This window comes from Actinoplanes sp. NPDC048967 (assembly GCF_040649415.1).
Lineage (GTDB): Bacteria > Actinomycetota > Actinomycetes > Mycobacteriales > Micromonosporaceae > Actinoplanes.
In genome coordinates this window covers 453,808-510,560 of record NZ_JBEZFL010000003.1, presented here as the reverse complement: position 1 = coordinate 510,560, position 56,753 = coordinate 453,808, and the positions used below count along the sequence as shown (strand labels likewise).

Annotated in this window: 56 protein-coding genes and 1 riboswitch (2 of these 57 only partly in view); of the genes, 45 read left to right on the top strand and 11 right to left on the bottom strand. The window is 72.1% G+C overall.

All coding sequences use genetic code 11. The features are described 5' to 3' along the window. A protein-coding gene (locus AB0C12_RS14920) for a MurT ligase domain-containing protein (protein ID WP_360549016.1) crosses the window boundary here: on the bottom strand, window positions 1-810 show its 5' portion. 411 nt of this gene lie to the left of the window's left edge; 810 of the gene's 1,221 nt are visible here — the first part of the coding sequence; it begins with the start codon at window positions 808-810; its stop codon lies beyond the left edge, outside the window. Between the two features lie 463 nt (window positions 811-1,273). Then, window positions 1,274-1,455: riboswitch (cyclic di-AMP (ydaO/yuaA leader) on the top strand. 6 nt (window positions 1,456-1,461) lie between these two features. Between AB0C12_RS14920 and AB0C12_RS14915 the strand changes: the two genes are divergently transcribed. The 27 genes from AB0C12_RS14915 to AB0C12_RS14785 all read left to right on the top strand — a co-directional run bounded on the left by AB0C12_RS14915 (window position 1,462) and on the right by AB0C12_RS14785 (window position 34,094). Then, a complete protein-coding gene (locus AB0C12_RS14915) occupies window positions 1,462-2,271 on the top strand; it encodes a C40 family peptidase (protein ID WP_360548019.1) in 810 nt (269 codons plus the stop codon). A 460-nt stretch (window positions 2,272-2,731) separates the two neighbouring features. Next, complete coding sequence (gene mraZ, locus AB0C12_RS14910) at window positions 2,732-3,163, top strand: division/cell wall cluster transcriptional repressor MraZ (RefSeq protein WP_212993900.1); 432 nt, start codon at window positions 2,732-2,734, stop codon at window positions 3,161-3,163. A 251-nt stretch (window positions 3,164-3,414) separates the two neighbouring features. After that, window positions 3,415-4,473 carry a 16S rRNA (cytosine(1402)-N(4))-methyltransferase RsmH gene (gene rsmH, locus AB0C12_RS14905; protein ID WP_360549014.1) on the top strand — a complete coding sequence of 353 codons (1,059 nt, stop codon included), beginning with the start codon at window positions 3,415-3,417 and terminating at the stop codon, window positions 4,471-4,473. A gap of 8 nt (window positions 4,474-4,481) precedes the next feature. Beyond that, window positions 4,482-5,093 (top strand): hypothetical protein, encoded by a 612-nt coding sequence (locus tag AB0C12_RS14900; protein WP_360548017.1) that lies wholly within the window; start codon window positions 4,482-4,484, stop codon window positions 5,091-5,093. A 3-nt stretch (window positions 5,094-5,096) separates the two neighbouring features. Next, the gene (locus AB0C12_RS14895) at window positions 5,097-7,805 is read left to right on the top strand and encodes a penicillin-binding transpeptidase domain-containing protein (protein WP_360548015.1); all 2,709 of its coding nucleotides are present in this window, start codon (window positions 5,097-5,099) and stop codon (window positions 7,803-7,805) included. 54 nt (window positions 7,806-7,859) lie between these two features. Further along, complete coding sequence (locus AB0C12_RS14890) at window positions 7,860-9,374, top strand: UDP-N-acetylmuramoyl-L-alanyl-D-glutamate--2,6-diaminopimelate ligase (protein WP_360548013.1); 1,515 nt, start codon at window positions 7,860-7,862, stop codon at window positions 9,372-9,374. Continuing rightward, complete coding sequence (gene murF, locus AB0C12_RS14885; protein ID WP_360548011.1) at window positions 9,371-10,768, top strand: UDP-N-acetylmuramoyl-tripeptide--D-alanyl-D-alanine ligase; 1,398 nt, start codon at window positions 9,371-9,373, stop codon at window positions 10,766-10,768. The genes AB0C12_RS14890 and murF overlap by 4 nt, the downstream gene beginning before the upstream one ends. Next, window positions 10,765-11,871 (top strand): phospho-N-acetylmuramoyl-pentapeptide-transferase, encoded by a 1,107-nt coding sequence (mraY, locus tag AB0C12_RS14880; RefSeq protein ID WP_360548009.1) that lies wholly within the window; start codon window positions 10,765-10,767, stop codon window positions 11,869-11,871. Before murF ends, mraY begins: the two co-directional genes overlap by 4 nt. Before the next feature lie 64 nt (window positions 11,872-11,935). Beyond that, on the top strand, window positions 11,936-13,363 hold the full coding sequence (locus AB0C12_RS14875; protein WP_360548007.1) for a putative peptidoglycan glycosyltransferase FtsW: 1,428 nt from the start codon (window positions 11,936-11,938) through the stop codon (window positions 13,361-13,363). A 47-nt stretch (window positions 13,364-13,410) separates the two neighbouring features. Beyond that, on the top strand, window positions 13,411-14,520 hold the full coding sequence (gene murG / locus AB0C12_RS14870; protein WP_360548005.1) for an undecaprenyldiphospho-muramoylpentapeptide beta-N-acetylglucosaminyltransferase: 1,110 nt from the start codon (window positions 13,411-13,413) through the stop codon (window positions 14,518-14,520). 28 nt (window positions 14,521-14,548) lie between these two features. Further along, complete coding sequence (gene murC / locus AB0C12_RS14865; protein WP_360548003.1) at window positions 14,549-15,967, top strand: UDP-N-acetylmuramate--L-alanine ligase; 1,419 nt, start codon at window positions 14,549-14,551, stop codon at window positions 15,965-15,967. A gap of 17 nt (window positions 15,968-15,984) precedes the next feature. Beyond that, on the top strand, window positions 15,985-16,749 hold the full coding sequence (locus AB0C12_RS14860) for an FtsQ-type POTRA domain-containing protein (protein ID WP_360548001.1): 765 nt from the start codon (window positions 15,985-15,987) through the stop codon (window positions 16,747-16,749). A gap of 281 nt (window positions 16,750-17,030) precedes the next feature. Next, window positions 17,031-18,164 (top strand): cell division protein FtsZ, encoded by a 1,134-nt coding sequence (gene ftsZ, locus AB0C12_RS14855; RefSeq protein ID WP_212993910.1) that lies wholly within the window; start codon window positions 17,031-17,033, stop codon window positions 18,162-18,164. 4 nt (window positions 18,165-18,168) lie between these two features. Beyond that, window positions 18,169-18,888 (top strand): YggS family pyridoxal phosphate-dependent enzyme, encoded by a 720-nt coding sequence (locus AB0C12_RS14850; protein ID WP_360547999.1) that lies wholly within the window; start codon window positions 18,169-18,171, stop codon window positions 18,886-18,888. A 221-nt stretch (window positions 18,889-19,109) separates the two neighbouring features. After that, complete coding sequence (gene sepF / locus AB0C12_RS14845) at window positions 19,110-19,799, top strand: cell division protein SepF (RefSeq protein ID WP_360547997.1); 690 nt, start codon at window positions 19,110-19,112, stop codon at window positions 19,797-19,799. Window positions 19,800-19,822: 23 nt separating this feature from the next. After that, window positions 19,823-20,128, top strand: a complete 306-nt coding sequence (locus tag AB0C12_RS14840; protein WP_203762600.1) for a YggT family protein — start codon at window positions 19,823-19,825, stop codon at window positions 20,126-20,128. 57 nt (window positions 20,129-20,185) lie between these two features. Continuing rightward, on the top strand, window positions 20,186-21,007 hold the full coding sequence (locus tag AB0C12_RS14835; RefSeq protein ID WP_212993913.1) for a DivIVA domain-containing protein: 822 nt from the start codon (window positions 20,186-20,188) through the stop codon (window positions 21,005-21,007). A 42-nt stretch (window positions 21,008-21,049) separates the two neighbouring features. Then, window positions 21,050-21,769: a hypothetical protein gene (locus AB0C12_RS14830; protein WP_360547995.1), complete on the top strand. Its 720-nt coding sequence runs from the start codon at window positions 21,050-21,052 to the stop codon at window positions 21,767-21,769. Between the two features lie 843 nt (window positions 21,770-22,612). Beyond that, window positions 22,613-22,879, top strand: coding sequence for a DUF167 domain-containing protein (locus tag AB0C12_RS14825; RefSeq protein ID WP_360549012.1), 267 nt, complete (start codon window positions 22,613-22,615; stop codon window positions 22,877-22,879). Then, entirely contained in the window at window positions 22,876-24,387 is a 1,512-nt protein-coding gene (locus AB0C12_RS14820) for a potassium/proton antiporter (protein ID WP_360547993.1), read from the top strand. The genes AB0C12_RS14825 and AB0C12_RS14820 overlap by 4 nt, the downstream gene beginning before the upstream one ends. A gap of 385 nt (window positions 24,388-24,772) precedes the next feature. Beyond that, window positions 24,773-25,195 (top strand): TraR/DksA family transcriptional regulator, encoded by a 423-nt coding sequence (locus AB0C12_RS14815; RefSeq protein WP_360547991.1) that lies wholly within the window; start codon window positions 24,773-24,775, stop codon window positions 25,193-25,195. Window positions 25,196-25,224: 29 nt separating this feature from the next. Beyond that, a complete protein-coding gene (gene lspA, locus AB0C12_RS14810) occupies window positions 25,225-25,779 on the top strand; it encodes a signal peptidase II (protein ID WP_360547989.1) in 555 nt (184 codons plus the stop codon). Then, window positions 25,776-26,702: an RluA family pseudouridine synthase gene (locus tag AB0C12_RS14805; RefSeq protein WP_360547987.1), complete on the top strand. Its 927-nt coding sequence runs from the start codon at window positions 25,776-25,778 to the stop codon at window positions 26,700-26,702. Before lspA ends, AB0C12_RS14805 begins: the two co-directional genes overlap by 4 nt. 45 nt (window positions 26,703-26,747) lie before the next feature. Beyond that, window positions 26,748-27,761 (top strand): hypothetical protein, encoded by a 1,014-nt coding sequence (locus AB0C12_RS14800; RefSeq protein ID WP_360547985.1) that lies wholly within the window; start codon window positions 26,748-26,750, stop codon window positions 27,759-27,761. Between the two features lie 213 nt (window positions 27,762-27,974). Next, window positions 27,975-29,522 (top strand): AAA family ATPase, encoded by a 1,548-nt coding sequence (locus AB0C12_RS14795; protein WP_360547983.1) that lies wholly within the window; start codon window positions 27,975-27,977, stop codon window positions 29,520-29,522. Window positions 29,523-29,605: 83 nt separating this feature from the next. Further along, window positions 29,606-33,142: a DNA polymerase III subunit alpha gene (dnaE, locus tag AB0C12_RS14790; protein WP_360547981.1), complete on the top strand. Its 3,537-nt coding sequence runs from the start codon at window positions 29,606-29,608 to the stop codon at window positions 33,140-33,142. Between the two features lie 58 nt (window positions 33,143-33,200). Continuing rightward, complete coding sequence (locus AB0C12_RS14785) at window positions 33,201-34,094, top strand: hypothetical protein (RefSeq protein ID WP_360547979.1); 894 nt, start codon at window positions 33,201-33,203, stop codon at window positions 34,092-34,094. Here AB0C12_RS14785 and AB0C12_RS14780 read toward each other — a convergent pair. Then, on the bottom strand, window positions 34,009-34,719 hold the full coding sequence (locus AB0C12_RS14780) for an LON peptidase substrate-binding domain-containing protein (protein ID WP_360547977.1): 711 nt from the start codon (window positions 34,717-34,719) through the stop codon (window positions 34,009-34,011). The two genes, AB0C12_RS14785 and AB0C12_RS14780, sit on opposite strands and share 86 nt — an antisense overlap. Window positions 34,720-34,867: 148 nt before the next feature. Here AB0C12_RS14780 and hisD point away from each other — a divergent pair, with 148 nt between their 5' ends. From hisD to AB0C12_RS14740, 8 genes are read left to right on the top strand one after another with little or no spacing between them, the layout of a single operon-like run. Further along, window positions 34,868-36,178, top strand: coding sequence for a histidinol dehydrogenase (gene hisD, locus AB0C12_RS14775; protein ID WP_360547975.1), 1,311 nt, complete (start codon window positions 34,868-34,870; stop codon window positions 36,176-36,178). Beyond that, the gene (locus tag AB0C12_RS14770; RefSeq protein WP_360547973.1) at window positions 36,175-37,236 is read left to right on the top strand and encodes a histidinol-phosphate transaminase; all 1,062 of its coding nucleotides are present in this window, start codon (window positions 36,175-36,177) and stop codon (window positions 37,234-37,236) included. Before hisD ends, AB0C12_RS14770 begins: the two co-directional genes overlap by 4 nt. Further along, window positions 37,236-37,847 carry an imidazoleglycerol-phosphate dehydratase HisB gene (gene hisB, locus AB0C12_RS14765; protein WP_360547971.1) on the top strand — a complete coding sequence of 204 codons (612 nt, stop codon included), beginning with the start codon at window positions 37,236-37,238 and terminating at the stop codon, window positions 37,845-37,847. The genes AB0C12_RS14770 and hisB overlap by 1 nt, the downstream gene beginning before the upstream one ends. Further along, entirely contained in the window at window positions 37,844-38,014 is a 171-nt protein-coding gene (locus AB0C12_RS14760) for a hypothetical protein (protein ID WP_360547969.1), read from the top strand. Before hisB ends, AB0C12_RS14760 begins: the two co-directional genes overlap by 4 nt. Beyond that, a complete protein-coding gene (gene hisH / locus AB0C12_RS14755; protein WP_360547967.1) occupies window positions 38,014-38,652 on the top strand; it encodes an imidazole glycerol phosphate synthase subunit HisH in 639 nt (212 codons plus the stop codon). Before AB0C12_RS14760 ends, hisH begins: the two co-directional genes overlap by 1 nt. Beyond that, complete coding sequence (locus tag AB0C12_RS14750; RefSeq protein WP_360547965.1) at window positions 38,649-38,969, top strand: hypothetical protein; 321 nt, start codon at window positions 38,649-38,651, stop codon at window positions 38,967-38,969. Before hisH ends, AB0C12_RS14750 begins: the two co-directional genes overlap by 4 nt. Window positions 38,970-39,001: 32 nt before the next feature. Then, window positions 39,002-39,727 carry a bifunctional 1-(5-phosphoribosyl)-5-((5-phosphoribosylamino)methylideneamino)imidazole-4-carboxamide isomerase/phosphoribosylanthranilate isomerase PriA gene (priA, locus tag AB0C12_RS14745; protein ID WP_360547963.1) on the top strand — a complete coding sequence of 242 codons (726 nt, stop codon included), beginning with the start codon at window positions 39,002-39,004 and terminating at the stop codon, window positions 39,725-39,727. Next, a complete protein-coding gene (locus tag AB0C12_RS14740; RefSeq protein WP_360547961.1) occupies window positions 39,724-40,101 on the top strand; it encodes a Rid family hydrolase in 378 nt (125 codons plus the stop codon). Before priA ends, AB0C12_RS14740 begins: the two co-directional genes overlap by 4 nt. A gap of 6 nt (window positions 40,102-40,107) precedes the next feature. Here AB0C12_RS14740 and AB0C12_RS14735 read toward each other — a convergent pair whose 3' ends face one another. Continuing rightward, window positions 40,108-40,551: a nitroreductase/quinone reductase family protein gene (locus AB0C12_RS14735; protein WP_360547959.1), complete on the bottom strand. Its 444-nt coding sequence runs from the start codon at window positions 40,549-40,551 to the stop codon at window positions 40,108-40,110. A 51-nt stretch (window positions 40,552-40,602) separates the two neighbouring features. Between AB0C12_RS14735 and AB0C12_RS14730 the strand changes: the two genes are divergently transcribed. Then, window positions 40,603-41,061 (top strand): MarR family transcriptional regulator, encoded by a 459-nt coding sequence (locus tag AB0C12_RS14730; protein ID WP_360547957.1) that lies wholly within the window; start codon window positions 40,603-40,605, stop codon window positions 41,059-41,061. On the opposite strand, the gene AB0C12_RS14725 is transcribed toward AB0C12_RS14730, so the two are convergent. Then, window positions 41,058-41,954: a LysR substrate-binding domain-containing protein gene (locus AB0C12_RS14725; protein WP_360547955.1), complete on the bottom strand. Its 897-nt coding sequence runs from the start codon at window positions 41,952-41,954 to the stop codon at window positions 41,058-41,060. The two genes, AB0C12_RS14730 and AB0C12_RS14725, sit on opposite strands and share 4 nt — an antisense overlap. A 72-nt stretch (window positions 41,955-42,026) precedes the next feature. On the opposite strand from AB0C12_RS14725, the gene AB0C12_RS14720 reads away from it, so the two are divergent. Continuing rightward, window positions 42,027-42,938 carry an EamA family transporter gene (locus tag AB0C12_RS14720; RefSeq protein ID WP_360547953.1) on the top strand — a complete coding sequence of 304 codons (912 nt, stop codon included), beginning with the start codon at window positions 42,027-42,029 and terminating at the stop codon, window positions 42,936-42,938. Further along, window positions 42,935-43,711, top strand: a complete 777-nt coding sequence (gene hisF / locus AB0C12_RS14715) for an imidazole glycerol phosphate synthase subunit HisF (RefSeq protein WP_360547951.1) — start codon at window positions 42,935-42,937, stop codon at window positions 43,709-43,711. The genes AB0C12_RS14720 and hisF overlap by 4 nt, the downstream gene beginning before the upstream one ends. Before the next feature lie 262 nt (window positions 43,712-43,973). Here hisF and AB0C12_RS14710 read toward each other — a convergent pair whose 3' ends face one another. Both AB0C12_RS14710 and AB0C12_RS14705 read right to left on the bottom strand, forming a co-directional pair. Beyond that, window positions 43,974-44,402 carry a hypothetical protein gene (locus tag AB0C12_RS14710; protein ID WP_360547949.1) on the bottom strand — a complete coding sequence of 143 codons (429 nt, stop codon included), beginning with the start codon at window positions 44,400-44,402 and terminating at the stop codon, window positions 43,974-43,976. 188 nt (window positions 44,403-44,590) lie between these two features. Next, a complete protein-coding gene (locus AB0C12_RS14705; protein WP_360547947.1) occupies window positions 44,591-45,286 on the bottom strand; it encodes a hypothetical protein in 696 nt (231 codons plus the stop codon). Window positions 45,287-45,345: 59 nt separating this feature from the next. Here AB0C12_RS14705 and AB0C12_RS14700 point away from each other — a divergent pair, with 59 nt between their 5' ends. The 3 genes from AB0C12_RS14700 (at window position 45,346) to AB0C12_RS14690 (ending at window position 47,964) form a co-directional block, all read left to right on the top strand. Then, on the top strand, window positions 45,346-46,803 hold the full coding sequence (locus AB0C12_RS14700; RefSeq protein WP_360547945.1) for a PLP-dependent aminotransferase family protein: 1,458 nt from the start codon (window positions 45,346-45,348) through the stop codon (window positions 46,801-46,803). A 493-nt stretch (window positions 46,804-47,296) separates the two neighbouring features. After that, a complete protein-coding gene (locus AB0C12_RS14695) occupies window positions 47,297-47,509 on the top strand; it encodes a hypothetical protein (protein ID WP_360547943.1) in 213 nt (70 codons plus the stop codon). Next, window positions 47,506-47,964, top strand: coding sequence for a pyridoxamine 5'-phosphate oxidase family protein (locus tag AB0C12_RS14690; protein ID WP_360547941.1), 459 nt, complete (start codon window positions 47,506-47,508; stop codon window positions 47,962-47,964). Before AB0C12_RS14695 ends, AB0C12_RS14690 begins: the two co-directional genes overlap by 4 nt. 62 nt (window positions 47,965-48,026) lie before the next feature. On the opposite strand, the gene AB0C12_RS14685 is transcribed toward AB0C12_RS14690, so the two are convergent. Then, a complete protein-coding gene (locus AB0C12_RS14685) occupies window positions 48,027-49,850 on the bottom strand; it encodes a long-chain fatty acid--CoA ligase (RefSeq protein ID WP_360547939.1) in 1,824 nt (607 codons plus the stop codon). A gap of 265 nt (window positions 49,851-50,115) precedes the next feature. Here AB0C12_RS14685 and AB0C12_RS14680 point away from each other — a divergent pair, with 265 nt between their 5' ends. Continuing rightward, a complete protein-coding gene (locus AB0C12_RS14680; protein ID WP_360547937.1) occupies window positions 50,116-51,324 on the top strand; it encodes a S8 family peptidase in 1,209 nt (402 codons plus the stop codon). 67 nt (window positions 51,325-51,391) lie between these two features. Here AB0C12_RS14680 and AB0C12_RS14675 read toward each other — a convergent pair whose 3' ends face one another. Next, window positions 51,392-51,871, bottom strand: coding sequence for a PepSY domain-containing protein (locus AB0C12_RS14675; RefSeq protein ID WP_360547935.1), 480 nt, complete (start codon window positions 51,869-51,871; stop codon window positions 51,392-51,394). 161 nt (window positions 51,872-52,032) lie between these two features. Between AB0C12_RS14675 and AB0C12_RS14670 the strand changes: the two genes are divergently transcribed. Then, entirely contained in the window at window positions 52,033-52,686 is a 654-nt protein-coding gene (locus AB0C12_RS14670) for a calcium-binding protein (RefSeq protein WP_360547933.1), read from the top strand. Window positions 52,687-52,696: 10 nt separating this feature from the next. Here the strand turns inward: AB0C12_RS14670 and AB0C12_RS14665 are convergent, their stop codons facing one another. Genes AB0C12_RS14665 through AB0C12_RS14655 form a run of 3 tightly spaced genes read right to left on the bottom strand, consistent with a single transcriptional unit; the run spans window position 52,697 to window position 55,404 of the window. Then, window positions 52,697-53,428 (bottom strand): class I SAM-dependent methyltransferase, encoded by a 732-nt coding sequence (locus AB0C12_RS14665; RefSeq protein ID WP_360547931.1) that lies wholly within the window; start codon window positions 53,426-53,428, stop codon window positions 52,697-52,699. Window positions 53,429-53,449: 21 nt separating this feature from the next. Next, window positions 53,450-54,724, bottom strand: coding sequence for a HAMP domain-containing sensor histidine kinase (locus AB0C12_RS14660; RefSeq protein ID WP_360547929.1), 1,275 nt, complete (start codon window positions 54,722-54,724; stop codon window positions 53,450-53,452). Then, window positions 54,721-55,404, bottom strand: coding sequence for a response regulator transcription factor (locus AB0C12_RS14655; protein WP_360547927.1), 684 nt, complete (start codon window positions 55,402-55,404; stop codon window positions 54,721-54,723). The genes AB0C12_RS14660 and AB0C12_RS14655 overlap by 4 nt, the downstream gene beginning before the upstream one ends. Window positions 55,405-55,505: 101 nt before the next feature. On the opposite strand from AB0C12_RS14655, the gene AB0C12_RS14650 reads away from it, so the two are divergent. Both AB0C12_RS14650 and AB0C12_RS14645 read left to right on the top strand, forming a co-directional pair. Beyond that, entirely contained in the window at window positions 55,506-55,979 is a 474-nt protein-coding gene (locus tag AB0C12_RS14650) for a hypothetical protein (RefSeq protein ID WP_360547925.1), read from the top strand. A gap of 23 nt (window positions 55,980-56,002) precedes the next feature. Beyond that, window positions 56,003-56,753, top strand: the 5' portion of a protein-coding gene (locus AB0C12_RS14645) for an aldo/keto reductase (protein ID WP_360547923.1). 245 nt of this gene lie beyond the right edge of the window; only the first 751 of its 996 coding nucleotides appear in the window; its start codon is at window positions 56,003-56,005; its stop codon lies beyond the right edge, outside the window.

Genomic DNA, 56,753 nt, shown 5'->3' with positions numbered 1-56,753 from the left:
GGCCTCTATCGGGCGGACGCCGAACTCGGCGGCCACGGCCAGCGCGGTGGCGGCGTTGCCCAGGTTGACGTGCCCGGGCAGCTGGAGCTTGACCAGGTGCCAGTCGCCGCGGGGGTCGATGACGCCGTCGTCCTCGACGGTCCACTGGGCCTGCGGGCGGCGCAGCGGGCACCCGGTGCAGCGCCAGTCGCCGTTCGCCCGTTCGATCGGGGAGCCGCACTCCGGGCAGACGAACGAGTCGTCGTGCCAGCGCTGGCCGGCGCTGAACCAGACGACGTGCGCGGTGTTGACCGCCGCCCAGACCACCATCGGGTCGTCGGCGTTGGCGACCACGTGCACGTCGGGGTGGGCGGCCAGGGCGGTCCGCCACATCTGGGCCATCATGGCGACTTCCTTGGCCCGGTCGAGCTGGTCGCGCGAGAGGTTGAGCAGCGCGACCACCCGCGGGGTGGTCTCGTCGATGACCCGGGCCAGGTAGTGCTCGTCGACCTCGAGCACCGCGAACGGGGTGGCACCGGCCTTGGCCAGGGCCGAGGTGTGCCCGGTGGGCATGTTGGCGCCGAAGGAGTTGGTGGCGACCGGGCCCAGCACGCCGAGGGCGGCCGCGGTGAACCGGGTCGTGGTCGTCTTGCCGTTGGTGCCCGAGACCAGCGCGATCGCGCGGCCGGCGGCGAGGTTCTTCAGCAGGTCGGGATCGATCTTGAGACCGATCCACCCGCCGATCACCGAGCCGTCGCCGCGGCCGGCCGCCCGTGAGAGCGCCGCAGCGGTTCGCGACACGGAGGTCGCGACCTTGGCCCGTAGGGGCATCTTCCCGTCCGTCACGGCGACGAGGGTACCGGAAACGGACACTACGTCGAGTGGCCCTGGGTGCGTCCTGTGGACATCCACCGCTGGGTGGCCCCCTCGGCCGAACGGATGATCTCCACTACGCCGCCTGTCGCCGAGTTTGCGCCGGTGGGGGCGTTTACGGTCACATTCTCCCGACCTGGATCCGGCCCATGATCGGCCCCGTCGGGCTTTTTGTGTGTTGTGTTTCACCCGTAACCTTCGACGTAAAGTGATCAGCCAATCACCTGGTGCACTGGCATTTGTCACGGCGTGGTTACAAACCGGACAGGGGTTCGCGTGCCAAATACTCTCCGTAGCCAAGGGGAGTCCTGCACGTCACCCGGAAATCGGGTAGCAAGGACGAGCCGGTGAGCGCCCGCTCGCCGCTCGCACCGCAACGGACCACGCCGAGCCCTGCCCCGGTCCGAGCGGCGCGACCACACGTACGCGAACGACAACACAGGCATACGGGGGCAGGGACGGGGGACCCAGATTCGGTCCCACGGGGTACGCGCCAGTCGCGGCGTACCACGGAGGACCTTGGGGTGAAGCCACCATCGGTGGCCGGGCAACCTTCCCGCCCGAACCCGACAGCTAACCTCGCAGGCGTGCCGGAGGGATCTCTCTACCGTGCACGAAAGCACCTCGCACCGGCGCCGTCGTACCGTTGGCACCGGTCCCATCGCTCTGTCCCTGGGTCTCAGCCTCGCGGCCAGCCAGCTGATCGGCACCCCGGCGGCCTCCGCCGCTCCGGCGCCCGTCACTGCGGCCGCGTCGGCAGCCGTCAAGCCCAAGCTCACGAACTCCTACAACAGGAGGTCGGTGAAGAAGGGTCAGACGGTCCGGGTGACCGCGAAGCTCATCAACCCGAAGACCGGCAAGGGCGTCAAGAGCGTCAAGGTCAAGCTGCAGATCCGGGGCGGCAAGTCGTGGAAGACCTGGGTCACCCGGTCGACCGACTCCAAGGGCGCGGTCTCGATCCTGACCAAGCCCGGCTCGTCGCTGTACTACCGCACCGTCTTCTCCGGCGGTAAGGGCTACACCTCGACGCGCAGCAGCCAGACCAAGATCACCGTGAAGACCCAGAACAAGGCGGCCAAGGTGCTGGCCGAGGCGGCCAAGCACAAGGGTGCGCCGTACAAGTTCGGTGCTTCCGGTCCGAACCGGTTCGACTGCTCCGGCTACACCATGTACGTCTACAAGAAGGCCGCCGGCAAGAAGCTGCCGCACAAGGCCAACTCGCAGCAGCGGTACGGCAAGGCCGTCGGCAAGGGCAGCAAGAAGGCCGGCGACCTGCTGGTCTTCCGCTCCGGCTCCTACGGCACCCACGTCGGCATCTACGCCGGCGGCGGCTACATGTGGGCCGCACCGCACACGGGTGACAAGGTCAAGAAGCAGAAGGTCTACGGCAAGAACTACGTCGTGCGCCGCCTCGTCTGAGTTCCGCTCAGCGGTACGGTCACCGACAGCACCAGTAAGAGCAGTACGACAGTTCAGTGGGGCGCGACCCGGTACGGGGTCGCGCCCCACTGTCATGTCCGCTCCACTTTCTCCTCCACTTTCCTCCCCGATGGGGTGCCGAAGGGCAACCGCGCCTTCCCCAACGCCCGAAATCGGGGGACTTTCGTGCCCGGGTGGGCGGCATGTCGGAAAGTGGACCATGGTGCGGCCCGCCCGGCCCTCCACTTCCACCCCACCGGCTCTGACGTGCGGATACATCCGCGAATCGGGTTCGCGGAAGCCGTCATTCTGGTTGCGAGTGGAGGGAAGTGGAGTAGAGTGGAGCGCAGTGGCAGGGCCTGAGGAGGAGCTGAATCCGAGGGAATTTGCCGGCCCAGACGACAGGTGATCCGCACAGAGCTGGCTCTGCGGCGGCGCCCGGGGCAGGGGGGTTGGGCCGATGTTCCTCGGCACGCACACCCCGCGCCTGGACGACAAGGGCCGACTGATCCTTCCGGCGAAGTTCCGCGACGAGTTGGCGGGAGGTGTCGTGATCACCAAGGGGCAGGAGCGTTGCCTGTACGTCTTCCCGATGCCGGAGTTCCAGCGGATCGCCGACCAGCTGCGCGAACAGCCGGTCACCCACAAGGCCGCCCGGGCCTACAGCCGGGTGTTCTTCGCCAGTGCGCACGACGAGATCCCCGACAAGCAGGGCCGGGTCACCATCCCGGCGCATCTTCGGGAGTATGCGGCGCTGAACCGCGAACTCGTGGTGATCGGCGCGAGCACACGGGTGGAGATCTGGGACAAGCAGTCCTGGGAGCAGTACCTCTCGGCGAGCGAGGACGACTTCGCCGACATCGAGGAGGGGGTGCTGCCCGGCGGATTGTGAGGCGTGGCACCTGTGGGCCAGAGAAACGGCCCGGACGTCGCTGCCGCCGTACTGCGAGATCTCCAGCCGCTCCCGCTCCTGGCGCCTCTTCCCCGGTGCCAGGCGTGTGTCCGGTCGGGCGCGCCCGATGGCAACGGGCACGAGCGGATGGGGATCTGGCGGTACGGACAGACGACCGGGCTGTGCCGGCACCGGGGATCGGTGCGGGTCGGACCGGGTGAGCGCGGAAAGAGCAGGCAATGGGGGTCAGGATGGGCGAGCTTCGCGGCACACACGTGCCGGTGCTGCTCGAGCGCTGCCTCGAGTTGCTCGCCCCCGCGCTCGCGCTGCCGGGTGCGGTGCACGTCGACTTCACCCTGGGCCTGGGCGGGCACGCCGAGGCCGTGCTGGAGCGGCACCCGGACGTGGTCCTCATCGGACTCGACCGGGACACCGAGGCGCTTGCGCACTCCCGGCAGCGGCTGGCGCGGTTCGCGGACCGGACCCACTTCGTGCACGCGGTCTACGACGAGCTGCCGGCGGTGCTGGCCGACCTCGGCTACCAGCACTTCCACAGTGGCCTGTTCGACCTCGGTGTCTCGTCGCTCCAGCTGGACGAGCCGGACCGTGGGTTCGCCTACGCCCGGGACGCGCCGCTGGACATGCGGATGGACCAGTCGCGCGGGATCACCGCGGAGGAGGTCGTCAACGGCTACGAGCCCGGCGAGCTCGTCCGCATCCTGCGGGTGTACGGCGAGGAGAAGTTCGCCACCCGGGTCGTCTCGGCGATCGTCAAGGAGCGGGCGAAGGGCCGGATCGTCTCGTCGTCCCGCCTCGCGGACCTGGTCCGGGACGCCATCCCGGCCGCCGCGCGGCGAACGGGTGGAAATCCCGCGAAAAGAACGTTTCAGGCGCTACGTATTGAGGTAAATGCGGAACTCGCCGCGGTCGAGGCGGCGGTTCCCGCGGCATTGGACAGCTTGGCCCCGAAGGGGCGCCTTGTGGTGATGTCGTATCAATCGTTGGAGGACCGGATCGTCAAGCGCGCCTTCGCCGCGAGGGCGCGCAGCACCGGGCCGATCGACCTGCCGGTCGAACTGCCCGGAACGGGCCCTTCGGTGCGGCTCCTGACCCGCGGGTCGGAGCTGCCCAGCGCGGCGGAAGTGGCGGAGAACCCGCGGGCGGCTTCGGTGAAGCTGCGCGCGGTGGAACGGATCGACCAGCACGGCCAGACGGCAGGGACCGCCCGCGAACGGTCCCGACTGTCTACAACGCACGGGGGACAAGGGCGGTTACGCCCGGGGGAACGCCAGGAGGGGGAGGGGCATTGAGCGAGCGCATGACCACTGCGCCGCGGTCGGGGGGCCGGACCACGGAGCAGGTTGGCAAGGGCCGGCGCACGCCGGCCGGCAAGACGACCGGTACGACCACGGGCGGAGGCGTCCGGGGGGCACGCCGCAACCCGACGGCCGGTACCAACCGGGACAGCGCTGTCCAGAACAGCGCCGTCCAGGGCGCCACCGCCCTCAAGCTCAACACCGAGCATCAGCGTGACCCGATCACGACCCCGCGCCTGCGGGTGGCGCCGCCCGCGCCGATCAACGCGCCGCGCGCGCCGTTCATCGCGCTCGTGGTGGCGGTCGTCGTGGCCGGGGTGCTCGGCATCCTGCTGATCAACACCAAGACGGCGGAGAACTCGTTCCGGATCGACACGCTGCAGAAGCAGCAGGCCAAGCTGGACTCCCAGCAGCAGGAGCTGGAGAACGAGATCGCCGCCAACAACAGCCCGGGCAGCCTGGACGCCGCCGCCCGCCGGCTGGGCCTGGTCAAGGCCGACAACCCGGCGTACATCCGGCTGCCCGACGGCAAGGTCTTCGGGGTGCCGAAGCCGGGCAGCGGTGAGGTGGCCGTGACCGCGCAGGAAACCGCCACCTCGGCGACCGGGCGGTAACGCATGCCGCCCCGCGCCGACGGGACACCGCGCCGGGGCCAGGAGCCCCGGCGCGGCGCTTCTGCTGACCTGCCGCCGGCCGACGGCTCCGGGCGTGAGGACGACCGGGCCCGCGGTTTCGGCGGCATCGGCGACGCGCGGGCCTACACACCGCGTGGCCGGACCGTGCGCGAGGGAGACCAGCGCACCCGGTCGCCGCGTACGGGTCGCAACACCGATCCGTTCCGGCCCGCGTTGCAGGTCCTGGACGGCGGCCGGCCGACCCGGGACCGGCGCCGCGAGGCCGAGGACGACCAGGAGCCGCCGTCGCACCCGGCCCGGGAAGAGCGCGGCCGGGAGAAGCCGGGCCGCGAGACGCGGGCCCGTGCCCAGCAGGACCGCGAGACGGAAGGCCGCGACACGGACGGCCGTGGAGCGCGGGACCGTGGGACTCGGGACCGTCGGACGCGTGACCGCGAGCTGCCGGACCAGCGCCAGGAAACGCCGCGGGGACGTGCCACTGAGGACCGTGCCGCCGACGCGCGGCCCGGCAAGCCTCGCGCCGCCGACGGTCGTGCCACCCAGAGCCGGAGCACCCAGACCCGTGCTGCCCAGAGCAGTGCTGCCCAGGGCCGCGGCACCCAGAGCCGTGCTGCCGAGAGCCGTGCTGCCCAGGGCCGCGGCACTCAGAGCCGTGCCGCCCAGAGCCGGGCCGCCCGGGACGGCTACGACGAGGACGAGTGGGACGAGGCGCCACGCCGGGGCGGCCGGGCCACTGCCGGTGCCACCCGGGCGCGCTCGACCGCCAACCCGCGGCGGGGCGCTGCTGGTGCCCGTACCGAAGCCAATGCCCGGACCGGCCGCGAGCGCAAGGTCGCCGTCCCACCCGGACCCCGGCGTGGGCCGGCCGGGCGTCCGGCCCGGTCCTCGGCGCCGGCCCGGCCCGGCACCCGCCGGCCCGCACCGCTGATCCCCGCCGAGCCGCCGCGGCTCGCCAACGGCACCCGCCGGCTGCGGCTGGGCACCGTGCTCGCGCTCACCCTGTTCGTGGCGATCGGCGTACGGCTGGTCGTGTTGCAGGTCGGCGGTTCCACCGCGGCCGCGGAGAGCCTGCTCGAGCAGCGCCAGAAGCGCCTCACCGAGGTCGTGCTCCCGGCGCCGCGCGGCAGCATCCTGGACAGCTCCGGTGCGGTGCTGGCGCACAGTGTCGAGGCGCGGTACATCTACGCCGACCCGGAGATGATCAAGGATCCGGTCGCCGCGGCCGCCAAGCTGTCCCCGAAGCTGGGCATTCCGCCGTCCAAGCTGATCTCGCTCATGGCGAAGAAGAAGCGGCCCGGCGGCGGCCCGTCCCGCTTCGAGTATCTGGCCCGCGGGGTCGACATCGCGGTGGCCGACGAGATCGCCGCGATGAAGATCCCCGGCATCAGCTCCGACCGTGACGAGCGCCGCGACATCCCGGGCGCCGACCTCGCGGCCAACCTGATCGGCTTCACCGGCGACGACCACACCGGGCTCGAGGGCCTCGAGGCCCGCTACGACGAGCTGCTGCGCGGCAGCGACGGCAAGCGGGTGTTCGAGATCGGCCGCGGTGACCTGGCCAAGGAGATCCCGGGCGGCTACCACCGCCAGGACGACGCCTCGCCCGGCTCGTCGATCCAGCTGACCATCAACCGCGACCTGCAGTTCGAGGTGCAGCGGGTGCTGAGCCAGCAGGGTGAGAAGAGCAACGCGACCGTGGCCGCCGCCGTGGTGCTGAACGCCAAGACCGGCGAGGTGCTGGCCCAGGCGAGCTACCCGGCCTACAACGCGGCCAAGCCCGGCGACTTCAAGCCCCGCGACCGGGAGGACGTGGCGACCAGCGTCATCGCCGACCCGGGCTCGACGCACAAGGCGTTCACCATCGGCGCGGCCCTGGAGGAGGGCGTCATCACCCGGGACTCGCTCATCACGGTGGGCCCGGGTCTCAAGCGCGGCGGCTACGACTTCGTGGACACCCACCGTCAGCCGTCCGGCACCCGGCTCACCATCCCGGGCGTGCTGGCGTACTCGTCGAACGTCGGCACGATCCGCATCGCCGACAAGCTCGGCAAGGCCAAGCTGTACGAGTACCAGCAGCGCTTCGGGCTCGGCCGGGCCACCAACGAGGGCATGCCGGGCGAGGCGACCGGCAAGCTGCTGGCCCCCGACGAGTGGAGCGGTTCGGCGTCCGGCTCGGTGCCGATCGGCATGAGCGTCGACGCCACGCTGATCCAGATGACGGCCGGGTACGGCGCCATCGCCAACGACGGCACCTACATCCAGCCGCACCTGATCAAGGCGACCATCTCCGGCAGGAACGGCTCGGTCGTGCCGGCCCCGGCACCGGAGACGCATCGGGTGCTCAGCGCCGGCACGGCCCGGCAGCTGCGCGAGATGATGGAGTCGGTGGTCGACGCCGAGGGCGGCACGGGTGGCCGGGCCAAGGTCGACGGCTACCGGGTCGCGGGCAAGACCGGCACCGGCAAGATGCTGGTCGAGGGCCAGTACACCAAGCACAACGCCGGCTCGTTCATCGGCATGGCGCCGGCCGAGGACCCGCAGTTCGTCATCGGGGTCTTCGCCGACGTGCCCGACGGCACCGGCGGCGACGTGGCCGCTCCGGCGTTCAGCAAGATGATGTCCTCCGCGCTGCGCCACTACCGGGTGCCGCCGTCGGGTAACCCGGAGCCGACCTTCAAACTGAAGGGATAGGCGCACCGATGGCGTTGGCAGCGGGATGCCGGCCACGGGGTAGGGTCTGACGCCGTGTCCGGCATTCCCCGTCCCCAGACAGTCCGGCCCTCTCGGCTGGCCGACCTCGCGGCGCTGATCAGCGCCGAGCTGGTCGGTCCCGACGCCGAGGTCAGCGGCGTCACGCACGCCAGCGGCGAGGTGCAGCCGGGTGACCTCTACGCCGCGTTGCCGGGTGCCCGCCGGCACGGCGCCGAGTTCGCCGGGGTCGCCGCGGAGGCCGGTGCGGTCGCCGTGCTCACCGACCCGGCCGGCCGCGACGCCGCGGTCGCCGCCGGGCTGCCGGTGCTCGTCGTGACCGACCCGCGAGGGGTCCTCGGTGCCGCCGCGTCGCGGATCTACGGCGACCCGACCGAGCGGCTCACCGTGATCGGGCTGACCGGCACCGCCGGCAAGACCTCGACGGCGTACCTGGTCGAGTCGGGGCTGCGGGCCGCCGGGCTGACCACGGGGCTGATCGGCACCGTCGAGACCCGCCTCGGCGACCTGGTCGTGCAGAGCGTGCGTACCACCCCGGAGGCCACCGACCTGCACGCGATCCTCGCCGCCGCCCTGGAGCGCGGGGTCACCGCCGTGGTCATGGAGGTGTCCAGCCACGCGCTGGCCATGGGCCGGGTCGGCGGGGTCCGCTTCGCCGTCGGCGGTTACACCAACTTCGGCCTGGACCACCTGGACTTCCACGCCGACGCCGACGACTACTTCGCGGCGAAGGCGAAGCTGTTCGACGGCCGGTGCCGCTTCGAGGTGCTCAACGCCGACGAGCCGGCCCTGCTGCCGCTGCGCAAGCCGGCCACCATCACGTACTCCGCCGCCGGGGACGCCGCGGCCACCTGGTCGGCGAGCGACATCGCCGGCGACGCGTTCGGCCAGCGCTTCACCGCGCGCGGCCCGGCCGGGGCAGTGCGCGCGGGTGTCGCACTGCCCGGCCGGCACAACGTGGCCAACGCGCTGCTGGCGCTCTCCTGCCTGGTCGCGGCCGGCATCGACGCGCAGGTCGCGGCCGACGGCATCGCCGCCTGCCCGGGCGTGCCGGGCCGGCTGGAACGGGTCGACTCGCCCGGCGACGTGTTCGGCGTGGTCGACTACGCCCACAAACCCGACGCGATCGTGGCCGCGCTGGCCGCGTTGCGCGAACTCGCGACGGCCCGCGGCGGGCACCTGGTCTGCGTGATCGGCGCCGGCGGCGACCGGGACCGCGGTAAACGTCCGCTGATGGGGGCGGCCGCGGCCCGCGGCGCCGACCTGGTCGTCATCACCGACGACAACCCGCGCACCGAGGACCCGGCCGGGGTCCGTGCCGCGGTCCGCCAGGGCGCCGAGCAGGCCGGCGCGGCGGCGAAGATCATCGAAGTGGCCGGCCGCCGGGCCGCGATCGACGAGGCGGTACGCCTGGCCGGTCCCGGCGACGTGGTGGCCGTCCTGGGCAAGGGACACGAACGAGGCCAGGAGGTGAACGGCGAGGTGCTGCCGTTCGACGACCGGATCGAGCTGGCCGCGGCGCTGGCCGTACGCGCGGGCGGTGCCGCTTGATCCGGATGACCCTGGACGAGATCGCCGAGATCACCACCGGCCACCTCGTCAACGCCGACCCGGCCGCCACCGTCACCGCGGCGGTCGAGTACGACACCCGGGCGTTGCAGCCGGGCGGTCTCTTCGTCGCCTTCGCCGGTGAACGGGTGGACGGTCACGACTTCGCCGCCGCGGCCGTGGCCGCCGGTGCCGTGGGCGTGCTCGGCACCCGTGACACCGGACAGCCCGGGATCGTCGTCGACGACCCGCTGCGGGCGCTGGCCGCGCTGGCCACGGTGGCCGTACGGCGGCTGCCGGAGCTGACGATCGTCGGGCTCACCGGCTCGTCGGGCAAGACCACGACCAAGGACTACATCGGGCAGTTGCTGGCCCGGCTCGGCCCGACCGTGGCGCCCGCCGGTTCGCTCAACAACGAGCTCGGCTTCCCGTACACGGTGCTCAAAGCGGACCCGGCGACCCGGTTCCTGGTGCTGGAGATGGGCGCCCGGGGGATCGGGCACATCCGCTACCTGACCGACATGACCCGGCCCCGGATCGGCGTGGTGCTCAATGTCGGCGCCGCTCACATCGGCGAGTTCGGTTCCGTCGAGGGCACCGCGCAGGCCAAGGGCGAGCTTGTCGAGGCGCTCGGCGAGGACGGTGTCGCGGTGCTCAACGCCGACGACCCGCTGGTCGCTGCGATGGCGTCGCGCACCGCCGCCCGGGTGGTGTTCGTGGGTGAGTCCGAGACGGCCACCGTACGGGCGGTCGACGTGACGCTGGACGAGCGCGGGCGGGCGGCGTACACGTTGATCACCCCCGCCGGGTCGGCGCCGGTGCGGCTGGCTGTGACCGGCCGCCACCAGGTCGGCAACACGCTCGCCGCCGCGGCCGTGGCGCTGGAGGCCGGGATGGCGCCAACCGCCGTGGCCGCCGCGCTGGGTGAGGTCGGTGTCGTCTCGGGCCGCCGGATGGACGTCTTCGACACCCCGGGTGGCGTGACAGTCATCGACGACTCGTACAACGCCAACCCGTCGTCGACCGCCGCGGCGCTGCGGGCTCTCGCCGCGCTCGGGGCGGGCCGGCGCACCACAGCTGTGCTCGGTTACATGGCCGAGCTCGGTCAGTTCGAGACTTCGGGACACGAGGAGGTCGGCCGGCTCGCCGCCGAGCTGGGAGTCGACAGAGTGATAGCGGTCGCGGACAATGCCGCCCCGATCCTCGACGGCGCGGCAACGGTGCCCGCCTGGAAGGGCGAGGCGGTGCTCGCGGCCGACCAGGCGGCGGCCGTCGCGGTGCTGCGGGGCGACCTGCGGCCGGGCGACGTCGTGCTGGTCAAGGGATCGCGGTACCGGACGTGGGAGGTGGCCGACGCGCTGCGCGCGGATCCGGCCACGCAGGAGGTAAGCCCGTGAGGGCAGTCATCGTCGCGGCCGCGGTCGCGTTCATCATCTCGCTCTTCGGCACTCCGCTGGCCATCCGCGTGTTCACCGCGCTGAAGGCCGGCCAGCCGATCCGGGCCGTCGGCCCGGCCAGCCACCAGGGCAAGAAGGGCACCCCGACGATGGGCGGGGTGGCGTTCATCTTCGCCACCGTGCTGGCGTACGTGGCCGGGCACATCGCCCTGACCACGTTGCCGTCGGAGCAGATCGCCCAGGTCCAGCCGACGATGACGGCGCTGGTGCTGCTCGGGCTGTTCGTCTTCTGCGGCGCCGTCGGCTTCCTCGACGACTTCATCAAGGTCCGCCGGCGCAACTCCGCCGGGCTCAGCGCCAAGGGCAAACTGCTCGGCCAGCTGCTGGTCGGCGGCGGACTGGGCGTCGCGGCGCTGTACGTACCCAGCACCAACGGCCAGACCGTGGCCAGCGAGCACATCTCGTTCATCCGCGACATCAGCTTCCTCGACGTCGGCAAGGTCGGCTCCGTGCTGGTCTTCGTCTTCGTCATCATGTCGATGTCCAACGGTGTCAACCTCACCGACGGCCTGGACGGGCTGGCCACCGGCGCCTCCATTCTGGTGCTGGGGGCGTACGGGCTGATCGGGTTCTGGCAGTACCGGCACTGGTGCGGTGACGACACGTACGTGGCCAACCCGGCGAACTACTGCTACGAGGTCCGGGACCCGTTGGAGGTCGCGTTGATCGCGGCCGCGGCGGCCGGCGCCTGTGTCGGCTTCCTGTGGTGGAACACGTCGCCGGCCCGGATCTTCATGGGCGACACCGGCGCGCTGGGCCTGGGCGGCCTGATCGGCGGGCTCGCGATGGCGACCCGGACGACCCTGCTGTCGATCATCATCGGCGGCCTGTTCGTCATCATCACGATGTCCGTGGTCATCCAGATCATCTCGTTCAAGACCACCGGCAAGCGGGTCTTCCGGATGTCACCACTGCAGCACCACTTCGAGCTGGCCGGCTGGAGCGAGGTCAACATCGTGGTCCGGTTCTGGATCGTGGCCGGGATCTGCGTGGCCATCGGTCTGGGCCTGTTCTACAGCGACTTCCTCGCGGTGATGGGATAGATCTCTCGCGACACGCCAGCTTCGCATCCCGGGGCTGGCGTGTCGCGCCACCATGATGGTCACCATGGGCGAGGACAAGGTAGACACCCGGCCCGCGGTCACCGTGTCGCCGGCGGCGACCGTGCAGCCCGCCGCGCCCGCCGCCCGGCCCCGGTCGCTCAGCCAGCAGCTGCTGCCCGCGGTGCACGGCCTGCTGGCCCGGCCGCTGTCGTCGTACTACCTGCTGCTGGCCAGCTCCGGTCTGCTGTTGCTGATCGGCCTGACCATGGTCTTCTCGGCGACCAGCGTCAAGGCGTACGCCGAGGACGGCAGCGCGTTCTCCGCCATCCGCAACCAGCTGATCTTCGCCGTGCTGGGCCTGATCGGCTTCTGGGTCTGCCAGCGGCTGCCCGCCAGCACGCTGCGCTTCCTCGGCAAGTACGTGCTCGGCGCGGCCATCGTCCTGCTGGTCCTGCTGGACCTGCTGATGGCGATGCGCTCGGTCGGCATGATCGATGCGGATCCGCAGACCGGCATCGTCGCCCTGGGCCCGCTGAAGGCCAAGCTGCTGTGGCTCTACATCGGCCCGATCGGCATCCAGCCGTCCGAGATCGCCAAGCTCGGCGTGGTCCTCTGGGGTGCCGACATCATCGCCCGCAAGGGTGCCGCGCTGGGCCACTGGCGTGAGCTCGCGATGCCGCTGTTCCCGCTGGTCGGCCTGCTGTTCGTCCTGGTCGGCTACAACGACCTGGGCACCATGCTGGTGCTGCTCTCGCTGGTGATCGGGCTGCTGTGGGCCGCCGGGGTCCGGATGCGGGTCTTCGCCGCCCTCGGAGTGCTCGGCCTGTCCGGCGTCGGCCTGCTGATCGCCGCGGCGTCGCGCGGTGCGGGCTCCGGCGCGGTCGGCGAGGAGAACTACCGGCTGGCCCGGATCACCGTGCTGTTCAAGCCGCTCGAGGACTGCCAGTCGGACTTCTGCTACCAGATGGTGCAGGGCCGCTCGGCGATCTACGAGGGCGGCTGGTTCGGGGTCGGGCTGGGCAAGGGCGCCCTGAAGTGGAACTGGCTGCCCGCGGCCGACAACGACTTCATCTACGCCGTCGTGGCCGAGGAGCTCGGGGTGGTCGGCTGTGCCGTCATCCTGGCGCTGTTCGCGGTGCTGGCGTACACCGGCTTCCGGATCGCGCGCCGGGTCGACGACCCGTTCCGCCGGCTGGCCGCCACCGGCATCACCACCTGGCTGGTGGCCCAGGCCGTGATCAACATCGGCGGGGTGGTGGGCCTGCTGCCGATCACCGGGCTGCCGCTGCCGTTCATCTCCACCGGTGGCAGCGCCCTGGTCGTGACGCTGGCCGCGATCGGCATCCTCGCCTCCTTCGCCCGCGCCGAGCCGGACGCCGCGCGGGCCCTGCACGCCCGTCCGCCCGCCCGATGGGTACGGCTACTCTGGGCCCCGCTGCCGCCGCTCCCCCCGCCGCGGCGGCCGGCCAAGCCGCGCCCGCCCGCCCGGTGATCGGGCATCCGGGCACCAGATCCGGCGGGGGAGAACTGGAGACCGTGATGGGTCTGCTGCGGTCTGTCGTGCTCGCCGGGGGAGGCACCGGCGGTCACATCTACCCGCTGCTCGCCTTCGCCGACGCCCTGCGCCGCCACTTCCCCGAGGTGCGGATCACGACGCTGGGCAGCCCGAAGGGCATGGAGAACGAGCTGATCCCGCCGGCCGGCTACGACCTGCGGGTCATCCCGGCGTTCCAGCTGCCCCGCGCGCTCAACCTGAATCTGCTGCGCACCCCGGACCGGATGTACAAGTCGGCCCACGCGGCCGGCCAGATCCTCGACGAGGTGCAGGCGGACGTGGTGGTCGGCTTCGGCGGTTACGTGTCGGTGCCGGCGTACCTGGCGGCCTGGCGGCGCGAGCTGCCCATCGTCATCCACGAGGTGAACGTGCCGCCGGGGGTGGCCAACCGGATGGGCATGAAGTTCACCAAGAACATCGCGGTGGGGTTCCCGACCCAGCCGCAGCAGGCCGAGTCGCTGCGCGACGCCCGGGTCGTCGGCGTGCCGCTGCGCACGTCCATCACCCGGATGGACCGGCAAGCGCTGCGCCCGCAGGCCCTGGCCCACTTCGGGCTGCGCCCGGACCTGCCGGTGCTGTTCGTCTCCGGTGGCTCGTCCGGGGCCCGCACGATCAACCTGGCGGTGGCCGGGGCGGCCAAGAAGCTGGCCCACGCGGGCATCCAGGTGCTGCACGTGCAGGGCGGGCGCAACGACCCGTTCGAGATCCCCAGCGACCTGCCGGTGCCGTACGTCGTGGTGCCGTACCTGTCCGACATGAACCTGGGCTACGCCGCCGCCGACCTGATGCTGTGCCGGGGCGGGGCGATCACCGTGGCCGAGACCACCGCGATCGGCATGCCGGCGATCTACGTGCCGTACCCGTTCAGCAACCAGGAGCAGAAGCGCAACGCGCTGCCCGTGGTCGAGGCCGGCGGCGGTCTGCTGGTGGACAACGCCGAGCTGACTCCGGAGTGGATCGAGCGTACGGTCATCCCGCTCGCCCGCGATCCGCGGCGGCTCGCCACAATGGGTGCCGCGGCGGGCGGCTACGGCCGCCGCGACGGCGACGAGGCCCTGCTCGACTTCGTGTGCGAGGCAGTGGCCCGCCGATGAGTCCTTCGACAACCAGGGGAGTGGTCCTGTGAACACGGCGGAACTGACGCCGGCCGGCGAGCTGACCGCCGAGCAGCTGGGCACCGTCCACCTCATCGGCATCGGTGGCGTGGGCATGGGCGGCCTGGCCCGGCTGCTGCTGACCCGGGGTGTCCCGGTCTCCGGCAGCGAGCTGCGGGAGTGGCCGGCCCTGGCCGCGCTGCGCGCGCTCGGCGGCACGGTGCACATGGCGCACGAGGCGTCCAACCTCGACGGCGTCGACACGGTCGTCTACTCGACGGCGATCCCGCAGGATCACGTCGAGATCGTCGAGGCCCGCCGGCGTGGGCTGCGGGTGCTGCACCGGTCCGAGGCGCTGGCCGCCGCGATGACCGGGCGCCGCACGATCGCGGTGGCCGGCACCCACGGCAAGACCACCACCACGTCGATCATGACGGTGATCCTGCAGCACGCCGGCGAGGACCCGTCGTTCGTCATCGGCGGTGAGATCTCCGCGGCCGGCTCCAACGGCCACCACGGTTCCGGCAGCTACTTCGTGGCCGAGGCCGACGAGAGCGACAAGTCGTTCCTGATCTACCGGCCGCACGTCGCCATCATCACCAACATCGAGGGCGACCACCTCAACAACTGGGGTGACCTGGCCGGGCTCAAGGCGGGCTTCCTGGAGTTCGCCGAGCTGACCGACCCGGACGGCTTCGTGGTCACCTGCGCCGACGACGAGGGCGTGCAGGAGCTGATCGGCGCGCTGCGGGCCGCGGGTCGCACGGTCTACACGTACGGCGAGTCCGAGGGCGCCGACCTGCGGATCACCGACGTGGTCTCCTCCGTGCAGGGCGTGCGTTACCAGGCCACGCTGGACGGCAAGCCGCTCGGCGAGATCGCGCTGGCGCTGCCCGGCCGGCACATGGGCCTCAACGGCGCCGCGGCGGTGCTGACCGCGATGCGGCTGGGCATCCCGCTGCAGAAGATCACCGAGGCGCTGAGCTCCTTCCCCGGGGTGCGGCGGCGGTTCGAGCGCAAGGGCACGGTCGCCGGGGTGCGCGTCTACGACGAGTACGCGTACCACCCGACCTCGGTCAAGGCGGCTCTGCGCACGCTGCGCGAGGTGGCCGGGGACGGGCGGCTGGTGGTGGTGTTCCAGCCGTACCGGGTCTATCGCACCCGTGACCTGCAGGCCGAGCTGGCTGAAGGGCTGGCCCTGGCCGACGAGGTGATCGTCATGGAGGTCTTCGGGCCCGGCGAGCAGCGTGGGCCCGGCGAGGGCGGCGTCGCGCTGACCGCGGCCGTCGACCTGCCGGCGGAGCACAAGGTCTTCGTGCCGTCGTGGGAGGACGTGCCGGCCGAGGTGCTGCGGCGCAGCCGGCCCGGCGACGTCGTGGTCACCATGGGCGCGCCGCCGATCTCGATGATGGGTGACGAGCTGCTGGCCGCCCTGGCCGAGGCCTGACCGGACCGGGAGACCCCATGAGCGACGGCGGGCGCAGCTGGCGGCTGGTGCGGGCGGACACGGATGCCGTGCCGACCTCGGTCCGGCGGTTCATGGCCCGCGCCCGCCGGCGCAAGCTGCGGGCGGCGCTGCCCTGGGCGGTCACGGCGGGCGTGCTGCTGGTCGCGGGGGCGGTCGCCTGGATCGTGTACGGCACGTCGGTGCTCGGCGTGCGCCAGGTCGAGGTGGTCGGCACCGATTCGCTCACGCCGCTGCAGGTCGAGGAGGCTGCGGCCGTACGGATGAAGCAGCCCTTGGCCGGCGTCGACCTGGACCGGATCCGGGGCCGGGTGGAGGGCCTGCCCGCGGTCGACCGCGCCGTGGTGTCCCGCAGCTGGCCCGGGACCGTCGTGATCGAGGTCGTGGAGCGCACGCCCGTCGCCGCCGTGGCGGCGGGCAGGAACTTCACCCTGATCGACGGTGAGGGCGTCGCCTACCGCACGGTCTCGCAGCGCCCGCGCGGTCTGCCGCTGGCGCAGCTCACCGCGCCCGGCCCGGACGACATCAACACCCGGTCGGCGCTCACCGTGCTGTCGTCGCTGACCGCGGAGCTGCGCGAGCAGGTCGTCTCGATCTCCGTCCTGGCCCCCGCGCAGGTGCGGCTGGGGTTGCGCAAGGACCGCGAGGTCTTCTGGGGTGACGAGACGCAGAGCGAGCGGAAGGCTCAGGTGGCGACCGTGCTGCTCGAGCGCAAGGGCGACACGATCGATGTGAGCGCCCCGGACGTGGTGACCATCCGCTAACCGGACAAAGATGGCCGAACGGCGCATTCCGTCCAAGGTTACGGCTGAGTCGGATACTCGCCACGTAAGCGGACGCCGACACGCCGCGTCGGTCCTTGGTTGTCGCCTGTCCGCCGCTTACGTTGCCCCGAGAGGTTCGAGTAGTTGACATAACACTAAGCCTCTAGTAGAGGGTGAGGGTTTCCTCGCCCTCCCTTGTACGGCGCGGGTATCGATGGCGGTTCTTGGCCGGACCGCTGGGGCCCTCGACACCCACAACCCTGAAGGGAAGGCTGAGCCCGATGACACCTCCGCACAACTACCTTGCGGTCATCAAGGTCGTCGGCATCGGCGGCGGCGGCGTCAACGCCGTGAACCGCATGATCGAGGTTGGGCTCAAGGGAGTCGAATTCATCGCGATCAACACCGATGCGCAGGCGCTGTTGATGAGCGACGCCGACGTCAAGCTCGACGTCGGCCGCGAACTCACCCGTGGCCTCGGCGCCGGCGCGCAGCCGGACGTCGGCAAGAACGCCGCCGAGGACCACCGCGACGAGATCGAGGAAGTCCTCAAGGGCGCCGACATGGTCTTCGTGACCTGCGGCGAGGGCGGCGGCACGGGCACCGGTGGCGCCCCCGTGGTCGCCAACATCGCCCGCAAGCTGGGCGCCCTGACCATCGGCGTGGTGACCCGGCCGTTCTCGTTCGAGGGCAAGCGCCGCCAGGTGCAGGCCGAGGCGGGCATCGACGAGCTGCGCAACCAGTGCGACACCCTCATCGTGATCCCGAACGACCGGCTGCTCGCCCTGGGCGACCGCGGCATCAGCATGATGGACGCGTTCCGCCAGGCCGACCAGGTGCTGCTCTCCGGCGTGCAGGGCATCACCGACCTGATCACCACCCCGGGCCTGATCAACCTCGACTTCGCCGACGTGAAGAGCGTGATGAGCGGCGCGGGCAGCGCGCTCATGGGTATCGGCAGCGCGCGCGGCGACAACCGCGCCGTCGAGGCGGCCGAGAAGGCCATCTCCAGCCCGCTGCTGGAGCAGAGCATGGACGGTGCGCGCGGCGTGCTGCTCTCCATCGCCGGCGGCTCCGACCTCGGCCTGTTCGAGATCAACGACGCGGCCCAGCTGGTCACGGACGCGGCCCACCCGGACGCCAACATCATCTTCGGCGCGGTCATCGACGACGCGCTGGGCGACGAGGTTCGGGTCACGGTCATCGCCGCGGGCTTCGACGGGGGCACGCCCTCGTACAAGCCGGCTGAGCCCGCCCGCAAGGTGGTCCAGCAGGCCTCGGCGCCGCCCGCGGTCGCGCCGTCCTCACCGGTGCCGGTGACGCCGCCGACACCGCCCGCCGCGACCACCCCGCCGCCGCGCCGGGTGCTCTTCGACGACGTGGACGTGCCGGACTTTCTGAAGAACGGCTCCTGAGAGCTTGGCACCAGAGGCGCGCCGCGACGAGTTGGCGGCCTCGCTGGACGAGGTACGCCGGCGGATCGAGCGTGCCTGCACGGCGGCCGGCCGTGACCCCGGGTCGGTGACCCTGGTCGCGGTGACCAAGACGTACCCGGCGAGCGACGTGGAGTTGCTCGCCGGGCTCGGCGTCACCGACGTCGGGGAGAACAAAGATCAGGAGGCGGCGGCCAAGGCGGCGGCCGTGACGGCCGTACTGCGCTGGCATTTCGTCGGTCAGCTGCAGCGCAACAAGGCCAAGTCGGTGGTCACCTACGCCGACGTCGTGGAATCGGTGGACTCGACGCGCCTGGCCGGGGCGCTCGCCACGGCTGCGGCCCGGCTCCGCGAACGCCCGCTCGACGTACTGGTGCAGGTCAGCATCGACGGTGATCCCGCCCGCGGCGGGGCAGTGGCCGACGGCGGCGATCCCGATCGCGACCTGTGGCGGGTGGCGGCGGCGGTCGAAGCGGCCGAAGGACTGCGGCTGGGCGGTGTGATGGCGGTGGCGCCGCGCGGGTGGGAGCCGGCCCGGGCCTTCGCGGAACTGGCCGGCCTGGCGGCCCGGCTGCGGTCCGAGTATCCGGACGCGAAGGACATTTCGGCCGGCATGAGCGGCGACCTCGAGCAGGCGGTCCGGCACGGCGCGACACACGTACGGATCGGCACTTCTTTGCTCGGGATGCGAAACACGCTGCGGTAGCCTTGCGGCGGGCAGCAAACTACATACGTGTTGTTTACGCGCGACGTGCCTCGGCCGACGCGCCCGGACGACGCAGCGTCGCAGCGGGCCGCGGTCATGTTTACCGAACGCGGGATCCGTGCAAGGGGGGACGCGGCACGCCGAGGGGGCGCGGGCCGCACAGCGGACGGAGGTGGGGGCATGGACGAGCGGTTCGGCGCCGAGCAGGGGCTGGTGATGGCATGAGCGCACTGCGCAAGGCCGGCGTGTGGCTCGGCCTCGTGGAAGAGGACGACCAGTACGACGACCGCTACCGCGACGGTGGCGGCTACCGCGAGCGTGAGCGCGACCGGGACCGCGACTCCGGTTACCGCTACGCCGACGAGTTCGCCGACGAAGAGGACGACGTCGAGGAGGCGCCCGCGCTGCCACGGGCCCGCCAGGAGCGCAGCGGCCGCCTGGAGCGCGCCGCCGCCCGCCTCGACCTCGACCGGGACGACCACGACCGGCCGGAACGGCAGGAGCGCGCCAGCGTGCGCTCGATCACCCGGCCGCCGGCGCCGGTCGCTGAGCCGGCGGGCTACTCCACCCGCGACAACCTCGCGCTCGCCCCGCAGACCCAGGTGCACCAGCGGGTCGTCGAGGAGGACCAGCGCTACCAGATCACCACGCTGCACCCGACCACGTACCGCGAGGCCCGCACCATCGGCGAGCACTTCCGCGACGGCGTACCGGTCATCATCAATCTCACCGAGATGGATGAAGGGGACGCCCGCCGGCTCGTTGACTTCGCCGCCGGGCTGGCTTTCGGTCTGCGCGGTACGATCGAGCGCGTGACCAACCGGGTTTTCCTGCTCTCACCGGCCAACGTCCAGGTCACGGCAGAGGACAAGGCCAAGATCGCTGAGGGCGGTTTCTTCAACCAGAGTTGACCCTAACGAGGGACCCGCCTGACGTGCTGTCGATCGTGTTTCAGATCATCTATCTGCTGCTCTATGTGTTCTTCCTGACCCTGCTCGCCCGGTTCGTCCTGGGTGCGGTGCTGCAGTACGGGCGTCGGTGGCAGCCGGGCCGAGGGGCGTCGGCGGCATTGGAATCGGTGTGGAGCGTCACTGATCCACCCCTCAAGGCGTTGAGGCGTGTGATCCCACCGCTTCGAATTGGTACCGTGAGTTTGGACCTGGCGTCCCTGGTCCTGCTGGTTATCCTGTTCGTGCTTTTGAACTTCGTGTTAGCGCGTCTGATCATCGCGTTCGCGTGACAGCGTCCGCCTGATCGACTGCGCCCCACGCGGCCGCAACTGACCCGAGGAGTTTCGATGCCGCTGACCCCGGCGGACGTGCACAACGTCGCCTTCAAGAAACCCCCTATCGGCAAGCGGGGGTACGACGAGGAGGAGGTCGACGCCTTCCTGGACGAGGTCGAGCGCGAACTCGCCCGTCTGATCGAGGAGAACAACGAGCTGCGCGCCCAGGTGGAGCGCGGCGGTCGGGGTGGCGCACCAGCCGGCCCGAGCGCCGACCCGCGGATGGCGGCGGAGCTCAACGAGATGAAGGCCCAGCTCGACCGGGTGCAGCGCGACAAGTCTGCCGCTGAGCAGGCTGCCCGGCAGATGCAGGCCGAGCTGGAGCAGGTCCGGGCCCAGGGTCCGGTCGGCGCCGGTGCCGGAGCCCCCACGGGCGCCGACGGCGAGCAGCAGGCGCTGCGCGTGCTGATGATGGCCCAGCGTACGGCCGACGACCACGTGTCCGACGCCCGCCGCGAGGCCGACAAGCTTCTCTCCGACGCCCGCTCCAAGGCGGAGGAGGTCACCCGCGAGGCCCGCGCCAAGGCGGACGCCCTGGAGCGCGACGCGCGCCAGCGGCACCAGGAGGCCATGGGCGGCCTGGACGCCAAGCGGTCGGCGCTGCAGAAGCACATCGAGGAGCTCAAGCAGTTCGAGCGGGAGTACCGCACGCGGCTGAAGGCGTACCTCGAGAGCCAGCTGCGCGACCTCGACGGTCGTGGCCAGGGCCTCGAAGCCGAGATGACCCGCGCCGACGCCAACCGTTCGGTCGGCGGCTCCGGTGGCCTCGCGGCCGCGGGTCTCGCCGGCTCGTACGGCGGCAGCCGCGCCAACTCCATCGAGACCGGCCGCTGAGCCTCGGCTTGCGGAACGGTCGCACAGCGGCGGGGATGAGCCATGATCGTTGTTAGTCTGCTGCTCATCCTCGTCGCCGTCACGCTGCTCGTGCTCGGCCTCGTGGGCGGGTCGAGCTCCCTGTTGATCAGCTCCATCGTCGCCAGCCTGCTGGCCGCGGTGGCCCTGGTCATCGGCGCCCGCCAGGCCTCGGCTGCCCGGCGCGCGGCGACAGCCCCGGCCGGCGATGCCGCACGCGCGGCCCCGCCCCCCGAGGCCGCGCCCGACGCCGCCTACGTGGCGGGCCAGGAGGACGCGGAGGAGCACCTGACGGGGCCGGACGCGACCCAGCGGGTGCAACCGGACGCCGACCTCTACGACTACGACGACGCTGCGGCCGGCCGGCCTTCCTCGGGTCAGACGGCCGGCCCGGCGCCGACGGAGCAGGCACCGGCCGACTACGAGCACGCGGCGAGTTTCATCGGCGGAGCTCGTGCGGAAGACCCGTCCTCCGGTGAATTCGACGAGCCGGACCCGGACGACCCGGACGACGAACCCCTGCCCCAGTCGGTCCGCCCGGCGGACGCGGTGCGGGTCGCCAGCCTGGACGCCGAGGTGCTGGTGGTCGACGGCCGGCCCCGGTACCACCTGGCGGACTGTTCGCACCTGGTGGGGCGGATGACTGAGGGGCTGCCTGTTGCTGAGGCGGTTGAGCTCGGGTTCAGCCCTTGCGGGTTGTGCCGGCCGGTTGACCGGCTCGTTGCTGCGGCCGCCCGCCGCTGACCTTCCGCGGCTTTGAAGCCGGCCCGCCGAATCAAGATCAGCGGGGCATCTTGGTTGGCAGGTCCACCACCTGCTCGTTACTGCCGTGAAGTCTTTGTCGCCCCGGTGCCCGGTGTCCGGCGGCTGGTGTCCCGCGGCCGGGTGCTTGGATCCTGCTCGGCGGCCTGTGACGGGGCACCCGGCGCCGTCCGGGCGGACTCCTGGACTCGTTAGGTCCGTGCTCGGACACACTCGCGCTCTCACCAGCCATTCGGGGCCTCGCGGCGCCACCTCCGTCTCTGAGAGCTTGGTAAAAAATGGCCCTTACAGGGGCCAATTGCTACCAAGATCTACTGTCGCTGCGTCTGTCGGGTCCAGGCCCGCCCGGGAGAGCTGGGCGCGATTGCGAGGAGTGCGCCGTCCGGGTCGAGGTGCGGGCGGGGCTGGGCTGGGCGAGGTGGGCTGGTCCGCCACCGCCCCACCGAGCGGCGCCGGATCCTCACCCGGGCCGGTGACCTGCTCGACGAACGCGCCACCGAGGCCGCCGCGCTGACGGCCACCGGGACCGGCGGCACGCTGGGCTGGTCGCTGTTCAACGTCGGGCTGGCCGCGAGCATGTTGTGCGAGGCCGGCGCTCTGACCACCCTGCCGGTCGGTGAGGTGCTGGCCGGCGCGGATCCGAGCGCGCTGCGGGGCAGGGCGGGGCGGGGCGTTGGCGGAACGTCGGATTTGGTGGGGTGTCGGTGATCGGCACAATGGGGCATGGCCAAGCGGCGCGTCCCCTCACCCGATCCGGCCACCATCCGACCCGGCGAGAGCACGCCGCGGGCCGGTCAGAGTCACGGTGACGGGTGGCGGTCTGTCGTGGTGCGGGTGCGGCCCGGCGCTGGGCGTACCCGGGTCGGTGGGCGTTATGAGGGGCCGCACGGGCCCGCGCTGATCGTCGCCGTCGGGGCGCCCGCGGTTGACGGGAAGGCCACCGAGGCCGTTCGGCTGGCGCTTGCCGCTGCGCTCGGGCTCAAGGCCCGGGACGTCGTGCTCAAGGTCGGCGCCACCAGCCGCGACAAAGTGTTCGGTGTGGCCGGGGACGTCGGGGAGCGGTTCGCCGCCCTGCGTGACGGCAGCGCATGACTGGCGGGCTCGACCTTGCGTTGCTTGTCGGCGCTGCCGTGCTGCTGGTCGCCGTCGGTGCTGTCCGGCTCTCCACCCGGCTCGGACTGCCCAGTCTGCTGGTCTACCTGTTGATCGGTGTGGTCATCGGGGAGGCCGGGTTCGGTATCCGCTTCGATGATGCCGAGCTCACCCGTACCCTCGGCTTCTGCGCCCTGATCATGATCATCGCCGAGGGCGGGCTGACCGCCCGCTGGAGCACGTTGCGGCCGGTTCTGGGGTTGTCGGCCACCCTGGCCACCCTCGGGGTGGCCGTGAGCATCGCCGTGGTCGGCGTCGTCGTGCATTTTGTGCTCGACGTGGACTGGCGCCTCGCGTTGCTCTACGGCGCGGTGCTCTCGTCCACCGACGCCGCCGCTGTCTTCGCCACCCTGCGGGTGTTGCGGCTGCCTCCCCGGCTGGTCGCCACGCTCGAGGCCGAGTCCGGCATGAACGACGCCCCGGTGGTCCTGCTGGTCGTCCTGCTGTCGGCCACCGCCGGGATGACCCACCCCTGGTGGTACGAGCTCTTGATCGTCATCTACGAGCTCGCCGCCGGCGCCGCGATCGGGCTGGCCGTGGGGGCGGCCGGGCGCTGGTTGCTGCGCAATGCCGCCCTGCCGTCGGCGGGTCTCTATCCGATCGCGGCGGTCGCGCTCACGTTCCTGGCGTACGCGGCCGGCGCCGTCGCCCACGCCTCCGGTTTCCTCGCCGTCTACGTGGCCGGCGTGGTCATCGGCAATGCCCGGTTGCCACACCGCCAGGCCATTCTCGGGTTCGCCGACGCCCTGGCCTGGGTCGCCCAGATCGGCCTGTTCGTGCTGCTCGGGCTGCTCGCCTCGCCGGCCCGGCTGGGCGAGGCGCTGGTGCCCGCACTGGTTGTCGGGTGCGCGCTCGTGCTGCTGGCCCGGCCGCTGTCGGTCTGGATCTCGGCGCTGGTCAGCCGCAGTTTCCGGGAGCTGGGCCGGTCCGGGCGGACCTTCCTGTCCTGGGCCGGGCTGCGCGGGGCCGTGCCGATCGTGCTGGCCACCATTCCGCTCTCCAGCGCGACACCCGGGGCCGAGACGCTCTTCGACGTGGTGTTCGTGCTGGTGATCATCTTCACGCTGGTGCAGGCCGGCACGCTGGCGCCCGTCGCCCGGCTGCTGCGCATCACCGCGCCCACCGAGGCCATCGAGATCCAGGTCGAGACCGCGCCGCTGGAGCAGATGCATGCCGACCTGCTGCAGCTCGACGTCGCGCCGGGTTCCCGGTTGGCCGGGGTGCACATCGACGAGTTGCGGCTGCCGGTCGGTGCGGTGGTGACGCTCGTGGTGCGGGCGGGGGCCGGCTTCGTTCCGGGGCCGGACACCCGGCTGCGGACCGGCGACGGCCTGCTGATCGTGACCACGGCGGCGGCCCGGGACCTGGCCGAGCGGCGGCTGCGGGCGGTGAGCCGGCGGGGCCGGCTGGCCCGCTGGTTCGGTGAGGACGGCCGCGACCGGACCTGAGCGCGGGGTTATGGGCGTTTGGTCTTGTCTGGCGATTCGGCTGCGTCGCTTCGGCTGCCGCCGGCGAATCCGGCGGAAGGGGCAGGTGCGAACGAGGCGGGTGTGGTCGTCGGGTATCCGACGAGGGCGTTCGGGGCATTCGTCCCGGTTAACCGGTCACCGGGCCGGTGCGCCGTGTTGTCGCTGCTCTTCACGTTCCGTATCCTTGCCACCCTCCGGAGTGCGCGGCGATCCATGGCCGCGCCGTTTGTGCACGTGGGGGCGGTGCACGGGTCGCGTGGGGGCGCGGCCGGGGCACCGATACGGGACGGGTGGCCGACCACGTCCCGATGACCGCTGGAAGACCGCCGATTCGCCGCGTGCAGCGCGGCTCAGGGGAGCGACGATGGCCAAGGCAACCGACACCAGGTCCGCGTCGACCGCGAAGGCCGCGCCCGCCAAGGCGCGCAGCGCGGCGGAGACCGAGAAGATCCGCGTCGCGCTCGTGGAGCGCCGCGACGAGTTGCAGGCCGAGTACGACCAGACGCTCAGCGAGATCACCGAGCTGCAGCGTGACCGGCTCACCGACTCCGCCGGCGACGACGAGGGCGACCGGGGCACCAAGACCGGGGAGCGTGAGCAGGAGATCACTCTGGCCAACAATCTCCTCGACCGGATCACACAGGTGGAACGCGCCATCGACCGGCTCGGGACGGGCAACTACGGTTGGTGCGAGCGATGCGGCAACGCCATCCCGGTCGAGCGGCTGGCGGCGTTCCCGGTCGCGACCCTCTGTGTGTCCTGTAAGCAGTTGGAGGAACGACGCTGAACGCCGACGAGGCTGCGGGTGGCACCACGGTGACCGCGTCCGGGCCCGGGGTGTCCTCCGGGTTCGGGCGCCGCGCCGTGGCGGTGCTCGCCATCACCGCCCTGCTCGCCGTCGTGCTCGACCAGGTCGTCAAGGAGCTCTCCACCAAGGGGCTGACCGAGGGCGAGCCGGTCCGGATCCTGGGCGGACTGGTCTATCTGTCGCTGTTGCGCAACAGCGGGGCCGCGTTCAGCCTCGGCAGTGGCTACACCTGGGTGTTCCCATTGGTCACGATCCTGGTGATCGGCTGGATCGGCTTCATGGTCCGCAAGCTGCGCTCGGTGCCGTGGGCGATCGCCCTCGGGCTGGTGCTCGGCGGCGCGCTCGGCAACCTGGGCGACCGGCTGTTCCGGGCGCCCGGGCCGTTCCAGGGTCACGTCGTCGACATGATCAGCGTGTTCGGGCCGTACGGGGAACATTTCGCGGTCTTCAACATCGCCGACAGCTGCCTGTCCGTCGGCGTCGTCCTCGCCGTGCTGCTGGAGCTCACCGGGCGCCAGCGCGACGGCAGCAGGGCCACCTCCAGGAAAGCCGAGACCGCATGACCTCCCGTTCCCTGCCCGTACCGGACGGTCTGGACGGCATGCGTCTCGACCAGGCCGTGTCGCGCATCTTCGGTCTGTCCCGCACCGCGGCCGCGACCCTGGTCGAGTCCGGTGACGCGCTCGTCGACGGCATCCCGCGGCCGAAGTCCGACAAGGTCTCCGCCGGTTCGTGGCTCGAGGTCACGCTGCCGCCGCCGGTGACCGCGCCGACGCTGGAAGCCACCCCGGTGCACGGCATGAAGATCATCTACAGCGACGACGACATCGTCGTGGTGGACAAGCCGGTCGGGGTGGCCGCGCACCCGAGCCCGGGCTGGACCGGCCCCACGGTCATCGGCGGGCTCGCCGCGATGGGCCAGAACGTCGCCACCAGCGGCGCCGCCGAGCGCCAGGGGGTCGTGCACCGCCTCGACGTCGGCACCACCGGGCTCATGGTGGTGGCCAAGAGCGAGCTGGCCTACAGCGCGCTCAAGCGGGCGTTCAAGGAGCGCGAGGTCGACAAGCGCTACCACGCGGTCGTGCAGGGCCACCTGGACCCGCTGCGCGGCACGATCGACGCGCCGATCGACCGGCACCCCACCGCCGACTACCGGTACGCGGTGATGAACGGCGGCAAGCCCAGCGTCACCCACTACGACACGCTCGAGGCGTTCCGCTCGGCCAGCCTGGTCGACGTCAAGCTGGAGACCGGCCGGACCCACCAGATCCGGGTGCACTTCTCCGCGATGCGGCACCCGTGCGTCGGTGACGTCACGTACGGCGCCGACCCGACCCTGTCCGCGCGGCTCAAGCTGGGCCGGCAGTGGCTGCACGCCCGCGAGCTCGGCTTCCTGCACCCCCGTACGCAGGACGAGGTCCGTTTCGTCAGCGACTACCCTGACGACCTGGGGTACGCGCTGGACGTGCTCCGCGACGCGAGCTGACGACCGCCGTCTGAGGGGGCGACCTCGATGAGGACAGGGGACAGGGTGCTTCCGCCGCTGACCCGCGGCCTGTCCCGCATCGGCACGGCCCCGTCCCGGTTGCGGATCCTCAGCGGGCTGGCCGTGGCCTCGGTGACCGCGCTGCTCATCGCCGTGGTCTGGGCGGCCGACCACGGGCCCGAGGCGGTCGATCCCAGCGGTGACGTGGTGCGGGTCGGGGTGGTCGAGGGCCAGTCCGTCTCCGGCTATCTGCGCTCCAGCCGCGGTGAGCTGGCCGCGCTGCTGCCCTCGTCGGGTTCGCCGGTGGCCGGGGAGACGTGGGCGCTGGTCAGCCTGCGGTCCTACCTGCCGCCGGACCAGCTGCAGGCGACCCTCGCCGGGGTCCCGGTGGCCGAGGTCTACGCCCGGGCACCCCTGCCGGGGGTACGCACCCCGGTGGTCAAGATGCCCGTCTACCGGATGCCGCAGGACGTGGTGACCGGCATGCTGAACGCCGCTCTGGCCCGGGACCAGGAGCAGGCCGACTATCAGAAGCTGGGCGAAGAGCTCGAGGGCGACGGCGTCGACCAGATCAGGCTGCGCCGGGCGTACGACAATGCCGCGCAGATCGCCGCCTCGGAGGCCGCCGCCTACCGCGCGCATTGCGCCTGTGTCTTCGCCGCCGTGGTGCGGGCCGCGCCCGCCGTGCTGGAGGATCTGGCCGGCCGCGCCGAGGTGCGGGTGGTCGATCCGGCCCCCGAGGTCCGCAGCCTGGACCGTACCGAGTTCCGCCCGGTCCGGCCGGAACAGACCACCACGGTCCCCGACGACCCGGAGTCGGGTGCGCCCACCGTGCCTTCGCGGTCGCGCAGTGTTGCCCCCGCCCGTACCGCGCCACTACCCTCATCGACCGGGGCTGCTGTGACATCGGCCTCACCCGACGGCCCCGTCCGGGGGCCCGGTCCGTCTGCCCCGGCAGTTCAGGAGAGCGCTGCCGTTGCCTCCGCGTCACCCGTGGGACCGGGTCCCGGCCAGCCGCCGACCGCCTCAGGAGCATCTCGCGACGCTTCTGGGCGTTGACATCCTGAACGACCGAGTCCTGTGGTGCGTACGGGTAGGTGCACGTGCACGTGGTTTCTGCCACTGGGTGATCAAGACTGCCGGGCATTTGCGGGTTCGGGGTGTGGCCTGAATAGGGTTGGCGTCCGTAGCCTGTCGGAGAACGGGCGGGCCCGTCAGGGCATCGGACAGGCGTCACAAGGGCACATCGAGTAGTCGCTGGGAGGACGAGCCGTGGATGGGACCGAGACCGGCTGGGGCCGGCCTGCGGAACCAGCCCCGCGTTGGCGGGCGCTGCTCGACCGCGCCCGGCACGGGTCCCGGACGGCCGACGAGGCCGAGACGGACCGTGAGGAAGCGGAGGCCGAGGCCCGCCGTACGGCGGGCGGCCAACCGTTGCCCGGACGTCCCGGCCGGCCCTTCAACCCGCTCGATCCCCGGCAGAGCGATCCCCGGCAGAGCGACCCGGCCCGTGGTGCCTTCGACCAGCGGCCGACGGAGCGCCGCCCGGTCAACCCGCTGGATCCGCGCCGTCCCGGCCGGGCCAGCCTGGGCGAGCGGCTGGGCCAGTCCGAGCCGCTGACGCCGCCGTCCGACCCGCGTCCGATGGATCCCCGGCCGGGCGAGCCCCGTCCCGAGCCGCGGCCGATGAATCCGCTCGCCGAGGCTCGCCGCCAGTCGCGGATCGGTGAGGGCTTCCAGTCCCGTTCGGCTCCCGAGGAGCCGCACAGCTTCTTCAATCCGGCCACCCGGTCCGTACCGTCGTCGATCGGTCGGGTCGCGCCCGAGTTGGCGCCCCCGCCGCCGAGCCGCGGCGCCGCCTCGGTCGGGTCCGCGTCGGTCATGCCGCCGCCGGTGGCCCCCGCGCCGCCTCCGCCGGCCCTGCGGCCGCCGCCCACCCCGGCCCCGGCCACCGCGCCCATGCCGACCTCGCCCGCGCCCGCGCGCATCGAGTGGCGGCAGGCCCGGCCCGAGCAGGAGGACCGCGCGGTCTCGGTGCTGCGCCGCAAGCTCGGCAAGCCGCGGGTGCTGGCGTTCGCCAATCCCAAGGGCGGCGTGCACAAGACGACCGCCACCGTGCTCGCCGCGGCCACCATCGGCAGCGTGCGCGGCCGGGGCGTGCTGGCCTGGGACGACAACGAGCTGCGGGGCACGCTGGGCCTGCGGGCCGGCAGTGCCCGGCACGCCCGCACGATCCGGCACCTGGTCAGTGAGCTGCTCGAGATCGAGAACATGCACGGCGAGCAGATGATGTCGCACCTGGACGACTTCCTGCGGCACGCCTCCGACGGCTCGTACGACGTGCTGGCCGGTGAGGAGAACCCCCGTTTCGCCCAGCGGCTCGACCAGAGCACGGTGCGCCGGGTGATGGATCTGCTGCGCCGCACCCACGACGTGATCTGCGTCGACACCGGCAACAACGTCGAGAGCGTCAACTGGCAGACCGTGATGCGCAGCGCCGACCAGCTGGTCATCACCACGGTGCCGCGCGAGGACGCCGCGTTCACCGCCGACTGGATGCTGGACGTGCTCAACGAGACCGGCATGGAGGATCTGGTCGCCAACGCGGTGACGTTGATCTCCTGTCCGTCGCCCGGCAAGCTGCCCCTGCTCGACGATCTGGCCAAGCATTTCGCCACCCGCACGCGGGCCGTCGCGGTGGTCCCGTACGACCCCGCGCTCGAGGTCGGGTCATCGATCGAGTACAGCGTGCTCCAGCCGGAGACCCGCCAGGCGTGGCTGCGCGCCGCGGCTGTGATGATCGAGCCATTCGCCGAATAGATCGGGTGTCAGCGGTGCCTCGCGGGGCCGCACCGGACTAGGCTCTGGCGAGTCCGGAAACGCCGCGGCAAAGGGGGCCCTGGGTGTCTGACTCGTTCGTGCATCTCCACGTGCACACCGAGTATTCGATGCTCGACGGCGCCGCCCGGGTCAAGGATCTGCTCGCCGAGGCCAACCGCCTCGGCATGCCGGCCGCGGCGATCACCGACCACGGCAACATGCACGGGGCGTACGACTTCTACAAGCAGGCCACGGCGGCCGGGGTCACCCCGGTGATCGGTGTCGAGGCGTACGTCGCCCCCGAGTCGCGGCTGACCAAGAGCCGGATCAAGTGGGGCCGCCCGGAGCAGAAGGGCGACGACGTCGCCGGCAACGGTGCGTACACCCACATGACCATGTGGGCCCGCAACGCCGTCGGGCTGAAGAACCTGTTCCGGCTCAACTCGCGGGCCTCCATCGAGGGCCAGCTCGGCAAGTACCCCCGGATGGACTTCGACATCATCGCCGAGCACGCCGAGGGCATCATGGGCACCACCGGCTGCCCGTCCGGCGCCGTGCAGACCCGGCTGCGACTGGGCCAGTTCGACGAGGCGCTCAAGTCCGCGGCGATGTACCAGGAAGCCCTGGGCCGGGAGAACTACTTCCTCGAGATCATGGACCACGGCCTGTCGATCGAGAAGCGGGTCCGCGACGGCCTGCTGGACATCGGCCGCAAGCTCAACATCCCGCCGCTGGTCACCAACGACTCGCACTACACGCACGAGGCCCAGGCCGAGGCGCACGACGTGCTGCTGTGCGTGCAGACCGGCAGCAACGTCGCCGACCCCAACCGGTTCCGCTTCGACGGCGCCGGCTACTTCGTCAAGTCGGCCGACCAGATGCGCGCGGTCGACTCGTCCGACGCCTGGCTGGAGGGCTGCCGCAACACCCTGCTGGTGGCCGAGCGGGTGGACACCGACGGCATGTTCTCCTTCAAGAACCTGATGCCCCGCTTCCCGGTCCCGGACGGGCACACCGAGGAGTCCTGGTTCCGCCACGAGGCGTTCGAGGGGCTCAAGCGCCGCTTCCCCGGCGGCATCCCGGAGACGCACCTCAAGCAGGCGGAGTACGAGCTCGGGATCATCATCCAGATGGGCTTCCCGTCGTACTTCCTCGTGGTCGCCGACTTCATCCAGTGGTCCAAGCGCAACGGCATCGCGGTCGGTCCGGGTCGTGGCTCGGCCGCCGGCTCGCTGATCGCGTACGCGATGGGCATCACCGACCTGGACCCGCTGCCGCACGGGCTGATCTTCGAGCGCTTCCTCAACCCGGAGCGCGTCTCCATGCCCGATGTCGACATCGACTTCGACGAGCGCCGGCGCGGCGAGGTCATCCGGTACGTGACCGAGCGCTGGGGCGAGGACAAGGTCGCCCAGATCGCGACCTTCGGCACGATCAAGGCCAAGGCCGCGATCAAGGACTCGGCCCGGGTGCTGGGTTACCCGTACGCGGTGGGCGACCGGATCACCAAGGCCATGCCGCCCGCCGTGATGGGCAAGGACATCCCGCTCTCCGGCATCTTCGACAAGGACCACAAGCGCTACAGCGAGGCCGGCGAGATCCGCGCGCTGTACGACACCGATCCGGACGTCAAGAAGGTCATCGACACCGCCCGGGGCATCGAGGGCCTGATCCGGCAGACCGGTGTGCACGCGGCCGGCGTCATCATGAGCGCCGAGCCGATCATCGACCACATCCCGTTGATGCGGCGCCCGGCCGACGGCGCGATCATCACGCAGTTCGACTATCCGACCTGCGAGACGCTGGGCCTGCTCAAGATGGACTTCCTGGGCCTGCGCAACCTGACGATCATCGACGATGCGGTCAAGAACATCGAGCTCAACCACGGCAAGAAGATCGACCTGCTGGCGCTGCCGCTGGACGACAAGCCGACGTACGACCTGCTGGCCCGCGGCGACACGCTGGGCGTGTTCCAGCTCGACGGTGGCCCGATGCGCTCGCTGCTGCGGCTGATGAAGCCGGACAACTTCGAGGACATCTCCGCGGTGCTGGCGCTCTACCGGCCCGGACCGATGGGTGCCGACTCGCACACCAACTACGCGCTGCGCAAGAACAAGCTGCAGGAGATCACCCCGATCCACCCCGAGCTGGAGGAACCGCTCGAGGAGATCCTCGGCCCGACGTACGGCCTGATCGTCTACCAGGAGCAGGTGCAGCGCGCCGCGCAGAAGCTGGCCGGCTATTCGCTGGGCCAGGCCGACCTGCTGCGCCGGGCCATGGGTAAGAAGAAGCGCGAGGTCCTCGACAAGGAGTACGTCTCCTTCCGCGACGGCATGAAGCAGCGCAACTACTCCGACGCCGCGATCAAGGCCCTCTGGGACGTCCTGGTCCCGTTCGCCGACTACGCCTTCAACAAGGCCCACACCGCCGGGTACGGCCTGGTGTCCTACTGGACCGGCTACCTCAAGGCCAACTACCCGGCCGAGTACATGGCCGGCCTGCTCACCAGCGTCGGTGACGACAAGGACAAGATGGCGATGTACCTGGCCGACTGCCGGCGCATGGGCATCCAGGTGCTGCCGCCGGACGTCAACCAGTCCGCCGGCCCGTTCACCCCGGTCGGCAAGAACATCCGCTTCGGCCTGGCCGCGGTCCGCAACGTCGGGCACAACGTCGTGGACGCGATCGTGCGCTGCCGCAAGGAGAAGGGCGACTACGGGGACTTCTACGAGTTCCTGTCCAAGGTGGACGCCGTCGCCTGCAACAAGAAGACGGTGGAATCGCTGATCAAGGCCGGTGCCTTCGACTCGATGGGGCACACCCGCAAGGGGCTGCTCGCCGTGCACGCCGAGGCGATCGACGCGTACGCGGACGTGAAGAAGAACGAGGCGGCCGGCCAGTTCGACCTGTTCGCCTCGTTCGGCGAGGACTCCGGCGCGGGCAGCGCGGCCACCGTCGCCATGCCCACGATCGGCGACAGCGAGTGGGACAAGCGCGACAAGCTGGCCTTCGAGCGCGAGATGCTCGGCCTCTACGTCTCCGACCACCCCCTGGCCGGTCTCGAGCAGTTGCTGCACAACTCGGCCGACACGACCATCGCCGCCCTCAACGAGGAAGGCTCGGTGCCGGACGGGCAGGTCGTCACCCTCGCCGGCATCCTCACCGGGGTGCAGCGCCGGATCACCAAGCAGGGCCGGGCCTGGGCCTCGGCCACGCTGGAGGACCTGGCCGGCGGCGTCGAGGCGCTGTTCTTCCCGAACACGTACGAGGTGATCGGCCAGTACATCGCCGAGGACGCCATCGTCATCGTCAAGGGCCGGGTGGACCGCCGCGACGACACCCCGCGGATCATGGCGATGGACATGTCGATGCCCGACGTCACCCACAACCCGGACAGCAAGCCGATCACCCTGACCATGCCGATCACCCGGTGCACCCCGCCGCTGGTCGACGAGCTCAAGGAGATCCTGGTCAGCCACCCGGGCGACGCCGAGGTGCACGTCCACCTGCAGAACGGCAGCCGCACCACGATCTTCCGGCTGGGCGCGGTACGGGTGGCCCCGACGCCGGCGTTGCGGGCCGACCTGAAGATGATCCTCGGTCCGTCGGCGGTCCTCTGATGCCCACTGCCGCGGTGCTCGCCACCGGGCACCCGGGCGGACCTGGCAGGATCGGGGAGTGAACCCCAGCCAGGAGCCGGGCCCCCCGCGCTACGAGCAGGCCCCGCACTACGGGCCGGGCCAGCCGTATGAGCAGGGCCGGTCTTACGACCAGGGCCAGCCGTACGACACGCCGGCCTACCCGTACGGCGAGCCCGTCGACGCCATGGGCTGGGGGCCGGCGCGGCCGAAGCGGCGGCCGTTACGCCGTACCGTGCTTGTCGCGGTCTTGATCACGGCCGCGATGGCCGTCGCCGGCGCCCCGCTCGGCCTGCTCTGGTCCTGGCTCGCGCCGACCGTCCCGGTGATCAACGCCGGGCAGAACGGCATCGTGGTCAATGACCCGTCGCCGGAGGAGTACATCGCGGCGGACGCCTGGTTCACCCTGATCAGCTTCGCCTTCGGGCTGCTCGCCGCCGTGCTGATCTGGCTGGTCCTGCGGCGCGACCGGGGCCCCGGCCTGCTGCTCGGAGTGGCCCTGGGCGGGCTGGCCAGCACGCTGGTGATGTGGCAGGCCGGCCGGCTGGTCGGGCTGGCCGCCTGGAACGACTGGCAGGACAGCTCCACCGCCGGGCAGACCTACGCCCGGCCGCCGGACCTGCACGCGCACGGCGCGCTGCTGGTGGCCGCCTTCGCCGCGGTGATCGTGACCACGCTGCTGGCCGGCTGGTCCAACGACCCGGACCTGGAACTGCCGGGAGCCAAGCCGGGCTACGGCCACGACCTGCCGGCCGGGCCCGGTTCTGGCGGGCCCTATGCGGGTGGGCCCGGCTCGGCCGAGCCCCACGCGGGCGGGTTCGGGCCGGACGGTTCCGGGTCGGGCGGCTTCAGTTCGGGCTCACCGGCCGGGCCAGATCCGACAGCGGCACCGGCACCGCCCGCACCTTGGCCAGCAGACCCGCCTCGCGGTTGAGCAGCCGCAGCTCGGTGCGCAGCCGGGTGGCGGTGTCGACCGCGCCCAGCAGCTCCTGGCGCTCCTCGGTGGTGAGCTGCGCGGTGGCCGCCACCAGGTGGGAGAGCACCGTGGGGTCGTCGGGGACCTGGTCGAGCACCTCGGAGTCGGGCCGCAGCAGGTCCAGGTAGGTGCGGAAGGCGGCCAGCACCCGCGGGGCGAGCAGCGCCGACACCGGGTCGCCGCTCTCCTCGTCGGGCAGCCACTCCACCTCGGCGGTCAGGTACGGATGGGTGTCCGCCGCGATCGCGAGCACCCGGAAGCGCCGGCGGCCGACGGTGACGATGTCGAAACGGCCGTCGGGCAGCTCGGTGACCTGGCGCAGCTCCGCCGTGCAGCCGACGCCGTAGAGCTGCTCAGGGGTGATCGCCGCCTCGTCGGCCGGGCGCTCGGCGTCACCCTCGGGGGTGGCGACCTCCCAGCCGTACCGGAGGGTCACCACACCGAACTCGTGCGGTTCGTCGTCCGTCGTCGCGACGAGATCGCGCACGAGCGTTCGGTATCGCTCCTCGAAGATGTGCAAGGGCAGGACCAGGCCGGGAAAGAGCACCGTGCCCAGCGGGAAGACCGGGATAATCGCGCCCACGGTGCGAGCGTATCGGCCCGGTAGCTGTCCGCGCGCGCCCCGTCCCGGTGATCTTCAATTCGGCTCGGCGCAAAAGCCGCAAAGGTCTCCTTCCCAGTGCCTGGAATGCCGCCCGGGGGCCGGCCGCGGGGCCGCCTAGACTTGACCCGTGCTGAATCGGATCGACCTGCGCGGCTCCCGTCGGGACCCCCGCGGTCTGCTGCCCCGTGCCCAGCTCGACGTGTCCGCTGCCGTCGAGAAGATCCGCCCCGTCGTGACGGCGGTTCGCGAGCATGGGTTCTCGGCGATCCGGGAGGCCACGGAGAGGTTCGACGGCGTCGTGCTCGAGCGGCTGCGGGTGCCGCTGGCCGCGATCACCGCCGCCGCCGAGGAGCTCGACCCCGACGTCCGGGCCGCCCTGCTGGTGGCCATCGAACGCGCCCGCAAGGTGCACGGCGACCAGCGGCGCACCGACGTGACCACCCAGGTGGTGCCCGGCGGCACCGTCACCGAGCGGCACGTCCCGGTGTCCCGCGTGGGTCTCTACGTTCCTGGCGGACTGGCCGTCTATCCGTCCACCGTGGTGATGAACGTGGTGCCCGCCCAGGTCGCCGGCGTCGAGTCGCTGGTGGTGGCCAGCCCGCCGCAGCCGGAGAACGGCGGCCTGCCCGACGCCCGGGTGCTCGCCGCGTGCGCACTGCTCGGCGTCGAAGAGGTGTACGCCGTCGGCGGCGCCCAGGCCGTCGCGATGCTCGGCTACGGCTCGGACGGCGTCGACGAGACCGACCGCTGCGAGCCGGTCGACGTGATCACCGGCCCGGGCAACATCTGGGTCACCGCGGCCAAGCGCCTGCTGCAGGGCACGGTCGGCATCGACGCCGAGGCCGGCCCGACCGAGATCGCGATCCTCGCCGACGAAACGGCCTCGCCCGCGCACGTCGCGGCCGACCTGATCAGCCAGGCCGAGCACGACCCGGTCGCCGCCAGCGTGCTGGTCACCGACTCGCCGGAGCTGGCCGAGGCGGTCGAGGCGCAGCTGGCCGTGCAGGTGCCGGCGACCAAGCACGAGGCCCGGGTGCGCGAGGCGCTCGGCGGCCGCCAGTCCGGCGTCGTGCTGGTCGACGACCTGGAGCAGGGCCTGCGGGTGGTCGACGCGTACGCGGCCGAGCACCTGGAGATCCAGACCCGCGACGCCCGCACGTGGGCGATGCGGGTGCGCAACGCCGGGGCCATCTTCGTCGGCGCCTACTCGCCGGTCTCGCTCGGTGACTACGCCGCCGGTTCCAACCACGTATTGCCGACCGCCGGTTGCGCGCGGCACTCCTCCGGCCTGTCCGTGCAGTCGTTCCTGCGCGGCATCCACGTGGTCGAATACGACGAGGCGGCGCTGCGTGACGTCGCTCCGCACGTGGTGGCCCTGGCCAACGCCGAGGACCTGCCGGCCCACGGGCAGGCCGTGACCGCGAGGTTCCCCTCGTGACCACGATCGACGACCTGCCCATCCGGGACGACCTGCGGGGCAAGTCGCCGTACGGGGCGCCGCAGCTCGACGTCGCCGTCCGGCTCAACACCAACGAGAATTCGTACCCGGTGCCCGACGCCGTGGTGGAGGCGATCGGCAAGGCCGTGCAGGCCGAGCTGCGTGACCTCAACCGCTACCCGGACCGGGACGCGGTCGCGTTGCGCACCGATCTCGCCGGCTACCTCGGCCACGGGCTGGCCACGGCGCACCTGTGGGCGGCCAACGGCTCCAACGAGGTCCAGCAGCAGCTGCTGCAGGCGTTCGCCGGTCCGGGCCGCACCGCGCTGGGCTTCGGCCCGTCGTACTCGATGCACCCGCTGCTGGCCGCCGGCACCGGCACCCGCTGGATCGGCGCGCTGCGCGACCCCGACTTCGGGCTCACCCCGGAGGCGGCCGTCGAGCAGATCGACCGGCACGCGCCGGACCTGGTGTTCCTCTGCTCGCCCAACAACCCGACCGGCACGGCCCTGGACCCGTCGGTGGTCGAGGCCGTGCTGGCCGCGGCGCCGGGCATGGTCGTCGTCGACGAGGCGTACGCGGAGTTCGCCCGGCCCGGCACGCCCAGCGCGCTCGCCTCGCTGCCCGGCCACCCGCGCCTGGTCGTCACCCGCACGATGAGCAAGGCGTTCGGCTTCGCCGGCGGGCGCCTCGGTTATCTGGCCGCCGACCCGGCCGTGGTCGACGCCGTCCAGCTCGTCCGCCTGCCGTACCACCTGTCGTCGCTGACCCAGGCGGCCGCGCGAGCCGCCCTCGCGCACCGCGGTGCCCTGCTCGTCACCGTCGACGCGATCAAGGAGCAGCGCGACCGGATCGTCGCCACCCTGCGGGCGCGGGGCATCCGGGTCGCCGACAGCGACGCGAACTTCGTGCTCTTCGAGGTCGGCGGCGATCAGCACGAGGCCTGGCAGCGCCTGCTGGACCGCGGGGTGCTGGTCCGCGACGTCGGCCTGCCCGGCTGGCTGCGGGTCACCGCCGGCACAGCATCCGAAACCGACGCCTTCCTGGGAGCCTTGTAGTGAGCCGTACCGCGCGCATCGAGCGCGTCACCAATGAGACCAAGGTGCTCGTCGAGATCGACCTCGACGGCACCGGTAAGGGCGACCTGGCCACCGGCGTGGGGTTCTACGACCACATGCTCAACCAGCTGGCCAAGCACGGCGGCTTCGACCTGACCGTGCGCACCGAGGGCGACCTCGAGATCGACGCGCACCACACGATGGAGGACACGGCCATTGCGCTGGGCGAGGCCTTCGCGCGGGCGCTCGGCGACAAGGCCGGCATCCGGCGGTACGGCTCGGCGACCATCCCGATGGACGAGGTGCTGGTCCGCGCGGCCGTCGACCTGTCCGGCCGGCCGTACGTGGTGCACGAGGAGCCGGAGCTGGCGCCGTACATCGGGCCGGTCTACCCGACCAGTATGACCCGGCACATCTTCGAGTCGTTCGGCCACGCGGCCAAGGTGACGCTGCACGTCAGCGTGCTGCGCGCGGCCCGCGACGGCGGCAAGGCGGACGCCCACCACGTGGTGGAGACGCAGTTCAAGGCGTTCTCGCGGGCGCTGCGCGAGGCAGTGGAGATCGACCCGCGCAATGCCGGCGCGCTGCCGTCGACGAAGGGCGTGCTGTGAGCAGCATCGTCCCGATCCTGCTGCTCGGGCTGGGCGGCATGCTCGTCGGCGGGGTGATCTCGCTGTCCCGGCAGGGCGCCACCAAATTCAGCATCGGCCTGGTTGCCGCGCTGGCGGTGCTGGCGCTGGCCGGTGGCGTCCTCTGGCTGATCCCGGGAGACAGCTGATGAGCAATGTGGTGATCCTGGACTACGGTTCCGGAAATCTGCGGTCCGCCGAGCGGGCTGTCGCGCGTACCGGGGCCGACGTGACGGTGACCGACGACCTGGCCGCCGCGGCCGCCGCGGACGGCCTGGTCGTGCCCGGGGTGGGCGCCTACGCGGCGTGCATGGCCGGCATCGAGAAGCTCGGGGCGGGCCCGGTCATCGCCGAGCGGGTCGCCGCCGGTAAGCCGGTGCTGGGCATCTGCGTCGGCATGCAGATCCTGTTCGAGTCCGGCGTCGAGCACGGCGTCGAGACCCGGGGCCTGGGCCTGCTGCCGGGCGCGGTGACCCGGCTGGCCGCCCGGCGCATCCCGCACATGGGGTGGAACACGGTGTCCGTGCCGGACGGTTCGGTGCTGCTCGACGGGCTGTCGGCGACGACCCGGTTCTACTTCGTCCACTCGTACGCGGCGTCGGACCTCGGTGCGCTGCAGGCCGTCGGGGCCCGGGTGACGACGGCCGCGCATGACCAGCCGTTCGCCGCTGTCGTGGAGCACGGCCCGCTGTCGGCGGCGCAGTTCCACCCGGAGAAGTCCTCCGACGCCGGGTACGCGCTGCTCAGCAACTGGGTGTCGGGTCTGCCCTCCGCCGCCGTACGGTGAGCAAGGAGCGCGCCCGGCGGCGGGCCGAGCGGCTCGCCGTCCTGGAGAAGGAGAAGGCCGTCCGGGCCCGCCGGTCCACCCGGCGGCAACGCCGCCGCGCCCTGGTGCGTTCCCTCAAGCTCAAGCGCCGCCCCAGCTCCGGCACCCTGTACAAGCGCAGCCGGGCCCAGCGCACCGGCATCGCGGTCATCCCGTTGATCGCGGCGCTGGCCGTGTGGTTCCTGGTGCCGGAGCTCGCGCTGCGCCTCGTGCTCATCGCCATGATCGTCCTGGTGCTGCCGGCCCTGGTGGTCGTGGTGCTGGGCCGCCGTTTCTGACCGTTCCCGCTGTCCTTGATCGGAGTTCCGCTGTGACCCTCACCCTGCTGCCCGCTGTCGACGTCGCCGACGGTCAGGCGGTTCGCCTCGTCCAGGGCGCCGCGGGCTCGGAGACGAGCTACGGCGACCCGCTCGAGGCGGCGCTGGCCTGGCAGAACGACGGCGCGGAGTGGGTGCACCTGGTCGACCTCGACGCCGCGTTCGGCCGGGGCTCGAACGCCGTGCAGCTGGCCGACGTGATCAGCCGGCTCGACGTGAAGGTGGAGCTCTCCGGCGGCATCCGCGACGACGCGTCGCTGCGCGCGGCCCTGGCCACCGGCGCCGCCCGGGTCAACATCGGCACGGCGGCGCTGGAGGACCCGGAGTGGTGCGACCGGATCTGCGCCGAGTACGGCGACCGGGTGGCGATCGGGCTCGACGTGCGCGGCCGTACCCTCGCGGCCCGGGGCTGGACCCGCGAGGGCGGCGACCTCTTCGAGATCCTGGAGCGCCTCGACAAGGCCGGCGCGGCCCGGTACGTGGTCACGGACATCACCAAGGACGGCACGATGCGCGGCCCGAACCTGGACCTGCTGCGCGAGGTGTGCGCCCGGACCGACAAGCCGGTGATCGCCAGCGGCGGCGTGTCCACCCTGGACGACCTGCGCGCCCTGGCCACGCTGGAGCCGATCGGGGTCGAGGGCGTGATCGCGGGCAAGGCGCTCTACGCCGGCGCGTTCACGGTCCGCGAGGCGATCGAGGCGCTGGCCGCGGCATGATCACCCGTTTCGGCTCGGGCGGTCCGTGGGAGGAGCGCTACGGCTACTCCCGCGTGGTGCGAGCCGGCAACCTGCTGGTCACCGCCGGCTGCACGGCCACGGTGGACGGGGTCGTGACGGGGATCGGCGATCCGCGGGCGCAGGCGCTGACGGCGTTCGGGATCGCGCTGGACGCGCTGGCCGGGGCGGGTGCGGGGATCGAGAGTGTGATCCGCACCCGGATGTATGTGACCGACGCGGCGTACTCGGATGCGGTGGCGGGGGCGCACGGGTCGCTGTTCGCGGCGGTACGGCCGGTGGCGACACTGGTCGTGGTCGCGGGCCTGCTCGACCCCCAGCACCTGGTGGAGGTCGAGGTCGAGGCGTACGTCTGAACGGCGTCAATCGATCCGGAAGACCGCGACCCGGTCCGCGATGGCCTCGAACTGGTGCGGGTCGGCCCGCTCGACCAGCCCGAGCTGCACGAAGAACGGCACCCCGGTCGGCACCTCGGCCGGGAACGCCCGCAGCACCGCGCGGGCCACCGCCGGATCGTCGATCTCCGTGAGGGTCACGTCCGAGCGGCGGCGTCCCCGGGCCAGCACACCGCGTCCCGCCGCGCGGACGTTGCCGGCCCAGTCGCTGCGCGGCGCCGCGGCGACGACGTAGCGGCAGCCGTCGACGGTCAGCGGGGACACCGGTGTGGTGCGGGGCTTGCCGCTGCGGCGTCCCGGCACGGTGAGCACCTCGATCGTGCCCAGGGACAGCCCCAGCCGGTTGAGGGCCCGGACCACCCGGTTGGCCACTGGCAGCCACGACGGCAGGGCCGGCTTCGGCTCGACCATGACAGTTCCCTTCGAGTGTCGAAGTAATCCGGCTACGGTAAACTCCTTCGAGTGTCGAAGCAAATGCGGGATGCCGCCGTCCGGGCCGCGGCCGACTTCGGAGCCGCGAACGACCTGGTGGACGAGGCGGCCGCCGGCGCCATCGGGGTCAACCGCACCGATCTGCGCATCCTCGGGCTGATCAGCGAGCACGGACCGCTGTCCGCGGCCGCCCTGGCCGGGGCGGCCAAGCTCAGCCCGGCCGCGACCACCACGGCGATCCAGCGGCTGGCCGCGGCGGGCCACCTGACCCGTACGGTGGACGAGAACGACCGGCGGCGGGCCGTGGTGGCGCTGACCCCGGGCGCCGAGGAGCTGATCGGTCGCGTCTACGGTCCGGTCGAGCGGGCCGGGCGTCGGGTGCTGGCCGCTTACTCCCCGGAGGAGCTCGCCCTGATCACCGGCTTCCTGCGCCGCGGCATCGACATGCAGCTGGCCGAGGCCGACCGGATCCGCACGATGACGGCTTAGGAGGTCTCCCGGCGGCGCCAGGCCTCGCGGAGGACGGCGACCGCGGCCGGCACCGCGGGCCGGGCCGCCGAGGCCTCCCGCCAGGCCACCACCACCCGCCGGGCCGGCACCGGCCGCACCGGCACCACCCGCACCCCGGCCGGCAGCGGCGGCCGGGCCAGCCGCGGGACGACCGCGATCCCCAGCCCCGCCGCGATCAACGTCAGCTGCGTCTCGAACTCGCCCACGTGGAAGTCCGGCCGCACCCCCGGCACCACCCGCACCAGCCACTCGTGACAGATGTCCCCGGCCTTCGCCGCGATCCACCGCTCGTCGCGCAACTGCGTCAGCCGCACCTCGCGACCCGCCGCCAACCGGTGGCCGTCCGGCACGACCAGATCGCCCACGTCCCGGCCGAGCTCCACATGCGTGACCCCCGGCGGATAGCGCAGCGCGACCTCCGGCCAGTCGTCCAGCACCGCCAGATCCACGTGCCCGCGCCGCAGCATCTCCAGGCCCTCGTGCGGGCTCACCTCCACCAGGCCCGTCGTCAGCTGCGGGTGCTCGGTGGCCAGGCGGTGCAACGCGTACGGCAGCAGCGCCCGGCACGCCGTCGCGAAGGCCGCCACCTCCAGCCGGCCGATGACCGTGTCTCGATGGGCCGCCAGTGCCGCCTCGGCCTCGTCGACGCCGGCCAGCACCCGTTCGGCGTGACCGGCGAGCATCCGGCCGGCCTCGGTCAGCCGCAGCCGGCGGCCGTCCTTCTCCACCAGGGTGGCCCCGGTCTCGCGTTCCAGCTTGGCGAGCTGCTGCGACACGGCCGACGGCGTGCAGTGCAGCGCCTCCCCGGCCGCCAGTACCGTCCCGTAGCTGGCCACGGCGTGCAGGGCGCGGAGCCGACCCAGATCGATCATGTAGTCACGCTACATCGTCGCTGTAGCACTATTCGCTGGTGCTTCAGCATCAACGGCGGCGACGCTGGGACGGTGAAACCGCGTGACATCGCCCTCGCCGTGGCCGTGGCCGCCGCCTGGGGCGTCAACTTCGTCGTGATCGACGTCGGCCTGGACCACTTCCCGCCGCTGTTGTTCTCGGCGCTGCGGTTCCTGCTGGCCGCGTTCCCCGCGGTCCTGTTCGCCGGGCGCCCACCCACTCGCTGGCGCTGGGTGATCGCGGTCGCCCTCACCCTCGGGGTGGTGAAGTTCTCGCTGCTCTTCGCCGGGATGGCCGCCGGCATGCCGGCCGGCCTGAGCTCCCTGGTCCTGCAGAGCCAGGCGGTGTTCACGACGGTCTTCGCGGTGCTGCTGCTGCGCGAGCGCCCCGGCCGGCGGCGCGTCGCCGGGCTGGCGGTCGCGGCGCTCGGCATCGGCGTCGTCGCGGTCCGGCTCGGCGCGGACGGACTGCCGGCCGGAGCATTCGGCCTGGTCCTGGGTGCGGCTGTGGCCTGGGGCCTGTCCAACGTGGCCACCCGGCAGGCGGCACCGACCGACACGCTCCGCTTCATGATCTGGGTCAGCGCGGTGGCGACCCTGCCGCTGGCGGTGCTCTCCCTGATCGTCGAAGGCCCGGCCACGGACCTGGCCGCGCTGCGCGCGATCAACGTCCCCGCGGCCGGCGCCCTGCTGTACGTCGCGCTGATCTCGACCCTGGCCGGCTTCGGCGCCTGGGGCGCCCTGATCAGACGGTACGGCGCATCGGCCGTCGCCCCGTTCTCGATGCTGGTGCCGATCTTCGGCATCGCCTCGGCGGCCCTGCTCCTGGACGAGACCGTGCACGCGACGGACGTGGCCGGCGGAGTGCTCGTGATCGGCGGTGTCCTGATCGGGGTACTGGGCCCGGCCCGGCCTGTGGATACTCCCGAACCGGCCGGCCGGCGGCTCGATAGGGTTGGGGCATGACGGTGGCGGTGCGGGTGATTCCCTGTCTCGACGTGGACGCGGGACGGGTGGTCAAAGGAATCAACTTCGTCGACCTGCGCGACGCGGGCGACCCGGTGGAGCTGGCCGCGGCCTACGACGCCGCCGGCGCCGACGAGCTGACCTTCCTGGACGTGACGGCGTCGTCCGACGACCGCGGCACCATGCTCGACGTGGTCCGCCGCACGGCGGAATCGGTCTTCATCCCGCTGACGGTGGGCGGCGGCGTCCGCTCGGTCGACAACGTCGACACACTGCTGCGCGCGGGAGCCGACAAGGTCGGGGTCAACACGGCGGCGATCCACCGGCCGGAGCTGATCGCGGAGATCGCGGACCGCTTTGGCAATCAGGTGCTGGTGCTGTCCCTCGACGTACGCCGGCTGCCGTCGGGGCCGACGCCGGAGCACCCCAGCGGCTGGGAAGTGACGACGCACGGCGGTCGCAAGAGCGCCGGGCTGGACGCGGTGGAGTGGGCGCGGCGAGCGGCCGAGCTGGGCGCGGGGGAGATCCTGCTCAACTCGATGGACGCGGACGGGACCAAAGCGGGGTTCGACCTGGAGCTGATCGCGGCGGTCCGGGCGGTGGTCGACATTCCGGTGATCGCCAGCGGTGGGGCCGGGGCGGTGGGGCACTTTCCGCCGGCGGTGGCGGCGGGGGCCGATGCGGTGCTGGCCGCCAGCGTCTTCCACTTCGGAGAGTTGACCATCGGCGAGGTCAAGGAGAGTCTGCGAGCGGCGGGTAACCCGGTCCGCTGAGCGACGGCTCGTCGCGCGGTCCGGCGATCCGCTTCGGCGGTGCGGCCGGTCCGGCGGTCAGGCTCGGCGATCCGAGTACGACCCGGCAGTCTGGGCGGTAGCGCCGCGCAGTCGTGTGATCCGGCGGCCTTGCCGGCCACTGCCGCCGAGGCGGCGCCGACGGTCCGGCCTGGCGGCTTGTTCCGGCCTGGCGGCTTGTTCCGGCCTGGCGGCTTGTTCCGGCCTGGCGGCTTGGGCCGGCCTGGCGGCCGGGCCGGTTCGGTCAGCGGCCGTCGGCCAGGCGCAGGGAGTATTCGCGGACGGCCGCGTTGTAGGTGCGCTCGTCGAGCTTCCAGTCGGACTCGCCCGGCGTGGCCGCCCGGTTCAGCTGCGTCTGCAGCGTCACGACCGCCGACGACAGACCGCTGAACGGCCTGGTGCGCCACAGCTGCTCGCCCGCCGGTGCCACTTCGACCAGGTCGTCGTCCACCGTGAGCAGGCCGGCCCCGGCCAGGCGGCGCACGGAATCCTCCAGCTCGGACCGGCTGGGCACGCTGTGGTGCAGGAAGTCGGCCGCGGCCAGCACGTCGGCCAGGCTCGCGCCGGTCACCGGAAGCGCCGCGTGCAGGGCCCGGTCGCGCTCCAGGCGCTCGGCGATGACCGCGGACACGAAGATCCAAGCGTCGTTCCAATGCCAGTCGCCAGCCCCCATGTCGCCATGATGCCGTGCGGCCGCCGAACCGGAAAGCGATTGTGTCGCGATGATCACCAAGCTGTGTCCGCCGCCCGGACATATCGCCCGCTTCGCCGACCCCGGGAGTGGCGCCATGGAACCAGCGCCACCGCGAGACCCTGTCCGGCATCGGTCGTGGTCGACGCCGTGACCGCCGTGGATCGGGGTCAGGCCGCCACGGCCGGCGCGATCTGAGGCACGCCCGGCTGCGGCTCGCCCTCGGTGGCCACGGCCGGGTCATCCACCGTTGCCGGCACGGCGAAGGCCGGCATGAACAACTGCACCAGCGGCCCGATGCCCAGCGCGTACGCCACCGTTCCGAACCCGATGGTGCCGCCCAGCAGCACCCCCACGCCCAGGACCAGCACCTCGATACTGGTCCGGACCACCCGGATGGACAGCCGCGGCCACCGGTTGACGATCCCCGTCATCAGGCCGTCGCGCGGCCCCGGCCCGAACCGGGCACCGATGTACATCGCCGTCGCGACCCCGTTCAGGGCGATCCCCACCACCAGGTACGTGATCCGCATCGCCATCGATCCGCCCGGGGTCAGCACCGCCAGGGCGCCGTCGGCCGCGAAGCCGATCACCACCAGGTTGGCGATCGTGCCGAAGCCGGGGCGCTGCCGCAGCGGGATCCACAGCAGCAGGACCGGGATGCCGGTCAGCAGCACCACCCAGCCGAAGCTGACCCCGGTGGCCTTCGACACACCCTGGTGGAAAACGTCCCACGGGTTCAGCCCGAGGTCGCTCTCCACCATGAAAGCCATGCTTATGCCGTACAGGACCAGGCCCGCGAAGAGCTGGGTCACGCGGCGGGGCAGGCGGGCGCCGACGGGAACGAGGTTGCTGAGACGACTCATAAGTGCCACTCTGAAGGCCAATTAGCGGCGATCAAAGAGCCAATTTGCCGGAGGTGGCCATGACGACGTCGGTTCGCGGGGGCCAATTGGCTCGGCTGCTCGGTCAGTGGCACTCCTTGCCGGGGCGGCACCGCAGTCCGGATTATGCCGCGCTGGCCGGGGCGATCCGGGGGCTGCTCACCGACAGCCGGTTGCCGCTGGGCGTTCGGCTCCCCGCCGAACGGGAGCTCGCCGAGGCGCTGGGCATCAGCCGGACGACAGTCACTGCCGCGTACCGCTCGCTCCGCGAGACCGGCCATCTGACGAGCCGGCGCGGCGCCGGCAGCTGGACCACCCTGCCCAACGGCCACCGCGTCGCGTCCTCGGGCCTGTGGACCCCGGACGACGACATGGACATGATCGACCTCGGCGTGGCCGCCTCGGCCGCGCCCGTCGAGCTCGTGCCCGCCGCGCGGGCCGCCGCCGAAGACCTGCCGCGTTTCCTCGGCAGCGCCGGCTACCACCCGACCGGCCTGATGGAGCTGCGCGAGGCGGTCGCGGCCGGCTACACCGCCCGCGGCGTGCCGACCAGCCCGGAGCAGATCCTGATCACCAGTGGTACGCAGCACGCCCTCGACCTGGTGCTGCGCCTGTCCGTCCCGGCCGGCGCGACGGTGCTGGTCGAGTCGCCGACGTACCCGAACGCCCTGGCCGCTCTCTCCGCCCGCCGCGCCCGGATCAACACGCACGGCCTCGACGCGGCCGCCGCCGGCTGGGACGGCGAGATGCTGCTCGGCGCGCTGCGCCAGACCCGGCCCCGGCTGGCGTACGTGATCCCGGAGTTCCAGAACCCGACCGGCCACCTGATGCCCGCCGACCTCCGCGAACGCCTCGTCGCGGCGGCCCACGCCACCGGCACCGAGCTGGTCGTCGACGAGTCCTTCGTGGACCTGCCGCTGGACGGCACCCCGGTCCCGCCGCCGGTCGCCGTCTTCGACCGGCACTCCCGGGTCGTCTCGATCGGCGGCATGAGCAAGGCCTACTGGGGTGGCCTGCGGATCGGCTGGGTCCGCGCGTCCGCGCCGCTGGTGCAACGCCTCGCGGCCCTGCGCGTCGGCGTCGACATGGCCAGCCCGGTCCTCGAACAACTGGTCGCGTGCCACCTGCTGCGGGACGCGGAAACCATCGTGGCCGCCCGGCGTGCGGAGCTCTCGTCCCGGCGGGATGCGCTGGTCGCGGCGCTGGGTGAGTACCTGCCGGAGTGGCGCTTCACGGTGCCGGCCGGCGGGGTGATGCTGTGGGCGGAGCTGGACGGACCGATCTCCAGCGCGCTGGCCCGGGCGGCCGAGGACGTCGGCGTACGGCTCGCGCCCGGACCCCGGTTCGGCCTGGACGGCACCCTCGAACGCTTCATCCGGCTGCCGTTCGCCCTGCCCGCCGACGACCTGCGGGAGGCGGTCCGCCGGATCGCGTCGGTCCGCCACGACCTGGACCGCGCCGCCCGGCCGGCCTGGCGCACACCCGCCGTCATCGCCTGACCCGCCCGGCGGGCCTGGCGCACACCCGCCGTCATCGCCTGACCCGACTCCTCGCCCGGCCCGCCCGGCCCGCCGGGACCGCCGGCCCTCGGGAAACGTCGGGCCGCCGGGAGCGTCGGGCCGCGGGAGCGTCGGGCCGCGGGAGCGTCGGGCCGCGGGAGCGTCGGGCCGCCGTGGAACGCCGGCCCGCCGGGAACGCCGGCCCGCGGGAAACGTCGGCCTGGCCGGGTCCAGGCACACCCGGGAGACCGCCGTGGTGAGCCGGCCGGTCAGGTCGCCGACCTCGGACGTGTCGCTGCGACCGAGCCGTAGCCGGGCTTCCTGCACGGCGTCATCGGCCTCGCCGGCCGAGCCGAGCATCCGTTGCGCCACCGCCCGCAGATGGGGCCGGTCGGCATCGGCGCCATTGTCATCCCGGTCAGCGACCTCACCGCGACGAAGGGCGGTCTACGGCGCCTGCTCGGCGTGGCCCCGGAGGTGGAGCAGCCCTACTATGTCGGCTACACCGTGGGCGGTCAGCACCTCGGCCGGCCGGACCCGCCCGGTGATGTACTGGCCCGTGACAGACATCAGGACGGCTCTGCCAGGCCTGCTGGCCGCGGGAGCCGAGCAAGTGCAGGAGGTCAAGGACGTGGGCGACGGCAAGCTGATCGCGACGGTACGCGACAAGGACGGCACCGTCCTCGGCCTCCTCCAGCCGGCATGAGCCAGCCGGAACCGCGCCCGCGGGCGATCCGCCGAGCCGACGTCCTGGCCAAACTGACCGCCCCGGTCGCCGATGTCTGGGTCGCCACGAGCGCTCCGGAGGGGCCCTACCTGGTGCCGCTCACGCTCGCCTGGCTGCGGGAGCGGATCGTGCTGGCCACCGACGGCAGGTCGCGCACAGCCATGAACCTCGGGGCGAGCGGCACGGCCCGGCTGGCCCTCGGTGGGACCCGTGACGTCGTCATGATCGACGCGGTGCTGGAGGAGACGTTCCCGGTGGCGCAGGCGCCGTCCTGGGTGGCGGACGGCTACGCGGCCGGCACCGACTGGGACCCGCGCGCGGCCGGCGGCACCTACGCCTACCTGATCCTGCGCCCGGACCGCATCCAGGCCTGGCGCGAGGAGAACGAACACCAGGGCCGCACCCTGATGCGCGACGGCGCCTGGCTGAGCTGATCCGCCAAAGGCGCGGGCGCCGCGATCAGAGATCGCGGCGCCCGGTCCTGCCTGGTTCAGGGCTACATCTGTACGAGCGAACCGGCGTACATCTTGTCGATCTGCTCGGCGAAGTTGGTCTCCACGCTGCGCCGCTTGATCTTCATCGACGGGGTGATCTCGCCCTGCTCGATGCTCAGGTCGCGGGGCAGGATGGCGAACTTCTTGATGGTCTCCCACCGGTTGAGCTTGCCGTTGAGCTCCTCGATGTAACCGGCGATCAGCGCTTCCGTCTCGGCCGCGGTCACGATCTCGCGGTAGCTCTTGCCGGCCAGCGGGCCGCCCGCCGCCCAGCCCGCGATCGCTTCCTCGTCCAGCGAGATCAGCATCGTCACGTAGTTGCGGGCCTGACCCACCACGACCGCCTGCGACGTGTACGGGCAGACCGCCTTGAACATGCCCTCGATCGCCGACGGGGCGATGTACTTGCCGCCGGAGGTCTTGACCAGGTCCTTCTTCCGGTCGGTGATCTTCAGGTAGCCGTCGCTGTCCAGCTCACCGATGTCACCGGTACGGAAGAAGCCGTCCTCGGTGAACGACTCCTCGGTCTCCTGGGGCAGGTTGTGGTAGCCGCGCATCACCGGGGCGCCGCGCAGCAGGATCTCGCCGTCGCTGTCGATGCGGCACTCCAGGTCGCCCAGCGGCTGGCCGACCGTACCGATCTTGAGCTTGCCCATCCGGTTGACGAAGTTCGCCGCGCTCGACTCGGTCAGGCCGTAGCCCTCCATGATGGGCAGGTTGGCCGCCGCGAAGAACTCCGCGATGTCACGGCTCAGCGGGGCCGAGCCGGAGACCAGCACCCGCAGCCGGCCGCCGAGGCGCTGCTGCAGCTTGCTGAAGACCAGCTTCTCGGCGACCGCGTACTTGGCCTTCAGCACCCCGCCGACCGGCTTGCCGGCCTGCTCCAGGGCGACCTTCTGCTTGCCCACGCCGACCGCCCAGCCGAAGATCTTGGCCTTGGCGCCGCCGGCGCTCAGCGCGGTCGTCACCGTCTTGTTGTAGACCTTCTCGAAGATCCGCGGCGCCGCGCACATGAGCGTCGGCTGCACCACGGCGAGCATGTCGACCAGCTTGTCGACGCGCCCGTCGACGTACGTCGGCACGCCCACGTGCAGGATGCCGCAGAGCAGGGTCTTGCCGAACGAGTGCGACAGCGGCAGCCACAGATACTGCAGGTCGGTCGACTCGAACAGGCCCAGGTCGGCCTGCGCCACGCCCTCCCAGGTCCAGCCGCGGTGCAGCAGCTGCACGCCCTTGGGCCGGCCGGTCGTGCCGGAGGTGTAGATCAGGGTGGCCACGTTGTCCGGGCCGACGCCCTCGACGATCCGGTCCACCAGGTCGGGCTGCTCGGCGAGCGCCGCCCGGCCGCGCTCCTCGAGCTCGGCCAGGGTCAGCTGCGGCGGCGTGGCGTTCGCGTCGGCCAGGCCGTCGATCAGCACCACGTGGGTGACCGAGGTGTCCGCGCCGGCCAGCTTCAGGGCCTGCTGCGGGTTCTCGGCCACCAGCACCTTGGAGCCGGAGTCGGCCACGATGTAGGCCGCGTCCTCGGGCTCGGTGGTGGGGTAGACCGTGGTGGTCGCCGCGCCGGCGCAGTTGATGCCGAGGTCGACCAGGACCCATTCGAGGCGGGTGCCGGACAGGATCGAGACCCGGTCCTCCAGGCCCACGCCGAGCCCGGCCAGCCCGGCGGCGATCGCCGTGGCCCGCTCGCCGACCTGGGACCAGGTCAGCCAGCTGATCGCGGTGTCGTTCGCCGTCGGTACGGCGAAGGCCTGACCGTTCGGGGTCGCCCGCACACGTTGCAGGAACATGTCCGGGATCGACCGGTAGGGAACCTCGAGAGCCATCGGGCGCCGCCTCTTTGCGTCTATGGGGGATTACGTGACAGCCGTGTTACCGCAGAGTATTGCCCGGGCGTCGCGAGGGCCAGAGTGCGGTGGGTGGACCTGCACAGGTGATCCTAACCGGGTCACCGCCCGGGGTCTTTCAGCAACGGCGGTATGGCCCTTTCGATATAGAGGAATGTCGACGTCCTGCCCCTAATCTCAGCTCAACGGACCGGGTGGGCCACAAGCCCAGGACACGGGTCTGCAGGCGCGAGAGAGGAAAAGCATGGCGATTCGACGCCCCCGAAGCGGCCGGTTCCTGGCCGTGAGTGTGCTCGTCGTGGCAACGACGACCGTCGCGACGGTGACCCCGGCGACGGCAGCCCCCGCCACCGGGCAGATCCGGCTCGCCGGCACCGCCGACGCGGTGGCCGGCAGCTACATCGTGGTTCTCAAGGACAGCGCGGTCGCGAAGACCAACCGCGTGGCGGCCGTCGGCGACAAGTCGTCGAGCCTGGCCCGCGGCTACGGCGCGGAGGTCCGCCGCACGTTCGGCGCGGCGCTCAACGGATTCGAGGCCGGGATGAGCGAGGCCGCGGCGAAGCGGCTCGCCGCCGACCCGAGCGTCGCCTACGTCGAGCAGAACCAGCGGGTCTCGCTGCTCGCCACCCAGACCGGTGCCACCTGGGGCATCGACCGCATCGATCAGCGGGCCCGGCCGCTGAGCACCACGTACACGTACACCACCACGGCGAGCAACGTGACGGCGTACATCATCGACACCGGCATCAAGTACACCCACAACGACTTCGGGGGCCGGGCCCGGGTGGGCTACGACGCCGTCGGTTCCGGCGGGGTGGACTGCAACGGCCACGGCACGCACGTCGCCGGTACGGTCGGCGGCGCCACGTACGGCGTCGCGAAGGCCGTCAAGCTCGTCGGCGTCCGGGTGCTCAACTGCTCCGGCAGCGGCACCAACGCCGGGGTCATCGCCGGCGTCAACTGGGTCACCCAGAACGCCGTCAAGCCGGCCGTGGCCAACATGAGCCTCGGCGGCGGCGTCAGCACCGCGCTCGACAACGCCGTGGCCAACTCGATCAGCTCGGGTGTCACGTACGCCCTGGCGGCCGGTAACTCGACCGCGAACGCCTGCAACTCCTCGCCGTCGCGGGTCGCCTCGGCCATCACGGTCGGCGCCACCACGAGCACCGACGCCCGCGCCTCGTACTCGAACTACGGCACCTGCCTGGACATCTTCGCGCCGGGCTCGGCCATCACTTCGGACTGGTACAGCAGCAACACCGCGACCAACTCGATCAGCGGCACGTCGATGGCCTCGCCGCACGTGGCCGGGGCCGCGGCCCTGGTGCTGGCGGGCAGCCCGTCGCTGACCCCGGCCCAGGTGCGCGACACCCTGGTCAACAAGGCCACCCCCAATGTGGTGACCAGCCCGGGCACCGGCTCGCCGAACCGCCTGCTCTACGTCGGCAGCTGAACCCCGCGCAACGCGACGGAGCCCCGGACCGCGAGGTCCGGGGCTCCACTCCGGCCGGGGTACGGCGTCAGTCGTCCGAGCTGTCGTCGTCGGAGTCGTCATCCGAGTCGTCGTCGGAGTCGGGCCCGTCGTTGTCGGTCTCGCTCTCGTGCCGCAGCACCTCGCCGCTGGCGCGGTCCACGTCGATGTCGTGCTCGACCGGGCCGGCCTGGACCTCGATGTCCCATACCGCGCGGCCGTGCTCGGTCTCCCGCTCGCTGTCGGTGACCTGGCCACCCCCGGCCGCCTTGATCGCGATCTCCTTGGCGGCGTCCAGGCTGACGGCGTCGGCGGCCGCGGGCGCCGAGGAGGCCGACGAGGACGGGTCCGCCGAGGACGGGACCGACGACGAAGGCGCGGGGGAGTCGGTGGAGGCCGACGGCGCCGGCGCGGCGACGATCGCCGTACCCGACGTGTCGTCACTGCCCGCCGCCATCGCCGTGCCGCCGAGGGCGAGCGCGGCCACCGCGCCGGCGGCGAGGGCGGAAGCGGTACGAAGCCTGATCATGAAAACCTCCGGTGTCGTGAACGGAACACCGACAGGTTCGCGCCCGGCGCGCTATGGCCGCGCTGTGTGACCACTAAGACCGGGTTAAGGCCGCCGGGACACACGGAATCGCCGGCTCCCTCTATGCTCCCGGCGAAGATCAACAGAACGGGGGAGCAACTGTGCGCCGGAGCCTCATCGCGGCCGGAGTCGTCGTTTTCGGGGTGGCTGTGCTGCCCGGCGCGGCGCAGGCCGGTCCCGCCGACGGCAGGGTCTGGGTGACCGGGTCCGACCGGCTGCAGTACCAGGCCGCCCACGGCAAGCAGAGCCGGGTCGTCATCACCCGCTCCGGCCGGACGGTCACCGTCGACGACAAGGTGGCGGTGAAGGCCGGCAAGGGCTGCAAGCCCGTCAAGGGCGACCGCACCAAGGTCCGTTGCACCCTGAGGAAGACTCCGACGAAGATCACCGTGAACCTCGGGGACCGCAACGACACCCTGCGCAACGACAGCGATCTGAAGCTGCACGTGTACGGCGGCACCGGCAAGGACTCCATCACCGGCGGCCCCCGCGCCGACTTCGTCCAGGGCGACGCCGGCAACGACAAGCTGTACGGCCGCGGCGGCGCCGACTCCCTCTACGCCGGCACCGGAAACGACACCGTGTCCGGTGGGGACGGCGACGACTTCATCATGGGCGAGGACGGCCGCGACCGGCTGTACGGCGGCGCTGGTGGCGACTCGATCTCCGGTGGCGACGGCGACGACTGGCTGCACGGCGGGGCCGGCGAGGACCAGCTGCTCGGCGAGGGCGGCAAGGACACCATCGCCGGCTGACCGGACCGGGTCAGAGCCGGTAGACCGAGACGTGGTCGGTGCTCGTCGCGTCGAACGGGCTGCGGTGCCAGTCGGCGTAACGGGCCTCCAGGTGCAGGCCGGCCTGCGCGGCGAGCCGGTCGATCTGCTCCGGCCACAGGTAGCGCATCCCGAACGGCTGCAGGTGTACGCCGCCCGGGGTGAAGCTCACGTTCTGGCGGACGTACGTCTGCGCGGCCCGGTCGTAGCGGTGCAGCCGCAGCGCGGCCGCGTCCTCGGTCACCGAGCGGACCTGCGGATGCTGCTCGTCGCGTTCGAAATCGGCCGGGTTCGGCACGAAGGCCTCGATGACGAACGCGCCGCCGGGGGTCAGCACCCGGGCGACGTTGCGGAAGCAGGCGGCCTGCCGGTCGGCGTCGACCAGGTTGAACAGAGTGTTGAAGACCAGATAGGCCAGCGGGAACCGGCCCCGTACGGCGACGTCGGCCATGTCGCCGATGACCACCGGCAGGTCCGCGCCGCCGGGCTTGGCGCGCAGCTTGGCCACCATCTCGGGTGAGCCTTCCACCCCCTCGACGCGCAGACCGCGGGCGGCCAGCGGCAGGGCCACCCGGCCGGTGCCGATGGCGAGCTCCAGCACCGGGCCACCGGCGGCGATCCCGGCGAGGAAATTCACGGCCGCGGCCGGGTCGGGGTTGCTCGTCGCGTCGTACGCGGCGGCCCACTGGCGCCCGAACAGGCCGGGGTCATCGAACATCGACATGCCCGTCAGGACAACAGAGGATCAATCGGGCGGCAAGCGCTTTACCGAAGCCAGTTCCAGCCGGACCCGCGCGCCGCCGCCCGGGGCGGTGCCCACCTGCATGGTCCCGCCACCGGCTTCGGCGGCCCGGCGGGCGATGTCCAGCCCCAGCCCGGTCGAGCCGCTGCCCGACGAACCCCGGGACAGCGCCTCGGCCGGGAAGCCCGGGCCGGAGTCGTCGACGGTCAGCACCGCCCCGCCGCCCGGGCGTCCGGTCAGCGACACGACCAGGGCGGTGCCGTCCGGGGTGTGCGCGAAGACGTTGCCGAGCAGGGCGTCCAGCGCCGCCGCCAGCTCGTCGGCCGGCAGCGCCACCGGCAGAGGTGCGGACGGTAGCTCACGGCGTACCTCTCGATCGGTGTCCTCGGCCAGCACCGTCCAGAAGGCGACCCGGTCCGCGACCACCGCGGTGGCGTCGGCCGCGGCCGCGCGGTCGCCGCCGCGCCGGCGGGCCTGCTGGATCACCGCCGTGACCGCCCGCTCGATGCTGTCCGCGGCCGCCGAGACCCGCGCGGCCTCCTCCTCGTCGCGCAGCGACTCCGCCTCCAGCCGCAGCGCCGTCAGCGGCGTGCGCAGCCGGTGCGACAGGTCGGCGACCTGCTCGCGTTCCTCGCGCAGCAGGTCCTGGATGCGCCCGGCGAGATGGTTCAGCGCGACGGCGACCTCGCGCACCTCGCGCGGGCCGGACGGGCTGGCCCGCGCGGTCAGCTCGGCCCGGGCCAGCCGGTGCGAGACCGCGGACAGGTCGGCGATCGGCGCCACGATGCTGCGGGCCAGCCGGTCGGCCACCACCAGCCCGAGCAGCACCAGGGCCAGGCCGAGCCCGGCCAGCACCAGCCAGGACCGGGCCACCCCGCTGGTGAGCTCCCCGGCCGGGACCACGGTCCGCACCACGTACGTCGCGTCGCCGCTGAGCACCGGCACCACGATCTCCCGGCCGGCGTCGGTGTCCACGGTGAAGGACCGGCCGTTGGCCTGGGCCAGCCGTACGGCCGGGGTGCGGTCGGCGGCCGCGCCCAGCACCGGGCCGTCCGGCGGGAAGACGCTGACCGGCAGCGGCAGCCCTTGGACGGTCAGGGCCAGCGACCCGGGATCGGTGGTGCCGATCTGCGGCACGATCGTCTGCAGCACGTCGTTGGCCCGGCCGATCGCCCGGTCCTCGGTGACCTGGCGGATCAGCAGCGCGAGCGGCACCAGGAACGCGAGGAGCACCAGGCACGTGGTCGCTGCGACCAGCAGAGTCAGCCGCCGTCTCATGCCGGACCGCTCAGCCGGACTCCCACCCCGCGGACCGTGTGCAGGTAGCGCGGCTCCTGGGCGGTCTCACCGAGCTTGCGGCGCAGCCACGACAGGTGCACGTCGACCGTCTTGTCGGCGCCGCCGTACGGGACCTGCCACACCTCGCTGAGCAGTTCCCGCTTGCTCACCACCTGCCCGGCCCGGGTCGCCAGGTGGTGCAGCAGGTCGAACTCGCGCGGCGTCAGGTCCAGGTCGGCACCGTCCAGGGTGGCCGTGCGCGCGCCGGCGTCGATGCGCAGCCCGCCGACGGCCAGCGCCACCGGCTCGGCACCGGTCACCCCGCCGCGGCGCAGCACCGCACGCACCCGGGCGTCGAGCTGCGCGGCGGTGAACGGCTTGACGATGTAGTCGTCGGCGCCCGCGTCCAGCACCCGGACGATCTCCTCCTCGTCGTCGCGCGCGGTCGCCACGATGACCGGTATCGCGCTGACCGCGCGCAGCATCCGCAGCAGCTCCCGGCCGTCCAGGTCGGGTAGCCCCAGGTCGAGCACGACCAGGTCGGGCCGCTCGGCCAGGGCGGTGCGCAGGCCGTCCATCGCGGTGTGCGACGCGGCCACGGCATGGCCGCGCTCGCGCAGGGCACGGAGCAGAGTGGTACGGATCGCCGAGTCGTCCTCGATCAGCAGGAGGTGGGCCACGCTGCACGGTAACCCGGTACCCCGGGCGCGACGACGCTCTTAACCGTCCCTTAGCGTGCCCGCGGGCCCGGCTTAGGGTGGCGCCCGGCATAGTCGGTCAGGTGAATCGTCGAATGTTGCTGGTGACCGCCGGCTGGCTCGGCGCGGCGGTGCTCGCCGTGCTGGTCGGTCTCGCGGCGGTCAGTGTCATCGGTAACGGGCTGACCACGCCGGAGACCCGCCCGCTGAGCGCGGCCGAGGTGGCCGACGAACTGGCCCGCCAGGTCGCCGTGTCGCCGTCGGCCTCGCAGGGCTCCGGCAGCCGCCCGGCGGTCACGCCGTCGGTGTCCGCCGCCCCGCCCACTCAGACTTTCCCGACCCGGGCGGGCACGGTCGTCGGTCGCTGTGTCGGCTCCCGTCCCGAGGTGGTCAGCATGTCGCCGCGGCAGGGTTACGAGCTGCACGAACAGGACCGCGGCCTGCAGGACGACGACGCCGAGGGCGAGTTCCGCGCCCAGGGTGGCGGCGGCCGGGACCGGGTGAAGTTCGAGATCGTCTGCCGGGCGGGCATCCCGGCGCTGGTCGCCGACGACTGAGAAATTGTGCTGGAGTGGTCCTCATGCACACCATCGAGCTGGGCGACGGCCTGACCGTGAGCGCCCTCGGCTACGGGGCGATGGGTCTCGCCGACGTGTACGGACCCGCGCAGCAGGACGAGTCGCTCGCCACCCTGCACCACGCCGTGGACGTCGGCGTGACCTTCCTGGACACCGCCGACGTGTACGGCGCCGGCAGCAACGAGCGCCTGCTGGCCCGGCTGCTGGCCGACCGCCGCGATGAGGTGACGCTGGCCACCAAGTTCGGCATCACCGCCGCGGACGGCGACCTCGGCACCATGGCCACCCGGGGCGACGCCGCGTACGTGCGGCAGGCCTGCGACGCCAGCCTGGGCCGGCTGGGCGTCGACGTCATCGACCTGTACTACCTCCACCGCCGCGACCTGCGGGTGCCGATCGAGGAGACCGTCGCGGCGATGGCCGAGCTGGTCCGCGCCGGCAAGGTACGCCACCTGGGCCTGTCCGAGGTGACCGCCACCGAGCTGCGGCAGGCGTACGCGGTCCATCCGATCGCTGCCGTGCAGAGCGAGTGGTCGCTGTGGAGCCGGGACGTGGAGCGGGCCGTGGTGCCGGCCGCCGCTGAGCTCGGGGTGGGCTTCGTGCCGTACTCGCCGCTGGGCCGGGGTTTCCTCACCGGCACTCTCGATCGGGCGGCGATCGCGGGGGACTGGCGGGCCGGGCTGTCCCGCTTCTCCGGTTCCGCGTTCGACCGCAATCAGGCCGTGGTCGAGGGCGTGCGCGGGGTGGCCGCCG

Bases quoted from the DNA above. Each gene is read 5' to 3' on its own strand.
- hisH (WP_360547967.1), top strand. From the start codon at position 38,014: ATGAGCAATGTGGTGATCCTGGACTACGGTTCCGGAAATCTGCGGTCC.
- AB0C12_RS14665 (WP_360547931.1), bottom strand. From the start codon at position 53,428: ATGTCGATGTTCGATGACCCCGGCCTGTTCGGGCGCCAGTGGGCCGCC.
- AB0C12_RS14740 (WP_360547961.1), top strand. From the start codon at position 39,724: ATGATCACCCGTTTCGGCTCGGGCGGTCCGTGGGAGGAGCGCTACGGC.
- AB0C12_RS14660 (WP_360547929.1), bottom strand. From the start codon at position 54,724: ATGAGACGGCGGCTGACTCTGCTGGTCGCAGCGACCACGTGCCTGGTG.
- AB0C12_RS14820 (WP_360547993.1), top strand. From the start codon at position 22,876: ATGACTGGCGGGCTCGACCTTGCGTTGCTTGTCGGCGCTGCCGTGCTG.
- rsmH (WP_360549014.1), top strand. From the start codon at position 3,415: ATGGGCGAGCTTCGCGGCACACACGTGCCGGTGCTGCTCGAGCGCTGC.
- murG (WP_360548005.1), top strand. From the start codon at position 13,411: ATGGGTCTGCTGCGGTCTGTCGTGCTCGCCGGGGGAGGCACCGGCGGT.
- AB0C12_RS14875 (WP_360548007.1), top strand. From the start codon at position 11,936: ATGGGCGAGGACAAGGTAGACACCCGGCCCGCGGTCACCGTGTCGCCG.
- AB0C12_RS14805 (WP_360547987.1), top strand. From the start codon at position 25,776: ATGACCTCCCGTTCCCTGCCCGTACCGGACGGTCTGGACGGCATGCGT.
- ftsZ (WP_212993910.1), top strand. From the start codon at position 17,031: ATGACACCTCCGCACAACTACCTTGCGGTCATCAAGGTCGTCGGCATC.
- AB0C12_RS14705 (WP_360547947.1), bottom strand. From the start codon at position 45,286: ATGAGTCGTCTCAGCAACCTCGTTCCCGTCGGCGCCCGCCTGCCCCGC.
- AB0C12_RS14710 (WP_360547949.1), bottom strand. From the start codon at position 44,402: ATGGGGGCTGGCGACTGGCATTGGAACGACGCTTGGATCTTCGTGTCC.
- sepF (WP_360547997.1), top strand. From the start codon at position 19,110: ATGAGCGCACTGCGCAAGGCCGGCGTGTGGCTCGGCCTCGTGGAAGAG.
- AB0C12_RS14675 (WP_360547935.1), bottom strand. From the start codon at position 51,871: ATGATCAGGCTTCGTACCGCTTCCGCCCTCGCCGCCGGCGCGGTGGCC.
- AB0C12_RS14815 (WP_360547991.1), top strand. From the start codon at position 24,773: ATGGCCAAGGCAACCGACACCAGGTCCGCGTCGACCGCGAAGGCCGCG.
- AB0C12_RS14830 (WP_360547995.1), top strand. From the start codon at position 21,050: ATGATCGTTGTTAGTCTGCTGCTCATCCTCGTCGCCGTCACGCTGCTC.
- AB0C12_RS14835 (WP_212993913.1), top strand. From the start codon at position 20,186: ATGCCGCTGACCCCGGCGGACGTGCACAACGTCGCCTTCAAGAAACCC.
- mraZ (WP_212993900.1), top strand. From the start codon at position 2,732: ATGTTCCTCGGCACGCACACCCCGCGCCTGGACGACAAGGGCCGACTG.
- AB0C12_RS14735 (WP_360547959.1), bottom strand. From the start codon at position 40,551: ATGGTCGAGCCGAAGCCGGCCCTGCCGTCGTGGCTGCCAGTGGCCAAC.
- AB0C12_RS14700 (WP_360547945.1), top strand. From the start codon at position 45,346: ATGACGACGTCGGTTCGCGGGGGCCAATTGGCTCGGCTGCTCGGTCAG.
- AB0C12_RS14680 (WP_360547937.1), top strand. From the start codon at position 50,116: ATGGCGATTCGACGCCCCCGAAGCGGCCGGTTCCTGGCCGTGAGTGTG.
- AB0C12_RS14695 (WP_360547943.1), top strand. From the start codon at position 47,297: ATGTCGGCTACACCGTGGGCGGTCAGCACCTCGGCCGGCCGGACCCGC.
- AB0C12_RS14725 (WP_360547955.1), bottom strand. From the start codon at position 41,954: ATGATCGATCTGGGTCGGCTCCGCGCCCTGCACGCCGTGGCCAGCTAC.
- AB0C12_RS14895 (WP_360548015.1), top strand. From the start codon at position 5,097: ATGCCGCCCCGCGCCGACGGGACACCGCGCCGGGGCCAGGAGCCCCGG.
- hisF (WP_360547951.1), top strand. From the start codon at position 42,935: ATGACGGTGGCGGTGCGGGTGATTCCCTGTCTCGACGTGGACGCGGGA.
- AB0C12_RS14860 (WP_360548001.1), top strand. From the start codon at position 15,985: ATGAGCGACGGCGGGCGCAGCTGGCGGCTGGTGCGGGCGGACACGGAT.
- AB0C12_RS14690 (WP_360547941.1), top strand. From the start codon at position 47,506: ATGAGCCAGCCGGAACCGCGCCCGCGGGCGATCCGCCGAGCCGACGTC.
- AB0C12_RS14900 (WP_360548017.1), top strand. From the start codon at position 4,482: ATGACCACTGCGCCGCGGTCGGGGGGCCGGACCACGGAGCAGGTTGGC.
- AB0C12_RS14685 (WP_360547939.1), bottom strand. From the start codon at position 49,850: ATGGCTCTCGAGGTTCCCTACCGGTCGATCCCGGACATGTTCCTGCAA.